The 54988-nt window shown below is 69.2% G+C and carries 57 protein-coding genes and 1 tRNA gene (1 of these 58 cut by a window edge); 16 read left to right on the forward strand and 42 right to left on the reverse strand.

All coding sequences use genetic code 11. The features are described 5' to 3' along the window. Positions 1-131: 131 nt before the first annotated feature. The 4 genes from J2Y69_RS15350 to J2Y69_RS15365 all read right to left on the reverse strand — a co-directional run bounded on the left by J2Y69_RS15350 (position 132) and on the right by J2Y69_RS15365 (position 2879). Positions 132-1265: a DUF4232 domain-containing protein gene (locus J2Y69_RS15350; protein WP_310022343.1), complete on the reverse strand. Its 1134-nt coding sequence runs from the start codon at positions 1263-1265 to the stop codon at positions 132-134. Between the two features lie 350 nt (positions 1266-1615). After that, positions 1616-1993, reverse strand: a complete 378-nt coding sequence (locus J2Y69_RS15355; protein ID WP_310022345.1) for a hypothetical protein — start codon at positions 1991-1993, stop codon at positions 1616-1618. A 98-nt stretch (positions 1994-2091) separates the two neighbouring features. After that, entirely contained in the window at positions 2092-2724 is a 633-nt protein-coding gene (locus tag J2Y69_RS15360) for a disulfide bond formation protein B (RefSeq protein WP_310022347.1), read from the reverse strand. Further along, positions 2721-2879 (reverse strand): DUF5993 family protein, encoded by a 159-nt coding sequence (locus J2Y69_RS15365; protein ID WP_310022349.1) that lies wholly within the window; start codon positions 2877-2879, stop codon positions 2721-2723. Before J2Y69_RS15365 ends, J2Y69_RS15360 begins: the two co-directional genes overlap by 4 nt. Before the next feature lie 28 nt (positions 2880-2907). Between J2Y69_RS15365 and J2Y69_RS15370 the strand changes: the two genes are divergently transcribed. The 5 genes from J2Y69_RS15370 to J2Y69_RS15390 all read left to right on the forward strand — a co-directional run bounded on the left by J2Y69_RS15370 (position 2908) and on the right by J2Y69_RS15390 (position 6744). Further along, positions 2908-3072 (forward strand): hypothetical protein, encoded by a 165-nt coding sequence (locus J2Y69_RS15370; RefSeq protein WP_310022351.1) that lies wholly within the window; start codon positions 2908-2910, stop codon positions 3070-3072. Positions 3073-3219: 147 nt separating this feature from the next. Continuing rightward, positions 3220-3963 (forward strand): SDR family NAD(P)-dependent oxidoreductase, encoded by a 744-nt coding sequence (locus J2Y69_RS15375; protein ID WP_310022556.1) that lies wholly within the window; start codon positions 3220-3222, stop codon positions 3961-3963. Between the two features lie 664 nt (positions 3964-4627). Next, the gene (locus J2Y69_RS15380) at positions 4628-5587 is read left to right on the forward strand and encodes a hypothetical protein (RefSeq protein WP_310022353.1); all 960 of its coding nucleotides are present in this window, start codon (positions 4628-4630) and stop codon (positions 5585-5587) included. A 31-nt stretch (positions 5588-5618) separates the two neighbouring features. Then, entirely contained in the window at positions 5619-6191 is a 573-nt protein-coding gene (locus tag J2Y69_RS15385; RefSeq protein ID WP_310022355.1) for a peroxiredoxin, read from the forward strand. Positions 6192-6231: 40 nt separating this feature from the next. Further along, positions 6232-6744, forward strand: a complete 513-nt coding sequence (locus J2Y69_RS15390; protein WP_310022357.1) for a GNAT family N-acetyltransferase — start codon at positions 6232-6234, stop codon at positions 6742-6744. A 371-nt stretch (positions 6745-7115) separates the two neighbouring features. Here the strand turns inward: J2Y69_RS15390 and J2Y69_RS15395 are convergent, their stop codons facing one another. Next, positions 7116-7511: a hypothetical protein gene (locus tag J2Y69_RS15395; protein WP_310022359.1), complete on the reverse strand. Its 396-nt coding sequence runs from the start codon at positions 7509-7511 to the stop codon at positions 7116-7118. A gap of 60 nt (positions 7512-7571) precedes the next feature. Continuing rightward, complete coding sequence (locus J2Y69_RS15400) at positions 7572-8225, reverse strand: carbonic anhydrase family protein (RefSeq protein WP_310022558.1); 654 nt, start codon at positions 8223-8225, stop codon at positions 7572-7574. A gap of 267 nt (positions 8226-8492) precedes the next feature. Between J2Y69_RS15400 and J2Y69_RS15405 the strand changes: the two genes are divergently transcribed. Then, positions 8493-9647, forward strand: coding sequence for a class I adenylate-forming enzyme family protein (locus J2Y69_RS15405; RefSeq protein ID WP_310022361.1), 1155 nt, complete (start codon positions 8493-8495; stop codon positions 9645-9647). After that, a complete protein-coding gene (locus tag J2Y69_RS15410) occupies positions 9634-10764 on the forward strand; it encodes a thiolase family protein (protein ID WP_310022363.1) in 1131 nt (376 codons plus the stop codon). Before J2Y69_RS15405 ends, J2Y69_RS15410 begins: the two co-directional genes overlap by 14 nt. A gap of 68 nt (positions 10765-10832) precedes the next feature. On the opposite strand, the gene J2Y69_RS15415 is transcribed toward J2Y69_RS15410, so the two are convergent. Both J2Y69_RS15415 and J2Y69_RS15420 read right to left on the reverse strand, forming a co-directional pair. Further along, a complete protein-coding gene (locus tag J2Y69_RS15415) occupies positions 10833-11246 on the reverse strand; it encodes a GNAT family N-acetyltransferase (RefSeq protein WP_310022365.1) in 414 nt (137 codons plus the stop codon). A 28-nt stretch (positions 11247-11274) separates the two neighbouring features. Next, positions 11275-11526: a hypothetical protein gene (locus tag J2Y69_RS15420; protein WP_310022367.1), complete on the reverse strand. Its 252-nt coding sequence runs from the start codon at positions 11524-11526 to the stop codon at positions 11275-11277. Positions 11527-11779: 253 nt separating this feature from the next. Between J2Y69_RS15420 and J2Y69_RS15425 the strand changes: the two genes are divergently transcribed. Further along, positions 11780-12124, forward strand: coding sequence for a YciI family protein (locus J2Y69_RS15425; protein WP_310022560.1), 345 nt, complete (start codon positions 11780-11782; stop codon positions 12122-12124). A gap of 18 nt (positions 12125-12142) precedes the next feature. Here the strand turns inward: J2Y69_RS15425 and J2Y69_RS15430 are convergent, their stop codons facing one another. After that, positions 12143-12685 (reverse strand): GNAT family N-acetyltransferase, encoded by a 543-nt coding sequence (locus J2Y69_RS15430; RefSeq protein WP_310022369.1) that lies wholly within the window; start codon positions 12683-12685, stop codon positions 12143-12145. Between the two features lie 147 nt (positions 12686-12832). Between J2Y69_RS15430 and J2Y69_RS15435 the strand changes: the two genes are divergently transcribed. Together J2Y69_RS15435 and J2Y69_RS15440 are read left to right on the forward strand one after the other, a co-directional pair. Then, a complete protein-coding gene (locus J2Y69_RS15435; protein WP_310022372.1) occupies positions 12833-13255 on the forward strand; it encodes a hypothetical protein in 423 nt (140 codons plus the stop codon). Further along, positions 13252-13455: a helix-turn-helix transcriptional regulator gene (locus J2Y69_RS15440; RefSeq protein WP_310022374.1), complete on the forward strand. Its 204-nt coding sequence runs from the start codon at positions 13252-13254 to the stop codon at positions 13453-13455. Before J2Y69_RS15435 ends, J2Y69_RS15440 begins: the two co-directional genes overlap by 4 nt. Positions 13456-13492: 37 nt before the next feature. Here the strand turns inward: J2Y69_RS15440 and J2Y69_RS15445 are convergent, their stop codons facing one another. Then, positions 13493-14329 carry an oxidoreductase gene (locus tag J2Y69_RS15445; protein WP_310022376.1) on the reverse strand — a complete coding sequence of 279 codons (837 nt, stop codon included), beginning with the start codon at positions 14327-14329 and terminating at the stop codon, positions 13493-13495. A 96-nt stretch (positions 14330-14425) separates the two neighbouring features. Here J2Y69_RS15445 and J2Y69_RS15450 point away from each other — a divergent pair, with 96 nt between their 5' ends. Both J2Y69_RS15450 and J2Y69_RS15455 read left to right on the forward strand, forming a co-directional pair. Further along, a complete protein-coding gene (locus J2Y69_RS15450; protein ID WP_310022378.1) occupies positions 14426-15025 on the forward strand; it encodes a TetR/AcrR family transcriptional regulator in 600 nt (199 codons plus the stop codon). Positions 15026-15048: 23 nt separating this feature from the next. Continuing rightward, a complete protein-coding gene (locus tag J2Y69_RS15455; protein ID WP_310022379.1) occupies positions 15049-15420 on the forward strand; it encodes a hypothetical protein in 372 nt (123 codons plus the stop codon). A 49-nt stretch (positions 15421-15469) separates the two neighbouring features. Here J2Y69_RS15455 and J2Y69_RS15460 read toward each other — a convergent pair whose 3' ends face one another. The 5 genes from J2Y69_RS15460 to J2Y69_RS15480 are packed head-to-tail and all read right to left on the reverse strand — an operon-like array spanning position 15470 to position 22102. Beyond that, complete coding sequence (locus J2Y69_RS15460) at positions 15470-16462, reverse strand: C-terminal binding protein (RefSeq protein ID WP_310022382.1); 993 nt, start codon at positions 16460-16462, stop codon at positions 15470-15472. Continuing rightward, positions 16459-17445 (reverse strand): agmatinase, encoded by a 987-nt coding sequence (gene speB, locus J2Y69_RS15465; protein ID WP_310022384.1) that lies wholly within the window; start codon positions 17443-17445, stop codon positions 16459-16461. The genes J2Y69_RS15460 and speB overlap by 4 nt, the downstream gene beginning before the upstream one ends. A gap of 11 nt (positions 17446-17456) precedes the next feature. Further along, the gene (locus tag J2Y69_RS15470; protein ID WP_310022385.1) at positions 17457-19067 is read right to left on the reverse strand and encodes a thiamine pyrophosphate-binding protein; all 1611 of its coding nucleotides are present in this window, start codon (positions 19065-19067) and stop codon (positions 17457-17459) included. Positions 19068-19072: 5 nt separating this feature from the next. After that, positions 19073-20746, reverse strand: a complete 1674-nt coding sequence (locus J2Y69_RS15475; RefSeq protein WP_310022387.1) for an amidohydrolase — start codon at positions 20744-20746, stop codon at positions 19073-19075. A gap of 3 nt (positions 20747-20749) precedes the next feature. Next, on the reverse strand, positions 20750-22102 hold the full coding sequence (locus J2Y69_RS15480; RefSeq protein ID WP_310022389.1) for an MFS transporter: 1353 nt from the start codon (positions 22100-22102) through the stop codon (positions 20750-20752). A gap of 335 nt (positions 22103-22437) precedes the next feature. On the opposite strand from J2Y69_RS15480, the gene J2Y69_RS15485 reads away from it, so the two are divergent. Further along, positions 22438-23298, forward strand: a complete 861-nt coding sequence (locus J2Y69_RS15485) for an Lrp/AsnC family transcriptional regulator (protein WP_310022563.1) — start codon at positions 22438-22440, stop codon at positions 23296-23298. Positions 23299-23330: 32 nt separating this feature from the next. Here the strand turns inward: J2Y69_RS15485 and J2Y69_RS15490 are convergent, their stop codons facing one another. Beyond that, complete coding sequence (locus J2Y69_RS15490; protein WP_396653118.1) at positions 23331-24059, reverse strand: formylglycine-generating enzyme family protein; 729 nt, start codon at positions 24057-24059, stop codon at positions 23331-23333. Positions 24060-24141: 82 nt separating this feature from the next. Between J2Y69_RS15490 and J2Y69_RS15495 the strand changes: the two genes are divergently transcribed. After that, on the forward strand, positions 24142-24744 hold the full coding sequence (locus tag J2Y69_RS15495) for a dihydrofolate reductase family protein (protein ID WP_310022392.1): 603 nt from the start codon (positions 24142-24144) through the stop codon (positions 24742-24744). Here the strand turns inward: J2Y69_RS15495 and yczE are convergent. The 5 genes from yczE to polA are packed head-to-tail and all read right to left on the reverse strand — an operon-like array spanning position 24681 to position 31643. Continuing rightward, positions 24681-25412 carry a membrane protein YczE gene (gene yczE, locus J2Y69_RS15500; protein ID WP_310022393.1) on the reverse strand — a complete coding sequence of 244 codons (732 nt, stop codon included), beginning with the start codon at positions 25410-25412 and terminating at the stop codon, positions 24681-24683. The two genes, J2Y69_RS15495 and yczE, sit on opposite strands and share 64 nt — an antisense overlap. Next, a complete protein-coding gene (locus J2Y69_RS15505; protein ID WP_310022395.1) occupies positions 25409-26185 on the reverse strand; it encodes an SGNH/GDSL hydrolase family protein in 777 nt (258 codons plus the stop codon). The genes yczE and J2Y69_RS15505 overlap by 4 nt, the downstream gene beginning before the upstream one ends. Positions 26186-26220: 35 nt before the next feature. Further along, positions 26221-27252 carry an LLM class flavin-dependent oxidoreductase gene (locus J2Y69_RS15510; protein ID WP_310022397.1) on the reverse strand — a complete coding sequence of 344 codons (1032 nt, stop codon included), beginning with the start codon at positions 27250-27252 and terminating at the stop codon, positions 26221-26223. Positions 27253-27306: 54 nt separating this feature from the next. After that, positions 27307-28989, reverse strand: a complete 1683-nt coding sequence (locus tag J2Y69_RS15515; RefSeq protein ID WP_310022399.1) for a DUF885 domain-containing protein — start codon at positions 28987-28989, stop codon at positions 27307-27309. A gap of 20 nt (positions 28990-29009) precedes the next feature. Next, the gene (gene polA / locus J2Y69_RS15520; RefSeq protein ID WP_310022401.1) at positions 29010-31643 is read right to left on the reverse strand and encodes a DNA polymerase I; all 2634 of its coding nucleotides are present in this window, start codon (positions 31641-31643) and stop codon (positions 29010-29012) included. 45 nt (positions 31644-31688) lie between these two features. Here polA and J2Y69_RS15525 point away from each other — a divergent pair, with 45 nt between their 5' ends. Further along, positions 31689-32114, forward strand: a complete 426-nt coding sequence (locus tag J2Y69_RS15525; protein ID WP_310022403.1) for a hotdog fold thioesterase — start codon at positions 31689-31691, stop codon at positions 32112-32114. On the opposite strand, the gene J2Y69_RS15530 is transcribed toward J2Y69_RS15525, so the two are convergent. From J2Y69_RS15530 to J2Y69_RS15540, 3 genes are all read right to left on the reverse strand, one after another. Beyond that, positions 32092-32685: a GNAT family N-acetyltransferase gene (locus tag J2Y69_RS15530; protein WP_310022405.1), complete on the reverse strand. Its 594-nt coding sequence runs from the start codon at positions 32683-32685 to the stop codon at positions 32092-32094. The genes J2Y69_RS15525 and J2Y69_RS15530 overlap by 23 nt on opposite strands. A 2-nt stretch (positions 32686-32687) precedes the next feature. Next, entirely contained in the window at positions 32688-33305 is a 618-nt protein-coding gene (locus tag J2Y69_RS15535; protein ID WP_310022408.1) for an ANTAR domain-containing response regulator, read from the reverse strand. A 93-nt stretch (positions 33306-33398) separates the two neighbouring features. After that, on the reverse strand, positions 33399-33893 hold the full coding sequence (locus tag J2Y69_RS15540) for a MarR family winged helix-turn-helix transcriptional regulator (protein ID WP_310022410.1): 495 nt from the start codon (positions 33891-33893) through the stop codon (positions 33399-33401). A gap of 78 nt (positions 33894-33971) precedes the next feature. On the opposite strand from J2Y69_RS15540, the gene J2Y69_RS15545 reads away from it, so the two are divergent. Next, complete coding sequence (locus J2Y69_RS15545; protein WP_310022412.1) at positions 33972-35177, forward strand: FAD-dependent oxidoreductase; 1206 nt, start codon at positions 33972-33974, stop codon at positions 35175-35177. A gap of 62 nt (positions 35178-35239) precedes the next feature. On the opposite strand, the gene J2Y69_RS15550 is transcribed toward J2Y69_RS15545, so the two are convergent. From J2Y69_RS15550 to J2Y69_RS15635, 18 genes are all read right to left on the reverse strand, one after another. Continuing rightward, positions 35240-35325 (reverse strand) — tRNA-Leu (locus tag J2Y69_RS15550). 100 nt (positions 35326-35425) lie between these two features. Next, positions 35426-36874, reverse strand: a complete 1449-nt coding sequence (pyk, locus tag J2Y69_RS15555) for a pyruvate kinase (RefSeq protein ID WP_310022414.1) — start codon at positions 36872-36874, stop codon at positions 35426-35428. 59 nt (positions 36875-36933) lie between these two features. Beyond that, on the reverse strand, positions 36934-38400 hold the full coding sequence (locus tag J2Y69_RS15560; RefSeq protein WP_310022416.1) for a glutamate synthase subunit beta: 1467 nt from the start codon (positions 38398-38400) through the stop codon (positions 36934-36936). Further along, positions 38393-42985 carry a glutamate synthase large subunit gene (gene gltB / locus J2Y69_RS15565; protein WP_463675508.1) on the reverse strand — a complete coding sequence of 1531 codons (4593 nt, stop codon included), beginning with the start codon at positions 42983-42985 and terminating at the stop codon, positions 38393-38395. The genes J2Y69_RS15560 and gltB overlap by 8 nt, the downstream gene beginning before the upstream one ends. Positions 42986-43088: 103 nt before the next feature. Then, positions 43089-44087 carry a prolipoprotein diacylglyceryl transferase gene (lgt, locus tag J2Y69_RS15570; protein ID WP_310022419.1) on the reverse strand — a complete coding sequence of 333 codons (999 nt, stop codon included), beginning with the start codon at positions 44085-44087 and terminating at the stop codon, positions 43089-43091. Between the two features lie 18 nt (positions 44088-44105). Continuing rightward, complete coding sequence (gene trpA / locus J2Y69_RS15575) at positions 44106-44894, reverse strand: tryptophan synthase subunit alpha (RefSeq protein ID WP_310022421.1); 789 nt, start codon at positions 44892-44894, stop codon at positions 44106-44108. Further along, entirely contained in the window at positions 44891-46099 is a 1209-nt protein-coding gene (trpB, locus tag J2Y69_RS15580) for a tryptophan synthase subunit beta (RefSeq protein ID WP_310022424.1), read from the reverse strand. The genes trpA and trpB overlap by 4 nt, the downstream gene beginning before the upstream one ends. Further along, the gene (gene trpC / locus J2Y69_RS15585; protein WP_310022427.1) at positions 46096-46875 is read right to left on the reverse strand and encodes an indole-3-glycerol phosphate synthase TrpC; all 780 of its coding nucleotides are present in this window, start codon (positions 46873-46875) and stop codon (positions 46096-46098) included. The genes trpB and trpC overlap by 4 nt, the downstream gene beginning before the upstream one ends. Next, positions 46875-47105 carry a DUF6704 family protein gene (locus J2Y69_RS15590; RefSeq protein WP_310022429.1) on the reverse strand — a complete coding sequence of 77 codons (231 nt, stop codon included), beginning with the start codon at positions 47103-47105 and terminating at the stop codon, positions 46875-46877. Before J2Y69_RS15590 ends, trpC begins: the two co-directional genes overlap by 1 nt. Before the next feature lie 45 nt (positions 47106-47150). Further along, positions 47151-47735, reverse strand: a complete 585-nt coding sequence (locus J2Y69_RS15595; RefSeq protein ID WP_310022431.1) for a Trp biosynthesis-associated membrane protein — start codon at positions 47733-47735, stop codon at positions 47151-47153. Then, the gene (gene hisI, locus J2Y69_RS15600; RefSeq protein WP_310022433.1) at positions 47732-48112 is read right to left on the reverse strand and encodes a phosphoribosyl-AMP cyclohydrolase; all 381 of its coding nucleotides are present in this window, start codon (positions 48110-48112) and stop codon (positions 47732-47734) included. Before hisI ends, J2Y69_RS15595 begins: the two co-directional genes overlap by 4 nt. Beyond that, positions 48109-48870 (reverse strand): imidazole glycerol phosphate synthase subunit HisF, encoded by a 762-nt coding sequence (hisF, locus tag J2Y69_RS15605; RefSeq protein WP_310022434.1) that lies wholly within the window; start codon positions 48868-48870, stop codon positions 48109-48111. Before hisF ends, hisI begins: the two co-directional genes overlap by 4 nt. Continuing rightward, positions 48870-49709: an ATP phosphoribosyltransferase gene (gene hisG, locus J2Y69_RS15610; RefSeq protein ID WP_310022437.1), complete on the reverse strand. Its 840-nt coding sequence runs from the start codon at positions 49707-49709 to the stop codon at positions 48870-48872. Before hisG ends, hisF begins: the two co-directional genes overlap by 1 nt. Before the next feature lie 40 nt (positions 49710-49749). Beyond that, a complete protein-coding gene (locus J2Y69_RS15615) occupies positions 49750-50013 on the reverse strand; it encodes a phosphoribosyl-ATP diphosphatase (RefSeq protein ID WP_310022439.1) in 264 nt (87 codons plus the stop codon). Next, a complete protein-coding gene (gene rpe, locus J2Y69_RS15620; protein WP_310022441.1) occupies positions 50010-50696 on the reverse strand; it encodes a ribulose-phosphate 3-epimerase in 687 nt (228 codons plus the stop codon). Before rpe ends, J2Y69_RS15615 begins: the two co-directional genes overlap by 4 nt. Positions 50697-50801: 105 nt before the next feature. After that, entirely contained in the window at positions 50802-52358 is a 1557-nt protein-coding gene (locus J2Y69_RS15625) for an RsmB/NOP family class I SAM-dependent RNA methyltransferase (RefSeq protein ID WP_310022443.1), read from the reverse strand. After that, the gene (gene fmt / locus J2Y69_RS15630; protein WP_310022444.1) at positions 52355-53281 is read right to left on the reverse strand and encodes a methionyl-tRNA formyltransferase; all 927 of its coding nucleotides are present in this window, start codon (positions 53279-53281) and stop codon (positions 52355-52357) included. The genes J2Y69_RS15625 and fmt overlap by 4 nt, the downstream gene beginning before the upstream one ends. Positions 53282-53333: 52 nt before the next feature. Beyond that, a protein-coding gene (locus tag J2Y69_RS15635) for a primosomal protein N' family DNA-binding protein (RefSeq protein WP_310022446.1) crosses the window boundary here: on the reverse strand, positions 53334-54988 show its 3' portion. 322 nt of this gene lie beyond the right edge of the window; 1655 of the gene's 1977 nt are visible here — the last part of the coding sequence; its start codon lies off the right edge, out of view — the gene reads right to left on this strand; its stop codon occupies positions 53334-53336.

Genomic DNA, 54988 nt, shown 5'->3' on the forward strand with positions numbered 1-54988 from the left:
ACGAACAGGAGAGCATCCCCGAACTCATCGCGGCATAATCAAAACAGCTGACCTCGCCGGTGTTGACAATCTCCACCACTCAGAGGGACGCCACCGCCGTTGGCCGCAGAACGCGTCCGAACGGCCCGTTGTCATGGGGCAGACGGGCCGACTGTGGAAAGCTCCCAGGCAGTGACCTTCACGGTCGATCCGGAAATGACGTCGCTATCGATGGGTTTCGATCCGCGGGTCTCGCCGGCCAACGCCGACACCCAGAACGTCCGAGCAACAAGTGCTCCCTGTGTGGAGTTGGCATCCCAACCGACGTAGGCGACCGCCGAGGCATGCGCAGGGATCTCGACGCGCGTCGCCCCCGGATCGGTCGCCATGAAGGAACTGCCACGTTCAACCGTCACCGCGAGCAGGTGATCATTCTGGTCGCCAAACGCAATATCGGGGTAACCCTCAATCACGCACGGGGCATCGGAGAAGTTCATCAGCTCGAGCCGCAGCCCGCGGTGACCCGTCGCGCCATCGACGTCGCCGGAAAGAACCATCGCACGCTCAGACGTGCACGCGTCATCACCCGTAACCCCAGCTCCCTTGACGTGGTCAGGGACCGGCTCGCCCTCAGCATCGGGGTCTGGTCGAGCGGCGCCGTCAGCAGGAGCCGGTTCGGTCATTGCCTCCTCGGCACGCAGCTGCGCCTGAGTCGCGCCATCGCCGAATATCTGCGTTGCTCCGAGCAGCACCAGCCCGCCCAGGGCCAGCACAATTCCGATCGCGGGGGTGCCTCGTCGTACCGAGAACACGGACTCCCCCGGCCTGGCGAGGCGACGTGCGATGAGTCCTGGTATCCACCCGTAGAGCAGGCCCCAATATGCGCCGACAGCGGCACGGGATCCCAGATCGAGACCCCATATCGCCCATCCGTTGGCGACGAGCGAGCCGAACACAAGCGCGACATCGACAGTCATTCCAGCGATCGCCCCGGCTGCTACCGTTGCCAGCCATGTTGCGGTGAATGGCCCACGCGGGCGCGCGACACGCATGATCGCCGCGTGGACCAGGGCGACGGCCACCGCTCCTGCAATCGGAAACAGCACCGGCCACGGAGCTGCCCAGGACCAGAAAAACGGTGTCACGCCTGAGGGCAGCACCGCCTGCTGGACACGGCTGAAGGGAGTCAACGAGACAACGGCTGAGAGGAAGACGACCACCAGCCACAGACCGCCGACGATGGCGCTGATCAGCCACGGCCGCCGCAGCCGCACGTCAGCCGGCACTATTGCCGTCTGAGCGCGCCAGCGCCCCGCGAGCACGATCCGCAGACCGCGCGAGAAGCAAGCCGGATCCCGTCATATGACGAGCCTACCGAGCAGGTGTCGGTGCTTGGGAGATGGGACGATGGCTCACGCCGGCATCGCGTCAACGCGTCTTGTGATCATCCGGGGCGATGCGGCGTCAGGCAAGACCACGACGTCGACGCTCCTGCGATCGAAACGCGATACCACTCGACACCGGCGAACCCTGGAATCCCGCAACCGAAACTACGTGCCTACCCGATCCGAACAGGTCCATCGCGGCACATTCACGATGTGCAAGCATCCCACTGACTTAGCCAGGCGATCCGTCGTCAGGAACATGTGTGGTCGGACCAGACCTCGAGGACACGATCGATGTCGGGGTATCCAGCCTCGTCGAGTTCGTTCTTGACGTGAAGGGTCACCGCGAGCATGTACGCCTCGCTCCCGAACGCGACATCGGACGTGTTTCGCCGCTCTTGCTCATTCATCGACATGTCGAGCAGGCTGCGCGCGGATTCAAGGCTCTCCTCGGAGACATCGTCCTCTTCGAGTGCGCGCTCCGCGATCGAGCGAGCCTCTTCCCTTGTCCCCTCTCGAAGATCGTCGATCCACCAGGAGCCGATGCAGTCCTGGCCTGCAGCGACGAAGCGATCAGTACGGTCCGCCGGTCCGCGCAAAGACGCACAGCCCGAGAAGAGCATGGTCATCGCGCCAAGAACAGCGAGGGCGGGGAAGACGACTCGGCCACGAGCGAGCGCCGCCGGGCACCGAAGATGACCTTCAGTCCGTCAAGGGGGCAACGATCTCATCCTTCGAAGAGCCTGTAGCCGGTGGGATTGTCGGGAAGATACAGGTTCCACCCGGCCTCGGCGAAGACTACGACCGCGTTGATCGCGATCGTCAGCACGAACAGCCACACCACAGCCCAGGCGACGATCCGCAAGGGCGCGCTCGTCGGGGCGACCGGCACCAGCCACCGCCCGCCGGCGAGCACCACGCCGCAGAACACCAGCACGACGAGGAACGACACCAGCGCCCAGGTGTAGAGGTGCATTCCGAGGACGGCTGTTCCGTAGCCCTGGTCCCCCGGGGCGATGTGAAGCAGCACCTGGCGACCGGACATGGCCATCCCCAGCACCGATCCGAGGATCGCGATCCCCGCGCCGGTCGCAAGCACACCGAGCGAGCCGCGCCCGCGCAGCGTCTGCGAGACGACGTAGATCGGTCCGATGGCGACGAGCATCATCGCCATGCGCTGCAGGATGCACAGCGGGCACGGGTACTCCCCCTGCGCGAACTGGAACCAGAACATCGCCGCCGAGAGGATTCCGAGGTACCCGGCGATGAAGGCGACGTGGGCCCAGAACGAAAGAAGTCGGATGATGCGCGGCGAGGTCTCGCCCGTCTCCGGCGTCTCAGCCTCGATCAGGGTGCTCACAAGCTCACCCCCAGCGTGTCGGTCGCGTGATGCAGGAACAGCATCGCCGCGGCGACGAACGCCACGCCGGTGCTGACGAGCACGATCCACGTCCGTCGCGCGCGAATCGCCGTGAACGCCGCGACGAGGATCAGCAAGAAGATGATGGCATCCATCCCGGTCCCTTCCCTCGATGCTCCCACCATGCCCGACCCCGTCGAGAAAGGCAAAAGGCGCATTCCTCGTGAACCCGAGTTCTATGATTCGCCGGTGAAAAACGAGGTAATCGAGTTCTCACCGCAAGGCTCTGCATTTGTGATATTGCGCTTTCTGCCGCTTTTTGAGCGCGGATGCATGGCACTTTCCTGAAGGCGTCACCCTGCCTGTGCGCTTTTGTCTTCCGAGCTGTGGAGCTGACTCTGGGTGGGGCCGTCGACCTGATCGTCTCGCCGCACCTCGCCTCCTGATCGGCTCCACCATCGATAGGCTGAGTCGATGACTCAAGGCCTTTCGGGCATGCGCATTCTTGTGGTCGGCGGTGGCGGGGCCGGGATCGGACATGCCATCACCCGACGTCTCGGTCAGCTCGGGGCCGTCTTGTCGGTCGCCGACATCGATCCGGAACGTGCGAGGGACGCAGCCGCCGAAGTCGCCGATGATGAACATCCGGCGACGGGATTCGCTGTGGATGTCCGTGACGCCGAGCAGCTGGCCCGTCTCGTCGACGATACGGTGACGGCTCTCGGCGGGATCGATGCCGTGATCACCGTCGTCGGCGGCCAGGTCGCGTTCGTGCCATCGGTGCGTCTACACGAGATGCAGGACGACGACTGGGATCGGATGTACGAGCTCAACCTGCGGTATGTCGCACGCCTCGTGCGGCTGGTACTCCCGCATTATCTGGCACAGAGGCATGGCGTCTTCGTCAGCATCGGATCGGTCACCGGATTCATGGGTGCGCCCGAGCAGGGCGCATATGGAGTCATGAAAGCGGGACTCGTCAGTCTGGCGCGGACAGTCGGTGCCGAATACGCCGCCGACGGCATTCGGATGAACGTTGTCGCGGGCGGTGCGATCGCGACGGCGGTCGCCAACTCCGATGAGGAGGGCTGGGTCGACGAGATTCCGATGGGACGGGCCGGCAGCGCGGATGAGATCGCGGCCGCCGTCGCGTACCTCTGCTCGCCCGAATCGCGATACATGACAGGTCAGCAGATCGTTCTCGACGGCGGCGTCTCGTCGCGAGGTCCGTTCCGCTGACCCTCCTCTCGTCTACTGTGAACGTCGGCGGGGAAGAGCACGAAGGGGAGACGGAAGAGTGATACGGAAAGAGGCCGGCGGCTACGACTGGTGGGTGTATGACGATGAGACGTCGATTCCCACCCTCGGAATGACCATCGGATATGGCCTGGTCCATGAACCGGTGGCAGAGACCGGTGCCCTGCAACGCTTGGCGGAATCCGTCCGATCAGAGCTGGGACGAGCGAGGGAGATCGCTGCCGGACAGGTTTCGGTCCCGGAGGTCATGGTCACCATCGGCCCGGACACGACGCACATCGCCGTTCGCGGCGATCTCGACACGGTGCGCAGTGCATGGGAACGCCTGGCTGAGCTCTTTGCGGGAACACATCCGCTCGAAGGATCCTCCGAGCTCCCGGTGCGCCTGGACGTCGCGCCGAGGGACATCACGAGCCGTTTCGGCCTCACATCGATCACGCTCGCCTGCCTCGGCAGCGTAGAGATCGACCGCACCGGTGATCCCGTAGCCCTGTGCGCGCATCTGAACCCTTCAGCCGGTCAAGTGAGGTGCGTGATGTCGACGAACAGCCCGGAACTGGTCGGAACAGCGTTCGCTCCCCCTCGAAACGCGCGGCCCCTCCTCCCGGAGCCGTCCAGGCTTCAGGGCGAGGGGGGATTCGGTTTCATGCAGTTTCCGCCCGGATACGCCCTGTGCAGCTTCGTGGTGCCTCGCACTGCGGACGGTGCCGCCGCGATCAGAGTCATTGGCGAGCAGAACGCGCAGCTGGTCGGTGAGGCCGTCGGAGCCGATGGGGTTCACCTCTCCGTCGTCCCGGTAGGACCGGACATGCTCGCGACGGTCATGTCGAGCGCGATCCCCTCAGCGCTGCAACGTGAGAGGATCCTGAAGCTGCTCGTCTCTCGACAGGCTCCGGACACGCTCGTCAGCGCTGTCGTCGAACGCGAGCGGCAGATGTCCTCCTACAGCCGGACCTGGGAGCGGGATGCGCTGGCTCTCGGCCCTGACCAGGACGTCTCCATCTCGGGCACCCGCTCCGCCCTTGCTACCGCGTGGTCTTCCTTGCGACTGTTCACCGAGCCGGGGATGGCTGCGCCTCCCGGGTTCGGGGAGGCGATTCCGCCCCTCGCGCCTGCCGTCGGCGTGCGCTTCCGCTCGCGCGCCGGTCAGGATCGGATCGATGTCGGCCCGCACCACATCACGAGTCTTCGTCGTGGAGCGACCCGCCACGGGGCCAGCCGTACCTCTGACGACATCGAGAACGTCGATCTGGAGGATCTCTCCCTCGTGCTGGAGGACGCCTCAGGAAGCCTGATGCTGATCGACGGGCAGTTCCGAGTCCTCGATGTCGCCGTCGATGTCTACCGAGGCTCGAAACGGTTGCGTCAGCTCCTCGACGAGCGCACGACGGGAGCTCCGCGGCTGCGGGTGAGCAACGCCGCCAACCCCGGTCCGATGCGCGAACGCGTGAAAGCCCGGCGCCGGCTTATCTGGACCCTCGTCCTCGCGCCTCTGGGCATCCTTGCCTTCGCCTGGATCATGTCGATCCTGGACGACACGATCCAGGGCACTCCGAACGGGAGCGCGGACTCCTCATACGTATCGACCGCTCTGCCATGGGCCTGAGCACGGCGACTAACCTGAGAAGGAGATGACGATGAACGCCGGAAACATGCTTCCAGAGAACCTGCCCATCCCGGAGGATGACGGGGCCGCCGACCATCTTCGCGGCATGTCCCTTCCCGCCCTCACGCTCCCCACGAGCGATGCCGGGGTCATCGACCTCGGCGCGCTGGGCGATGGACGTACCGTGATCTATCTCTATCCCTTGACGGGAAGGCCCGACACGGACCTCCCCGACGGCTGGGACAGCATTCCTGGAGCGCGTGGATGCACCACGGAAGCATGCGACTTCCGCGATCACCATGACGATCTCCTGGCCGCCGGAGCGCAGAGGGTATGGGGTCTGTCCAGTCAGGACATCCGCTATCAGGCGGAGGTCTCCGAACGTCTGCGTCTTCCCTTCGCGATGATCTCCGACACGGCATTCCTGCTCGGCTCGGCGCTGGCCCTGCCGACGTTCAGCGCACCAGGGCAACCACGTCTCTACAAGCGGTTGACCCTCATCGTCCGCGACGGAAGAGTCGAGCACGTCTTCTACCCGATCTTCCCGCCGAACACCCACGCCCAGCAGGTCCTCGATTGGCTCAGAGCGAACCCTGCCGAATGACGGCGCGACGCCCCCGCGACGAAGGGACTAGCGTCGAGGAATGACGAGCGTTCCCCCTGTCGTGCGTCGCGCAACGCTCGACGATGCCGGCCAGATCGCAGAGGTCCATGTCGCATCCTGGCGCGAGACATACGCAGGTGTCATCCCGGATCGTCTTCTGGGGCCAGAGACGCTGACCGCTCGACACCGCATGTGGTCCTCGATCCTCAGCCTCGACCCCGTGCCGGGGACCGTTGTCGTCGCCGAACGCGAAGGCCGAGTCATCGGCTTCGCCTTCTCCGGTTCTTCCCGTCATCCGGATGCGACGAGAGGAATCGAGCCAGCGCGTGATCTGCACCTCTTCTCGCTCTACCTCCTAGCCGCGGAGCACGGCGATGGCGTGGGACACGCTCTTCTGGAAGCCGCGCTCGGGAATGAGCCGGCCCAGCTCTGGGTTCTGAGCGCGAATGACAGAGCCCGCGCGTTCTATGAGCAGCACCAGTTCTGTGCGGACGGTGCGGAGATCGTGGATCCGGATCTCGATGGACTCGTGGAGATCCGGATGGTCCGCTGAGTCGCATCGGGCGATGAGCGCGGACGCCGCTCGCCGACGTCTGCTTCGCCACCCTCAGGTTGTGGACGATGATCGCAGCGAGCGCGCCCAGAGGCCCGGCCAACACGATGAAAGCTGCCCAAGTGCCGGCCGACGCGGTGAGGGCCACTGCTCCGAAGACCAGGAGCCCGGCGCCGATCGAACGAAGCGCGATCGAGCCCTTCGGGATCACTCCAGCATTTCGGAAGAACGGGATTCGAACATCTGGATTCGCGCGGAGAGTCGTCCACAGAGCGGCGAGAAAAAGGACGACCCCTGCCGCCCAGGAGACCCAACCGAAAACCGTCACTGTTCGACGATATCAATCCGTCTCGGGCGGTCCATCGGGCGGACTACCTCAGAACCGTGAACGGGGCTTGATATCCGGCACACGAACCCTCGCGGTCGCACTTGTCGAGAGGGCTCCCGATGACGAAGACCTGAGCCTTACCGCTCGGCGCCGTGTCCGGAACAGGGACCAGAACGGAGAACTCCCCGTCCTCATTAACCTCGACGCGACGCTCGACTGTCGAACCGGGACTCCCCGGGAAGGTGAGACGGACGACATATTCCTGATCCTTGTCGAGGCCCAAGTCGCACGTGCTCGGGAGGGCCGAGACGGTTATCGAATCGCCTTGCCTGACCGAATCGGGAGAGATCCCCAGCGGTGACGGTTGGCAGATCCCGGAACAGCCGGTCAGAACAGCGCCGGCCACGACGAGCAGGATCCCTCGGAGTGCGTGGCGCATAGGGGCAGTGTCCGCCTTCTCGTCCGAGTTGGCAAGAAGATCGTCCTGCGCGACACGGATTCAGCTCGCGCCGGCGAGCACCTCGGTGAGCTTCCTGTCGTGGAGGGGCTGCACAGGGCGGTGATTGTCCGGATACACCTTTGTGAACTCGGACAACTGCTCGGCGGAGACCGTGGACGGCTCGAGGAAGACGTTCCACTGCACGCCCTCGGTGCAGGGCGGTGTCGTGAGCGAACCCGCGTATCGCACGCTGGGCGAGCTGAGGGGGACGATTCCCGTGAGATCGATCGGGCCTTCGAGCGGCTCCGGCGCCGATTCCGCCGCCTCGGAGGGAATGCGGGAGAAGAGCTCGTTGAGAGCGTCGTTCTCCGCGCCCACGTTCAGGAGGACCCCGAGCACCAGCACCGCACCGTCCGCGCTCTTGTGAACGAGGTGGAGTTCGGCAGGAGTCGCGGCTCCGTTCAGGAGATGCTCGCTGCTCGCGTGGAAGTGGAACTGCTGGAGGAAGTACACGACACCGTCGACGGTGACCGAGTCGGCCGTGAGGTCTGCGGGTATCGCCTCGATGGTGTGCCCGTTGTTCTCGACGGCGAACGCGGTCGAGCGGTAGGACACGGCCAGTGGCGCCGCGTTCTGATCCGGCACGAGTCCGTCCGTGCGAATATCGATCGGAGATTCGGTGGAGTCGGGCTTGTCGGTGCAAGCCGGCGCGATCTGGCCCCAGTGATCAGGTCCCTCCTCCCCCGCGTACGACCACGAGGATGCCGATGCCGATGAGGATGCCGCGCTCGGTGTCGACTCCGGGGTCGCCTGCCCTGAGCACCCTGCCAGCGCCACCAGAGCGACGCCGATGAACGGGACGAGACGGCGAGCACGCCTTGAGAAAGTCACTCGCTGAATCTACTCGCGTTGTCGCCCCTCTCGGCCCGCTCTCAGCTGTTCGTCAGCTGCCGCCTCGTCGGTATAGTGAACGATGTTCAGGTGAACAGCGTTCAGGTGGAGGCGATCGTGACCCCGAAGATCACACTCGTCCGCGGCGCAGCAGATGTGGCGTTCGAGCAGGTGCGCGCGATCAGGGCGGCCGGCGACATACCGCTGGTCGGTGACGAACGATGGCCTCAAGAGCAATGGGCATCCGTCGCCGCACTCGTCCGCCGGGTGCAGCCGCCCCGAGGCGCCGCGTGGGCGGCCCTGACGTCGGGCAGCAGCGGTACGCCGCGGATCGTGGTGCGAACCGCGGAGTCTTGGCGCGCCTCGTTTCCGAGCATCGCCGCACTGCTTCAGCCCGCGGACATCGACGACCGGGACGGTGGCGTCCTGCTCCCGGCCCCGCCGTCATCCTCGCTCACGCTCTTCTCGCTGGCGCATGCGCTGGAGGGTGACGGACCGCGGCCCGTCTTCCCCCACGCGAACACGCGTGACGCGACCACCTTCCACGGCACACCGCACGGACTCGACGCCCTGCTGAGCACCGAGGCAGCAGCACACGTGCACACGGCTCTGGTCGGCGGCTCACACCTCGACGCCGGGATCCGCGCGCGAGCGGAGAGCCGGGGCATTCGTGTGATCGCCTACTACGGCGCCGCCGAGCTGTCCTTCGTGGCGCTCGACACCGGCGACGGCCTGCGACCGTTCCCGGGTGTCGACCTCGATCTTCGAGGCGGTGAGCTGTGGGTGCGCTCGCCCTTTCTCGCACTCGGCTACCTCGGAGACCGCGGACCGCTGCGCAAGGAGGGAGCGTGGGCGACCGTCGGAGATCTGGCCCAGATCGTCGACGGAACGCTGCAGCTCCGCGGCAGGGTCGACGGCGCCATCCAGACCTCCTCGGCCACGGTCGTGCCGGAGGAGGTCGAAGCAAGCCTTCGTCTTGTTCCCGGTGTGAAGGACGCTGTCGTCTTCGCCCTCCCGACAGGAAACATCGGCTCCCTCGTCGCCGCAATGCTCGAGCCCGAGTCGACATCGGCGCCACTGACCAAGGCGGGTCTGCGAGCCGCGGTCGCCGCGCGGCTCGCCCCGGCGCATCGACCCCGCCTCTGGTTCACCGGCCTTCTGCCACGGAACGCGTCCGGCAAGCCGGCGCGTGCGGAGGTCGTCCGCCGAGTGATGGCGGGTGAGGTCGACCGTGTCACCGGATGAACCCGTCATCGTCGCCGCCCGCCGCACGCCGATCGGCACGCGTGGCCGTGCGCTGGCGTCGCTGCGTGTCGAACAGCTCGCAGCGCCCGTCATCATGGCGACCCTCGCCGACGCGATCGAGGCGACCGGCGGTCCGATCGATGTCGCGGACGTGGTGCTCGGCAACTGCATGGGCCCCGGTGGCAACCCGGGGCGCGTGTCCGCCCTCGCCGCAGGTCTCGGCATCGAGGTCACCGGCGGGACCGTCGACCGGCAGTGCGGCAGCGGGCTGGCAGCCGTACTGGACGCCGTCGCCGCCACCCGAGTCGGTGACCGACGTGCGCGCATCGCGGGCGGGGTCGAGAGCGCGTCCACGGCGCCCGTTCGCTCGGTCGACGGGGTCTCTTACGACCGTGCCGCGTTCGCTCCGGCGGGCTGGCCTGACCCGGACATGGTTCGAGCGGCCGAAGACCTGGCCGGGGCCGAGGGGATCGGCCGCGCTCGACAGGAGGCCCATGCCGCGCGCAGCCATCGTCGCGCGCTCTCGGCCCTGGATGCCGGACGCTTCCGGGATGAGCTGGTTCCGGTGGGCGGGCTCGCCGTTGACGACGCGATCGGTGCGGCCGAGCCGTTGCTTCCTCGGCTCCCACTCCTCTTCCCCGGTGGATCGCTCACCGCGGGGACGACCACGCGCATCGGCGATGGTGCTGCCACGGTCGTCATCGTTCCGCGCCAGCGTTCGGGCGGCGCACCCGGACTCACCGTCCGCGGACACGCGCTGATCGGGTGCGACCCGGCCCTCCCCGGGATCGGCGCCGCGCCCGCGATTCACGCGGCGCTCGCCTCTGCGGGCGCAGCCATCGGCGAGGTCGCCGCATTCGAGATCGTCGAAGCGTTCGCCGCGCAGTCGCTGGCAGTCCTGGACCATCTCGGCATCGACGAGGATGATCCCCGCGTATGCGCGGACGGAGGTGCGCTCGCCCTGGGGCACCCGTGGGGCGCCAGCGGTGCCGTCAGCCTGGTCCGTCTGTTCAGCCGCCTGGTCCGGGCCGGGGCTCCGTCCGGGGCCATCGGCGTCGCGGCCGCGTCGATCGGAGGAGGGATGGGCATCGCCGCGGTTGTCGAGGTCGTCCGGTGACCCGCGCCACACCGCTGTGCGTGTCGCCCGCCCCTCGACGCTGCCCCTGCGCGGCGCTCCCCCGCCCCTCAGTTGCCGGACAGCTGCATGAGCTTCTCAGGATTGGGAAACTCTTCGAATCCGACTTTCCGGTACAGGCCGTGCGCGTCGCTGGTCACAAGGAGGACTCGACGGAGGCCCAGCGGGCGCAGCTCCCCGATGACGCCCTCCGCCAAGGCGACGCCCGCCCCTCCTCCGCGCGCAGAAGGGGCGACGTAGACGTCACAGAGCCAGGCGAAGGTCGCGCGGTCGGTCACGACGCGCGCGTAGCCGATCAGCGCCCCGTCCTGATCCAGCGCACCGAAGTTGATCGATCCCCGAGCAGCCTGCTCGACCGTCTCCCGGGAGCGTCCGATCGCCCAGTACGCGTCCTCGGAGAGCCAGCGGTGCACGATCTCGAGGTCGATCTCGGCCAGATCCGTCGTGATTCGCGTGTTTCCCATCCGTCAACGCTAGACCAGCGCGCAGCCGTCAGCCGGGAGGGTTCGATCCGAACGCGTACCCGCCGACGAAGACCAGGAGGCTGAGGAGCGCACCGCCGAAGAACACCGACATGGTGAGGACCAGGCGGGCGTTCCCGCTCCTCGCCATCACGCCGGACAGGACCGTGCCGAGCGCGACGACGCCCAGGCAGCCCCAGAGCAGGGAGCGAGCGGCGACGAGGACGGACGATCGATCGGGAGCCGTGGCGTGCGGGAGCTCACCCTGGAGCGAACCGTTCAAGTACCCGCTGATCCCCGCGAGAACAGCCGCGATGACCACGATCGCGATCGCGACGAAAGAGGCGGCTGCCGAACCCCGCTTCGACGTGGCCGCCCGTTTCTGCCCGGTTGCCGTCACCCCTGCTCCCCCGTCCGAATCACTGCGGAATCGCCGCGGAATCGATCATTGCACGGCGACGACCCCTTCCCCTCTCCCGGCCGCGCCCGCGATCATGGGTATCACCGCTGTCGTGCGGGGGAAGAGGAGACGTCTCATGACCAAATACCTGATCTCGTTCCCGAGCGACGCTATGCGGCAGCTTTCCGATGAGGATCTTCGACGAGCGGATGTCGACTCCCACGCGGTCGTCCAGGAGGCGAAGGACGCGGGCGTCTGGGTCTTCGGCGGCGGCATCGACGAGAGTGTTCCTCCCGTCACGGTCGCCGCGGATAGAACCGTGACAGCGGGGACCTATCCGCAGACGAGGCGGATCGAAGGAGGCTACGCCGTACTGAACCTGCCCTCGTATGAGGCGGCACTGGAATGGGGCGCGAAGATCGCGACGGCCTGTCAGTGCGCACAGGAGGTTCGCGCGTTCCACGACGATCCCGCCAGCTGATCCGCGTGATCTGCCCTGTCAGAGCTCCCGCACCGTCAACAGGCTTCGTCCATGGGTGCTCTCGCCGGTCACACGTCCCGTCTCCCGAAACCCGAGCTTCTCCAGGACACGTCGTGAGGCGATGTTCCAGTCCCAGACCGTCGCCCAAAGACGTCGATACCCTGCAACCCTCGCCCAACCGATCACGGCCTGCCCGGCCTCCGTCGCGTATCCGTTGCCGTGCACGGCGCGAAGCAACTCGAATGCCAGCTCGGGGTCCTCGGGCGATCCGTTCCCCGCGAAGACGACTCCGCAGTACCCGATGACCTCGGCGGTGTCCTTGCGCTCCACGGCGAGGAGGCCCAGCCCGGATGCTCCCCGCTCAGACGTTCCCTGCTCGTCACGGATGTGCGCGGCGATGTCCTCGACCGTGGGGTGTCCTTCGTCATCGATCCGTCGATGCGGGGGCACCCGGGGATCCCGTTCTGTCCACATCTGGCGATAGACGGCCGCCTCCTCCTCCCGCTGGCGCCGCAGCAGGAGACGAGCGGTCTCGAGGGCGTTCACTGGGCGAGCCGACATGCCGGCATTCTCCCAGCTACGACGGCGATACGCCTCTTCTCACTCTGCCTCACTCCGCGCGATGGTGAGATCCACGATGAGTCAAGTGTGCTTGACATGATTCGGCATCGCCTCTACTGTCAAGTGAACTTGACTTTGGAGGCTGACGTGAACGCACACGATGAGACCGGGACCTATCGCGAGTCGATCCGGGCGACGGTCCGGCTCGTGCTCTGGGGGCTTGTGTGGCTGGTGACGCTCGCCGCGGCGCGGTTCGGCCCGGAGACCCTCTGGGACTCGGGTCGGCTGCCGGTCGCGAGCTGGGTCGCGGTCATCCTCAACGTTCTCGTCGGCATCGTCTGGATCGTCGCCTTCACCCGCTTCCTTCGCACGCTCGACGACCTTCAGCGCAAGATCATGCAGGACGCCCTGGCGGTCACGCTCGGCGCAGGCTGGGTCATGGGATTCGCCTACGTCGTCGCAGACAAGGCCGGGCTCATCCGCTATGACCTCGATCTCGCGCTCTTCCCCGTCCTCCTGGGCGTGGTCTACCTGATCGCATTCGTCGTCGGCAGGATCAGGTACCGATGAGGAACCGCATCACGGACCTGCGAGCGGAGAACGCCTGGACGCAGGCGGAGCTGGCGCAGCGGATCGGCGTCTCGCGCCAGACGATCAATGCGATCGAGACGGGGAAGTTCGATCCAAGCCTCCCCGTCGCCTTCCGCCTCGCCCGGCTGTTCGGACTGAGGATCGAGGAGATCTTCATCGACGACTCACAGTCCGCCTAGCGTCCAAGGGCTCCGCAATGCGACTCCCGATCCGGGTTCAGCGGATGCCACCGACACGGAGCGCCACGGCGTCGAACGCCCTGTCGGAGAGCAGCCAACGAAGGAAGATCAACGGCTTGGCGCCGAAGCCCACCGCATAGCGAGTCTTCGGACGACGAGCCGTGGCCGCTTTCACGACCGTCTTCGCGACGAGCTCGGGCGGCGAGGACTGTTTGACGGTCGCCTCGGACCGGAACGTCGTGGCGACCGTTTGCGCCTTCGCAGCGTAGGCGCCCTTCGCGGAGGTCTCCACGAGGTGATCGGCGGCGATCCCGCTCCATTCGGTGCGGATTGCGCCAGGCTCGACGATGACCACGTTGATGCCGAAGGGCTTCGTCTCCAGGCGCAGACAGTCGCTGAAGGACTCCAGCGCGAACTTCGTGGCGTGGTACCAGGCGCCGAACGGCGTGTAGATCTTGCCGCCCATCGACGTGATGTTGATGATCGTGCCGCTCCGCCGCGACCGCATCGAGGGAAGGACGAGCTGGATGAGACGGGAGGCGCCAAACACATTGACCTCGAACTGACGGCGCGCCTCCTCCAGCGCGACGTCCTCGACCGGGCCATAGGAGCCGTACCCCGCGTTGTTCACCAGAACGTCGATACGCCCGGTCTCGGCGAGGATGCGGTCGATGCCCTCGTTCGCCGACGCCGCATCCGTGATGTCCATCGCCAGCGTCCTGATGCCCTGCGCGTGCAGATCCGCCATGCGGTCGACGCGGCGGGCGACGCCATAGACGAGGAATCCCGCCTGTTGTAGGTCCAGGGCGAACGCGTGGCCCATCCCCGAGGATGCACCGGTGACGAGTGCGACTTTCTGGGTGCTGCTGGCCATGATCTCTTCCCTCAACTAAAGTGAACTGTGGTTCGAGTAAAATACTGAACCACAGTTCGAGTTTTCGCAAGCCAGTCCCCTGAGAGGAGTGATCGCGTGAGCGAGCGCCCCCCGAAAGCGATGCGCGCGGACGCGGTCCGCAATCGCGCGAAAATCCTCGATGCGGCGAGGGACCAGATCACCCGGCACGGCCCCGATGTCGGCATGGACGAGATCGCCGCCGCCGCAGGTGTCGCGGTCGGCACGCTGTACGGCCACTTCCCCACCAAGGTCCACCTCGTCGCGTCCGTCGTCAGCGAGTTCTTCGCCCAGGTCGCGGATCGCAGCGAGGTTGCGGCGCGCGCGGTGAAGGACGGAAGTCCGGCATTCGGAGAGCTCGCGGCGTTGCTTCATGACGTCGCCGTCGCGACGTCGACCAACCAGGCGGCGAAGGCGGCGGCCGGGGCTCTCGACGCCGGAGGGAGCGACTCGGAGGATCTACAGCGGGCGATGGTCGCCTTGCAGTCGATCATCGATCGGGCGCGATCGGATGGCACGATCCGCCAGAACCTCGCCGTCGACGATCTCTACCTCCTGGTGAGCAGCATCCCGGCCGGGCAGGCCGCCGAGACCCTGGACCGATGGATCGACCTCGTCCTCCACGGGATCGCCGTCGAGCCCCGATCGTCCGGAACGAGCCAGGCGGCTGAGCGATGAATGCCGAAGCGCGCGTCGTCTCCGTGCGCGACGGCAACATCCTGCCGACCGCGTCCTGGCTCTATGTCTGGGTCGACATCGCCGAGAAGAGGGTCGTCTACGTGGGCGGCACGGGTCATGACCGGGAACTGAGGACGTTCCTGCATCTGACGGCCGACGCGTCCGGCCCCGGAAGAACGAGTGCCGCCTCCCCCGCGATTGAAGGACGTGACGTCGACGTCCTCGCCTTCCGCCTGCCGGAGGATCTGCCACGCCCCGAGGCGAAGAGAGCGCTGCAAGAGGCGATAGCGAAGCTCGACCATGGCGTCGGCGAAGATGTGCCGATCGATACGGGTACCGCCGTCATCGAATCGATCGTAGAAGCAGTGCGGCGCCACATCGAGGGTCTCCGCTAGGAGGGTCTCGGCGAGGCGCGCCTGACCGTTTCGTGACGCAGGGACCGTGTCAACGACGGGGTGCAGGGCGCGTCACCGGCGACTCAGGCTCTCCCGTCTCGTGCAGGGTCACGGCGTTCTGCGCCTGGATCCGCACGTACTCGATCTCGGTGCGCGCCGAGAAGTAGGCGATGTGCGGGGTGAGAACGATGTCGTCGCGGCCGAGCAGCGGGTGCCCGACCTGCGGCGGTTCCGCATCGAGCACATCCAGAGCCGCTCCGGAGAGGTGTCCGGCGTCCAGCGACGCCACAAGGGCGTGGTTGTCGATGAGGCCGCCACGCGACACGTTGACGAGCACGGCGCCTTCGGGCATCCCGGCGAGGAAGTCCGCATCGACCATGTGCGCGGTCTCCGCGGTCAGCGGCAGATGCAGCGACAGCACGTCGGAGCCGCCGCGAACCTCGTCGAGCCCGGTGCGCTGCACGCCGAGAGCGTCCAGGTCGGCGCGCACCTCCGGCGTGTCGGGCATGAGCGGATCGTAGCCGAGCACGCGTCCGAACAACGGGCCGGCGAGCCGGGCGAGCTCGCGCCCGATCCGGCCGAGGCCGATGATGCCAAGGGTCTTCTCACTGAGCCGCGGCGGCGCCTGGGGCGCGCGCTCGTTCCAGTCCGCAGGGTTCGCGCTGGCCAGGTAGAAGCGCAGTTGCCGCACGCTGTACAGCAGGGTCGCAAGAGCATGCGTCGCGACCTCCTCCGTGGCGGCGCCGGGCACGTTCGTCACCCAGATGCCGTGCTCGGTGGCCGCGTCGACATCGACATAGTCGAAGCCCATCGACATGAGCGCGATAATCTCCAGGTTCGGCAGCTGCTCGATCATGTCGCGGGTGATCGAGGCGTAGCCGGGAAGAAGCGCCACCGCATCCCGCGCCCCCTCCACGATCTCGTCCGGGTCGCGCGTGCCGAGCACCCGCACCTCGAAGCCGTGCGCCTCGAGCAGGGCGATACCGGGAGCCGGGTCCGTGTCTTCGACGTCGGTGTAGACCGCGATCGGCTTGGTGGTCATCTCTTCTTCTCCTCTGCGTCTCCCTCGCCGCGGTCGCGCACGATCGCCCGTGCCATCGCGGTGAGGAGCTCATAGGCCACATGACTGGCGGCGATGCCCGTGATCTGCGCATGGTCGTACGCCGGGGCGACCTCCACCACGTCGGCTCCGACGATGTTCAGGTCCGCCAGCCCTCGGATGATCCGCAGCAGCTCGCGGCTCGTGAGCCCGCCCGCCTCGGGAGTGCCGGTGCCGGGCGCGTGCGCCGGGTCGAGCACGTCGATGTCGACCGACACGTACAACGGGCGGTCGCCGATACGGTTCCGCAGCCGCTCCAACGCCGCTGACACCCCCTGCTCCTCGACGAACTCGCTCGTGATGATCGAGAACCCGAGACGCGCATCGTCTTCGAGGTCGCCCTTGCCGTACAGCGGGCCGCGGGTGCCGACGTGGACCGATGCGGTGCGGTCGAGGAATCCCTCCTCCGAGGCGCGGCGGAACGGCGTGCCGTGTGTGATCGGCTCGTCGAAGTAGGTGTCCCAGGTGTCCAGGTGCGCATCGAAGTGCACCACAGCGACAGGCCCGTGCTTCGCACTGAGCGCTTTGAGCAGCGGATAGGCGATCGTATGGTCGCCGCCGATCGTGAGGATGCGGTCGACCCGCTCCCCGAGCTCCGTCGCCGCCTGGGCGATCTGCTCGACGGCATCGTGGATCCGGAAGGGATTCGCGGCGATGTCGCCGGCATCCGCCATCTGCACGGCCTCCCAGCCGGAGAAGTCCTGCGCGGGGTTGTACGGGCGCAGCAGCCGGCTCGACGCGCGCACGTGCTCCGGTCCGAACCGCGCGCCCGGGCGGAAGCTCACCCCGCTGTCGAACGGAACGCCGACGACGGCGATGTCGGCCCCGCCGACATCCTCGATGCGAGGCAGCCGGGCGAAGGTGGACAGCCCCGCATAGCGCGGGGTCTTCGAGGCATCCGCCGGGCCGATCGGTGTGCTGCTCATGGGCGTTCCTCTCACAGGGCGAACGTGGACTGGTCGATGTGGATGACCTGCAGGCCGCCGGCGGACTGCGCCTGCTGCACGGCCTCGGCGAGCTCGATGGCCGAGTCGGCGCGCCGTCCCGTGCCGCCGAACGCCGTGCCGAGCGCGGCCCAGTCCGGCTGGGTCAGCTCGACCCCGACCGGGGCGATGCCGGCATCGGCCTCATTCTGCCTAATCTCGGCGTAGCCGCCGTTGTCTACGACGATGACGGTGACGTCGAGTCCCTGCTCGACGACGGTGATCATCTCCTGAACCGAGAACATGAGCGCCCCGTCTCCGGTGACGGCGAAGGCCGGCCGGCCGGGGTCGCCGAGACGGGAGCCGAGCGCGGCCGGCAGCGCGTAGCCGAGCGTGGCGTACGTCGCCATGTACGGCATCGAGTTCGCCCTCGGCACCCGCAGCACATTCATCAGGCCCCAGTACGCGATCTGCGACGAGTCGGTCGCCACGATCGCATCGGCCGGCAGCACGCCTGCGATGACCTCCGCGAGCGCCGCGTTGACCGGCGACAGCTCGTGCACCTCGGCCCGCACCGCGTCGAGGGTCCCGGCGACGTGGCCGCCGGTGCGCGGCTGCCCGTCGCCGAGCTCGGCGAGCAGTGCCTGCAGGGACGCCGCAGCATCGCCGACGATGCCCACGTCCGCCCTCTGGTTCTTGTCGAGCTGCGAGGCGAGCAGGTCGATGCGGATGACCGTGCCGCGGGCGTCGAGCTGGTCGACCCACAGCTCGGCCGCACCGAGCTTGGATCCGACCACGAGCAGCACGTCGGCGTCGCGGGCACGATTGCGCGCCGCGGCGAGACGCAGATTGGCTCCCAGCGAGAGCGGGTGGTGCTCGTCGAGCACGCCCTTCGCGTTCGCGGTGGTGACCACAGGCGCACCGAGGCGTTCGGCGACTGCCCGCAGTGGACCTGGTGCCCTGCGAGACCCGCCGCCGGCCAGGATCACGGGGTCGGTCGCCGCGGCGAGCAGACGGGCCGCCTCCGCGATGGCAGCGGTATCGGCCACCGGCGCCGGGGGGAACCCTCGCGGGGCGAGATCGTCGTCGCTGACCCCGTCGGCCACCTCCTCGAGCAGGTCCAGCGGCACCTCGATGTACACCGGGCGCGGGCGACCCGTCGCGAACAGCGCGAACGCGTCATGCACCGCAGCGACCGCCTCGGCGGCGGTGCCCACGCGTCGCCCCCACTCGACGACGGCGGAGGCCGCGGCGAGCTGGTCCTTGGTCTCGTGCAGCGTGCCGACGTCGGCGAACTCGCTGCCGCGCGCGGGGCCGGGCGAGAGGATGATCATCGGCCGGGACTCGCAGTAGGCGGTCCCCGCGGCGGACAGCGCGTTCAGCAGGCCCGGCCCGCTCGTGGTCATGACCACGCCGGGCAGCCCCGTCTGCAGCGACCAGCCGTCGGCCGCGTAGCCGGCGCCCTGCTCGTGACGGGTGGTGACCGGTCGGATCCCGAGGGCCGAGAGCGGGCGATAGAGCTCGAGGTTGTGGGTGCCCGGGATGCCGAACACCGTGTCGATCCCGTAGCCCCGCAGAGCCTCGATGATCACCCAGCCGGTGGTGCGTCTGATCTCCGTCTGCATTTCGCTCAGCCTTCCTGTGCCTGGTGCTTGCGGACGCCATCGACCCAGGTCTCCCACACCGGGATGCTGCCGATCGCCGCGCCCTCGGTCTCGATCGGGTCGGCGCCGAGCACGACGAAGTCGGCGCGCTTGCCGGGGGTCAGCGACCCGAGCTCGTTGTCGCGTCCGATCGACGCCGCGCCTTCCAGGGTGTGCGCGCGCAGAGCTTCCGCCGCGCTGATGCGCAGCGTGTCCGGGCCGAGCTTGTGTCCGCGGCGGGTGATGCGGGTGACGGCCGCCTGGATCGCCTCGAGGGGCAGCGGCTCCGCGACGGGCGCGTCCGAGGAGATCGTCACGGGCACGCCCGCCTCGACGAACTCCCCCAGAGGGTTGAACCGCTCGCCCGGTGTGCCGATGGCCTGTTCCACGCCCTCGCCCCAGTTGTAGTAGTGCTGGGTCTGGTTGACGGGGCGGATGCCGAGCTCGGCCATCCGGCGGATCTCCGCCGGATCGGGAAGACCGCAGTGCTCGATACGGTGCCGGGCGTCGGAATCGGGTCGCGCGATGAGCGCCTCCTCGACCGCGTCCACGACCATCCGGATCGCGGTCGGCGACTGGGCGTGGGTGGCGGTCTGCAGGCCCGCGAGGTGGGCCTTCCTCACGAGCGCGGAGTACTCGGCGGGCTCGTGATAGAGCTGCCCGGTGCGGCACGGGTCGCCGAGGTAGCCCTCGGGGAAGTACGCGGTCCAGCCGCCCAGCGTGCCGTCGGCGTAGAGCTTGATGCCGGCGGCCGAGAGGAACGCGTTGCCGAAGGGACCGGTCAGGCCGAGGTCGATCACCTGGTCGAGCAGGTGCGAGAGGAAGTACATCGACACCCGGACGTGCAGCGCTCCCCGGTCGGCGAGCAAGAGGTAGGCGGCGAACTCGCGCTGCGACACCTGTGCGTCCCCGATCGTCGTGACACCGCCGGCGAGGAACTCCCGCTGCACGGCGTCGAGCTGACGCTGGTGCTCGGCCGGCTCGTCGCCGAGGTGGAAGTTCGGGCCGTGATGGCCGACCTTCACGCCGTGCAGGCCGGTCAGCACGTTGCATGCCGCGTCGGACAGCTCGCCGGTCAGCTCGCCGTCGGCGTCGCGGAAGAACTCCCCGCCGTCCGGGTTCGGGGTGTCCCGCGTGATGCCGAACTTGTCCAGTGTGAAAGTGTTCACGACGCCGCCGTGGCCGGAAGCGTTCATGATGTACACCTCGCAGTCGGCGGCGATCTCATCCAGCTCGTTCCGGGTGGGATGCCGGCGCTCGACGAGGTTGCGCTGCTCGTAGCCGTAGCCGCGCAGCGGGGCGCCCTCGGGCAGCGTCGCCGCGCGCTCCCTCATCAGCTCGACGATCTCGGGGATGGACCCGGCCCGTGCAGGCCCGACGTCGACCCAGGTGAGCAGCTGCCCGTACATCAGCGGATGGGCATGCGCGTCGACGAACCCGGGGACGACCGTCCCGCCCGGATGATCGACGCGCTCGGGAGCGAGACCGGCCGCCTCGGCCGCCGCCTCGACGTCGGCGAGTGCGCCCACGGCGAGGATCCGGCCCCCTGCCGTGAGCATCGCCTCGGCCTCGGGCTGGGCCTCATCGACGGTGCGGATGTTCTTGGCCGTGATGATCGTCGCACCGGAGTCATGGGAGTCGTAGGTGGCCAGGCGGCGCATTGCTCAGCTCTTCTCTACGGTCGGGATCGCGGTGGTGCCGCGTGCGGTCAGCGATTCGGTGATCGGCGCGTTGTCGGAATGCTGGGGGGCGAAGAACGCGCCGAAGACGGCGAGCAGGCAGAGCAGGCCGAAGAACACGACGGCCGACCAGAAACTGCCGGTGGCCGCGATCAACGCCGTCGCGATGACCGGCGAGAGGCCTCCCCACACGGCGGCGCCGACGCCGTACGACAGCGACATGGACGTGTAGCGTGCCTGCGGGCGGAACATCTGGGCCATGAGCGTGGACAGCGGTGCCCACGCGCCGCTCAGCGTGATGCGCAACGCCGACGCCAATAGGTAGATCATCGCCACCTGCTCGTTCTGGATCACGAGCACGAGCGGCACGAACACCGCGATCGATCCCACCGCGCCGAAGTAGATGAGCGTCTTGCTCCCCCATTTGTCGCCGAGCCAGGCCAGCGGCAGGGTGACGAGCAGCTCCACCAAGGACGCGACGGTCATCGCACCGAGGATCACACTGGGATCCAGGCCGATCTCGGGTGCGGTCGCGAAGTTCTGCACGAAGGTCGTAGCGATCACATAACCACCGGACGACATCGCGATGATGCAGAAGCCGAGCAGCATCGGCCACCAGTTGTTGCGGATCGCGAACACGATCGGCGTGGACTGCTTCTGACCCTCGATCGTCGCCTCGAAAACCGGCGTCTCCTCGACGCGGTAGCGCACCCAGAAGCCGACGCCGATCAGCACGATGCTGAACAGGAACGGGATGCGCCAGCCCCAGGCGACCATGGCATCGTCGCCGGCCGCGGAGAGCGCCCAGAACGCGCCGGTCGCCAGCATCGCCCCGAACGGGTTGCCGACCTGCGTGAAGCCGCCATAGAACACCTTGTACTTCGGGGGCGCGCTTTCCACCGACATCAGACTGGCGCCGCCCCACTCACCGCCGACGGCGAGGCCCTGCACCATGCGCAGGAGCACCAGCAGGATCGGCGCAGCGACGCCGATCGTCGCGTATCCGGGCAGGCAGCCGACCAACACGGTGGCGACGCCCATCATCAGCAGCGTGATGGTGAGCGCCGGCTTGCGGCCGAACTTGTCGCCGATGTAGCCGAAGATGATCCCGCCGAGCGGACGCATGAAGAAGGCGACGGCATATGTGCCGAAGGAGGCAAGGGTGCCCACGACCCGATCCACCTCAGGGAAGAACACCTGGGGGAAGACCAGCGCGGCGGCGGTGGCATAGACGTAGAAGTCGTACCACTCGATGGAGGTGCCGGCCATGGCGGCGAAGCCGGCACGGAGGGCCCGTCGGTGCGAATGCGCCGGCGGCGGGGCGATCGAGGCGGACATACAGGGCTCCTTTGCTCTGTGGGGAGAGGAAGGTCGATGGAGGTTCGGTCGGTCCGGACGTGGGGTAGGCGTCCATGGGATTGTGCCGACTATAGGACCGTCCGAAAGCAGATGCTTGGCATCGGAACGGGATGGACCGCGCATCTGCGGTACTCTGGCGACAATCTGTAGACAGATGCTGGAAATATCAGTGATCTGACCGATGATCTGTCGTTCCGATCCGCAGATTCGGGTATTTCACGCATCCGACGAATCACCCCCTTGGAGGCACGACCATCGCCGACAGCCCCGCATCCCGCCGACCGGACCGCGACGTCAGCTATCTCGACGGACAGCTGATCCACGCGCTGCAGGAGAACGGCCGGGCGAGCATCCAGGAGCTCGCGGAGCTGCTGCACGCACCTCGCGACTACGTCTCGCAGCGCCTGCGCCTTCTGGTCGAACGCGACGGTCTGCGCGTGGTCGCGGCTCTCGATCCCGGGTTCGTCGGTCATCACGTCCTGGTGCACGCCATGGTGAGCACGACCGGCCCCGCGCGAGAGGTCGCCACACGGATCGCGGAGGTCGACGACGCCGTCTTCGTGTCGCTCGTCAGCGGCTCCCATCCGCTGGTGTTCGAGTCCCGCCACGGCAATGACGAGCAGCTGCACGCGATGCTCGACCATGTGCGCCGCATCCCGACCGTGCGGCAGGTGCAGGTCACCACGTACGGCGAGGTCCTCCGCGGCTTCTTCGTCGCCGACTCCCGCAGAGAGATCGCGTTGGACGATCTGGATCACCGCTTGATCGCCGCGCTGCAGATCGACGGACGGGCGAGCTACCGGGAGCTTGCGGAGGCTGTGCATCTCTCGCCGTCCTCGGTCCGCTCCCGTGTGCGACGGCTCATCGAGGCCGGTCTTATCCGCATCTCCGCGATACCCTCCGGCGGCGTCTCACGCAATCGTGTGGCGGTCGGCGTCGGCATCATCCTCGGCGACGACGCCGAACCTGTCCGCCGGTACCTCGTCGACTCCCCCGCCATCGACTTCGCGGCACGCTCGCACGGGAGCTATGACTTCGTGGCCACGATCGGCGGCTCCTCGGCCGTCGACGTGCTGGAGGTGATCGAACAGCTCCGCGCGCTGCCGCCGGTCAGCGGCCTGGAGAGCTGGACGCACCTCGACGTCGTCAAGGAGGACTACGCGGGATCCCGGTAGGAGCAGGGAGGAATCAGCATTCGTATCCCGAGTCAGCGCCGGGGCGTCCAGCCCGTCGGCAGCGGACCGTCGCCGGCCGCACGCTCCCGGTCGGCGACGGCAGACCAGCCCTGTGCCGCGTCCACGGTCTCGAAGCCGCCCCTCGCCAGGCGCAGGCCGACGTCCTCATGGTGCATCCGTGGAGCCCCTCCGCGTCGGGAGGAGGCCCTGGCGCTCCACGCCTCGTCGGCGAAGCCCCCTCCTCGGAACACGCGGTACTCGCCGTAGCGAGCGGGATCGAGGAAGTCCCAGCACCACTCCCAGACGTTCCCGAGCGTGTCGAAGAGGCCGTTCAGATTGGGCATCTTGCCCCCGACGTCCTGCGGGGAGGAGACGCCGTCCGCCGTGGTCCACGCGACCTCACGGAGGGGCCCGTAGTGCGGTCCGGTGGATCCTGCGCGGCAGGCGTACTCCCACTCCGCCTCCGTGGGCAGGCGGTAGCCGTCCGCATCGACGGCCCAGCTCACCTCCTCCCCCTCGAAGCGGTAGACGGGGTCGAGCCCCTCCCACTCGGACGCGGCGTTGCAGATCCGGATGGCACGCAGCCAGGAGACGTCCGCGGCGGGGCGACGCGGATGGTGCGACGTGACGCCCAGCAACTCGGCCAACTGTTCCTCGGTGACCGGGTACACCCCGATCTCGAACGGCTCCAGCTCGACGCTCCAGCGCCTCTCGGCTCGGGCATCGTGCAGTTCCACCGTTCCTCCCGGGAGAGAGGCCATGCTGAAGTCGTCCACGTCCGCACTGTAGCGCGTCGCCGGGGCTCCCTCCTCCGATGTCGGTGGCCGTCGGTAGCGTCGGTCCATGCCCAAGACCATCTTCTACACCGCGTCCACGCTCAACGGCTTCCTCGCCGACCCGGAGGACTCGCTCGCCTGGCTGTTCGAGGTGCCGCAGGAGGAGGTCACCGGCGACATCGAGGCCTTCACCGCCGGCATCGGCGTCCTGGTGGAGGGATCGGCCACCTACGAATGGACCGTGCGGGAGAACGGGCTGCTCGCCGAGCCCGACCGCTGGACGGAGTACTACGGCGACCGGCCGACCTACGTGTTCACATCCAGGCAGCTTCCCCTCGTCCCGGACGCTGATGTGCGGTTCGTCTCGGGGTCGGTCGCCGATCACTACGCCGAGATCGCGGAGGCGGCGGGTGACCGCGACATCTGGTTGGTCGGTGGCGGCGATCTGGTCGGGCAGTTCGCCGACGCGGGTCTGCTCGACGAAGTGATCGTGACCTTCGCGCCGGCGACCCTGGCCGCGGGGAAGCCGCTCCTCCCCCGCGCCCTCGGGGCGGATCGGCTGACGCTCACGGGTGTCCGGCAGATCGGCCCCTATGCAGAGCTGTCCTACCGCGTCTCTCCCGCGGGATCCGTGGACTCCACTGCCGTCACAGACTCCACGGACGGCTGAGCGTCGGACGCGGAGGGGGCTTCTCGGCGCGCGGCCCCGCGGGTGGAGCCGTCCTCTCCCCCGACCCGACGCACCGCGAACACCCGGAGGAAGAACTGACACAGCGGCCCGACGAGGAGCGCGAAGGCGACAGTACCGACGCCGACCGTCCCGCCGAGCAGCCAGCCGACGAGGACGACGCTCACCTCGATGGCGGTGCGCACCGCCCAGATCGGATAGCCGAGCCGTCGGTGCAGACCGGTCATCAACCCGTCCCGAGGCCCCGGTCCGAAGTCTGCACCGATGTAGAGCCCCGTCGCGCCCGCGAGGATGACCAGCCCGAGCACGAAGAAGAGCACCTGCAGCCACAGCTGGTCCGCGGCGGGGATCACCTGGAAGCCGATATCGGCGGACGGGCCGACGCACAGTGCGTTGAGCAGCGTGCCGATTCCCGGACGCTGCCGGATCGGTATCCACAGGAGCAGGACGACGCCGCTGATGACGATGGTGATCACGCCGAAGCTCAGCGGCACATGGTGTGAGATGCCCTGGGTCAGGACGTCCCAGGGCGCGGCGCCCAGGCCGCCCCGCACGATGAAGGCGATGCCGATGCCGTAGAGGAAGAGGCCGACGATCAGCTGCGTCCAGCGCCGCACCAGACGCCGAGACGTGAGCCGCGATGCGGTCACGCCGTGTCCTGAACGGCCCGAGGCGCCACGTCCGTCCACACAGGGTGCTTCGGCTGGCGCCCGTCACCGGAGGAGCGCCCCGTGAGGCGGCGGACCACCCAGGGCGCGACATGGGCGCGGTAGTACTGCCAGGATCCGACATTCCCCGCAAGCACGCTCGTGCTCGGCTTCCACCAGGAGTCCGGCACGTCGAGTCCGAGCGCGTCGAGCACGCGAGCTGCGACACGATGATGGCCGTGCGCGTTCATGTGCAGGCGGTCCTCCGCCCAGTACGGCGACGAGCTCAGCTCGCGATCCGGCCAGTTGAGGGCTCGGACCACGTCGGGACGATCCTGAATCCTGCGGAGGACGGCGGCCGAGAGCTCATCGCCTCGCCGCTGGACGAGATCGCCCAGCGGAAGCTGTCCGGCCGGGTTCGCCCCGGACAGCACGATGAGAGTGGTCCCCATCTCGTCACAGCGGCGCAGCACACGCGAGAAGGCGTCCGCGATGTGCTCGATATCAGCGCGGGGCCGCAGCATGTCGTTGCCGCCGGCGTTGAAGGACAGGTGCGTGGGACCAAGAGCGAGCGCGGGTTCGAGCTGCTCCTCGACGACGGGCCAGGCGAGCTTCCCCCGTATCGCGAAGTTGGCGTAGGAGATCGACGAGCCGAGAGCATCCGCCCAGCCCTGTGCCGCAAGATCCGCCCAGCCTCTGACGCGCCCGTCGGGGAGCTCGTCCCCGACACCCTCCGTGAAGGAGTCTCCGATGGCGACGTAGCGGACCGCGGTCATCACTCCAGCCTAGGCCTCGCCGCGACCTGCTCGTCTCACCGGTCGGCGAGCAGCTTCCTCACGCGCGGGATGACCTCGGTGCCGTAGAGCTCGATGCTCCGCATCATCGCTTCGTGGGAGAGCGTGCCCGTCGCGTACTTCATGTCGAATCGGCCGAGGCCGAGCGTCGTCACCGTCTCGGCGATCTTCGCCGCGACCCGCTCGGGAGAGCCGACATAGAGCGAGCCTGCGGGACCGACGTCGTTCTGGAACCGCGCGCGGCTGTACGGCGGCCATCCGCGTTCCCGGCCGATCGTGTTGTTCATCGCCTCGAACCCCTCGTACGCGGCGTCCCACGCCTCGTCATCGGTCGCGGCGATGTGGCCCGGGGAGTGCACGGACACGGGATGCGCTGCGGTCCCGAACGTCGTGACGGAGCGGTGGTACAGGTCGACGAGCGGGCGGAACCGCGCCGCAGGTCCGCCGATGATCGCCAGCATGAGCCCGAGCCCGTGACGGGCCACGCGAACGACCGACTCCGGTGTGCCGCCGACCCCGACCCAGGTGCGCAGGCCTCCTGCCGTCTTCGGGAAGACCTCGGCGTTCTCCAGCGGAGCCCGCAGCGTCCCCTGCCAGGTCACCGGCTCCTCGTCCAGAAGCCGGACGAAGAGGTCCAGCTTCTCCTCGAAGAGCTGCTCGTAGTCGTTCAGGTCGTAGCCGAACAGGGGGAACGACTCGATGAACGACCCTCGGCCGAGAACCACCTCGGCACGGCCGTTCGAGAGCGCATCGAGTGTCGAGAACCGCTCGAAGACGCGCACCGGATCGTCCGACGAGAGCACAGTGACCGCAGTGCCGAGGCGAATGCGCGACGTCTTCGCCGCGATGGCCGCGAGCACCATCTCCGGGCTCGACACCGCGAACTCACGACGGTGGTGCTCGCCCACCCCGAAGAAGTCGACGCCGACGCCATCGGCGAGCTCCGCCTCGGCGACGATGTTGCGAATCGTCTCCGCGGCGGTCAGCAGCTCGCCGTCGACGCCACGCGTGACGTCTCCGAACGTGTCCAGTCCGAACTCCAGCTCCATGGGAGATCCTTTCTATTCACCTGAATGAACCAGGAACCCGGAGCGGGAATTCCCTCAGCGCAGCAACGCCGCCCGGAGGGTGTCCAGACCCACCCCGCCCATGTCGAGCGCCCGCTTGTGGAACTCCTTGATTGAGAACGCCTCGCCGCGCGCGGCCGCGTAGTCGTCGCGGACCTGCTCCCAGATGCGCTGCCCGACCTTGTAGGACGGCGCCTGCCCCGGCCATCCGAGATAGCGGTTCACCTCGAACTGACGGAAGCCGTCGTTCATGTTCACGTTCTGCCGCATCATCTCAAGGGCGTAGTCGTGATCCCAGACGCCCTCCCCGTCGAGACGTGGCTTGCCGAGGTGCACGCCGATGTCGAGGACCACACGGAGCGCGCGCAGTCGCTGCCCGTCGAGCATCCCGAACCGATCGGCAGGATCATCGAGGTAGCCGAGCTGCTCCATGAGCCGTTCCGCGTACAGCGCCCAACCCTCTGCATGGCCGGACGTGCCGGCCAGCACCCGGCGCCAGGTGTTCAGCTCGGCGCGGTTGTAGGTGGCCTGCGCGATCTGCAGGTGATGCCCGGGAACTCCCTCGTGATAGACCGTGGTCAGCTCGCGCCAGGTGTCGAACTCGGTCACGCCCTCGGGAACGGACCACCACATCCGGCCGGGACGTGAGAAGTCATCGGTCGGACCGGTGTAGTAGATGCCGCCCTCCTGGGTCGGCGCGATCATGCACTCCAGCTCCCGGATCTGCTCCGGGATGTCGAAGTGCGTGGCGCCGAGCTCGGCGATCGCCCGGTCGCTGGTCTCCTGCATCCAACGCTGCAGCGCGTCGGTGCCGACGAGCCGGCGCGAGGAATCGGCGTCCAGGAACGCGACGGCATCCTCCACGGAGCCGCCGGGGACGATCTCCTGGGCGATCGATGTCTGCTCCGCGACCATCCGCGCGAGCTCCTCGCGCCCCCACTCGTAGGTCTCGTCGAGGTCGATGGACGCGCCGAGGAAACGGCGCGAGGCCAGTGCGTAGAGCTCACGACCGACGGCATCCTGGTCGCCGGCGACCGGCGCCAGCTCCGTGCTCAGGAACGATCGCAGCTCGTCGTACGCCACCCGCGCCGCCGAGGAGTGATCGGCCAGATCCCGGGCGAGCGATGCGGGGAGCTGGCCTTCGGCCGGAGCCGCATCCGCGACGAACGAGGCGAAGAAGCCGTCATCCGCCGTGTAGCGGGCGATCTGCGTCGCCACCTCGATCACCTGGCGTCGAGCGGGGACGACGCCCCGGCCGATGCCCTCTCTCAGGGTGGCGACGTAGCCGCGGAGCGCATCCGGGACCGCCGCGAGGCGCTCTGCGACGACCGCCCAGTCGTCCGTGGTCTCGGTCGGCATCAGGTCGAACGCCTGACGCACGTCCTGCGCGGCCGAGGCGATGACGTTCAGGTCGCGGAGGTGCCACTGCGCCTCGTCGAACTCGAGGGACAGCCGGAGCTCGGCTCCCAGATCCGCCTTCGTGACGTCGTCCACAGCGTCCACCGGCTCCAGGGCATCGAGCGCGGCGAGCGTGCGCCTCGTCTCCTCCACCTGATGGGCGTGCCCCTCCGGGCTCAGGTCGTCGAGGCGACCGTTCGCCTCATTGCGGCCGATGTAGGTGGCCAGGATGGGCGAGAAGCCGACGAGGGAGTCGACCCACCCCTCCGCCACCTGATCGATGGCGCTGGGGGTGCGGGGTTCGGGGGTGTGGGAGGTCATGGATTCGAGCGTAGCGCGCGTCAGTGCGCGGCCTCATTCCAATCCGCGCCACGTCCGACCTGGACATCGAGCGGCACCGACAACTCGGCGGCGCCCCCCATCCGGTCCCGGACGATCCGCTCCACCGTGTCCCACTCCCCTGCTGCGACCTCCACGACGAGCTCATCGTGGATCTGCAGGAGGACGCGCGACCGCAGATCCTGCGCGAGCAGGTCCTGGTGGATCCGGAAGAGCGCGATCTTCATGATGTCCGCCGCGCTGCCCTGGATCGGGGCGTTGAGCGCCGCTCGCTCCGCGTTCTCACGCAGCACCCGGTTGGGGCTCGCGAGGTCCGGGAACGGCCGCCGCCGTCCGAAGATCGTCTCGGTGTAGCCGACCTCCTTCGCGGCGACGACCGACGCACGCAGATAGTCGCGCACCGCACCGAACCGGGAGAAGTACTCCAGCATGAGCTGCTTGGCCTCGGCCTGCTCGATCCGCAGCTGCTTGGAGAGCCCGAACGCGCTCAGCCCGTAGACGAGACCGTACGACATCGCCTTCACCTTGGTGCGCATGACGGAGGTGACCTCCTCCGGCTCGACGCCGAAGACCCTGGCGCCGACGAAGCGGTGCAGGTCCTCCCCCGACCGGAACGCCTCGATCAGCCCCTCATCGCCGGACAGGTGCGCCATGATCCGCATCTCGATCTGGGAGTAGTCGGCCGTGAGAAGCGCCTCGTACCCCTCACCGACCTCGAAGGCCGCACGAATGCGCCGCGACTCCTCGGTGCGGACCGGGATGTTCTGGAGGTTCGGATCCGTGCTGGAGAGGCGGCCGGTCTGACTGCCGGTCTGCACGTACGTCGTGTGAACGCGATGGTCGTCGCGGATCGACGAATCGAGGGACTCGATGATCTGCCGCAGCTTGGTGGCCTCCCGATGCTGGAGCAGGAGCCCCAGGAACGGGTGGGGATTGGTCTCCTGCAGGTCGACGAGGACGGCGGCATCCGTGGAGTAGCCGGTCTTCGTCTTGCGGGTCTTCGGGAGCTCCAGATCCTCGAAGAGGACCTCCTGCAGCTGCTTCGGCGAGCCGAGGTTCACCTCACGGCCGATGATCCCGAAAGCTTCCTGGGCGATGCGGTCCGCCCGCTCTCCGAGCTCTCGGGAGAAGCCGGAGAGCTTCTCGTGCGAGACGGAGACGCCGGCCAGCTCCATGTCGGCCAGCGTACCCAGCGTCGGCAGCTCGATCTCCCGCAGCACCCGGTCGACGTTCTCGGGAAGATCAGCGCGCAGCGCCGCGGTGACGCGAGCGGTGAACCAGGCGAGCTGCGCGGGCGTCGCCCCCTCGGTCTCGGGGACGAGCTGGCTCGGATCGGCCTCGGGCAGCTTCTCGCCGAGGTAGCGGTCGACCAGGTCGGCCAGGGTCTTGTCCGGGAAGCTCGGACGCAGCAGCCAGCCGGCGAGGCTCGTGTCATAGGCGAGACCGTCCACGCGGATGCCCGCGTTCCGCAGCGCCTTGAGCTGGGGCTTCGCATCGTGGAACGTCTTGGGCGAGGACGACTCCAGCCAGGCACGGAGACTCACCCCGGCCTCCTCGCTCCAGGTCGCCTCGACAAGATCGTCGCCGGAGGCGAGCCCCACCCGCTGCGGATGCCCCTCGGAGACGGTGACCGTCAGTCCGATCTCACCCTCCGCGGCATCGATCCACTCGCCGAGGCCCTTCGCATCGACCTCGCGCGCGGCGGGCACCGCGACCTGCGCGGCCTCCTCCTCCAGCACCGCGTCGCCGCCGACGGCCTCGAAGACGCGCGGAAGCAGGGTACGGAACTCCAGGCGCGCGAAGATGTCGCGCACCGCCTGTGCGTCCATCGACTCGACGGCGAGGTCGTCCGGACCCACCGGGAGCTCCACGTCGCGGAGGAGACGGTTGAGCCGGCGATTGCGGCGCACGTCCTCGATGTGCTCCCGGAGGTTGCCGCCGACGACGCCCTTGATCTCCTCCGCACGATCGAGGAGCTCGTCGAGCGACCCGAACTGCGTCAGCCACTTCACCGCCGTCTTCTCCCCCACCTTCGGCACGCCGGGGAGGTTGTCGCTCGTCTCACCGACCAGCGCCGCGATGTCGGGATACTGCTCGGGACGCACGCCGTAGCGCTCCTGAACCGCCTCGGGGTCGTACCGCTTGAGCTGCGAGACGCCCTGGACGGAGGGATAGAGCAGCGTGATGTCGTCGGTGACGAGCTGGATGGTGTCTCGGTCGCCGGAGACGACCAGGACTCCGTACCCCTTCTCTGCGCCCTGCGTTGCCAGGGTCGCGAGGATGTCGTCGGCCTCGACAGTCTCCTTCGTGAGCACGGGGATCGACATCGCGGCGAGGCAGTCCTGCAGGAGCGGGATCTGGCCGCGGAACTCCTGCGGCGTCTCCGAGCGGGTCGCCTTGTACTCGGGGTACACATCGGTGCGGAAGGAGTGACGGGAGGTGTCGAACGCGATCGCCAGATGCGTGGGGCGCTCGGCTTTGATGAGGTTCACGAGCATCGACAGGAAGCCGTAGATCGCGTTGGTGTGCTGATTGTCCTTGGTCGTGAAGTTCTCGACCGGGAGGGCGAAGAACGCCCGGTAGGCGAGCGAATGGCCGTCCACGACCATGAGGGTAGGCTTTGCGGAGTCCGTCACCATGCCAGCCTAACGAGGACGACGGACACGCGCGGAGGAGGATGCATGGCCGACACGATCAGGGACGAGAGCACGGACTGGTCCACCCCTCGCGCCATGGGAGCGCTGGCGACGAAGATGGGCATGCGGTTCCTCGAGGTGAGCGCCGATCGCAGCGTCGCCACCCTCCCCGTCGAGGGGAACACCCAGCCCGTCGGTCTGATGCACGGCGGCGCCTATGTCGTCCTCGGCGAGACGCTGGGATCCGTCTCGGCGACTCTGCACGCGGGACCGGGCAAGATCGCGGTCGGCGTGGACATCAACGCCACGCACACGCGATCCGCGACGAGCGGGATCGTCACCGGCGTGTGCACCTCGGTCCATCTCGGCCGCAGCATCACCGTGCACGAGATCGTCGTGACCGACGATCAGGGTCGTCGCTGCTCGACCATCCGGATCACGAACATGATCAAGGACGCCCCGGCCCGCTGATCCGGCTCCGCACGGTGGCGGGGCTCGGGCGCTCCGCGACCGGATCCTCCAGGATCCGCTGGAACAGCAGGTGATCCTGCCACTCCCCTGCGATCCGCAGATACCGGGGCGCGAGCCCGATCTGCTGGAAGCCGTTGACTGCGAGCACGCGCTGCGAGCCGAGGTTGTGCACCAGCGTCGCCGCCTGGATCCGGTGCAGACCCAGCTCCCGCTGCGCATGCTGCCGGACCAGGGCGACCGCGCGACGCATGATCCCGCGGCCGGCCACCTCCGCATCGATCCAGTAGCCGAGGTCGGCGTTGCAGAACACCCCGCGCACGATGTGGCTGAGGTTGACCCTCCCGAGGACGCGCGTGTCGTCGACGATCACGAACGCCGCACTGCGGCCCTGCTCGCCCTCGCGCACCGCTCGCTCGACCTGCGCCTCCTGGTGCGCGACCGTGAAGAAGTCCTCCGTCGTCGCCGGGTTCCAGGGCTCGAGGTGGATGCGATTGCGCGTGTACGCCTCGGCGAGCAGCCGGCCGTCCCCCGCGCCCACTCGGCGGAGGCTGATGCCGTCGCCGAGGTCCATCGTCACTTCTTGGGAGCGAGCTGCTCGATGATCGCCTTGGCGACGTCCTGCATGGTGAGCCGGCGATCCATCGACGCCTTCTGGATCCAGCGGAAGGCCTCCGGCTCGCTCAGGCCCATCTTCTCGTTGAGGAGGCCTTTGGCGCGATCCACGAGCTTGCGCGTCTCGAACCGCTCGACCATGTCGGCGACCTCGGCCTCGAGCGTGATGATCTGCTCGTGCCTCGCGAGGGCGATCTCGATGGCCGGGAGGAGGTCGTTCGGGGTGAACGGCTTCACGACGTATGCGAGGGCGCCCGCCTCGCTCGCCCGCTCCACGAGCTCTTTCTGGCTGAAGGCCGTCAGCAGCACGACGGGGGCGATGTTGTTCTTGTGCAGCTTCTCGGCCGCGCTGATCCCGTCGAGCTGCGGCATCTTGACGTCCATGATGACCAGGTCGGGACGCAGCTCCGTCGCGAGCGCCACGGCGGTCTCGCCGTCGCCGGCCTCGCCAACGACGTCGAAGCCGTTGTCGCGGAGGATCTCGACGATGTCGAGGCGGATCAGCGACTCGTCCTCGGCGACGACGACGCGTCTCGGTGCGGAGGAGGTGGGCTGCTCAGGCTGCTCTAGCTCGGTCACGGATCCATTCTAGGGGACCGTGCCCCTGGTACCGCCGTGAAACGACGAGCAGTGGCGGCATCGATGCGCGACGAGCAGATCGACCCCGTTGCCCTATCGATCCGATCCGGAGGCGGCCCCACGAAGAGCCTCGATCTCCTCACGGTTGATCTCCGCCGCCCGCGCGAAGAGGTCGGTGGCGAAGTCGATCTGCTCGTCGTCCAGCGTCTCCAGGTACTCGCTCCACCGGTCGGCGACCCGCCCGTAGACGTAGCCGACCCGCGACATCAGCGCCTCGGGGACGGCAGTCACGATGACGCGGCGACGGTCGGCGAGATCGCGGGCGCGCGTGACGTACCCCGCGCGTTCGAGCCGGTCGATCATCGCCGTGATCGCCCCTCCCGCGGTCAGACCGACCCGCGCGGCGAGCTCGCCGGGCGTTGCCGGCCCGTCCCGGAGCAGTAGCCCGACCGCCTGGAGGTCGCTGCCGTTCAATCCGGCCGAGCGGGCGACCGCGTCCTGGAAGAGCACGGCCCTGGCCATGAACTCCCGCATGGCCTCCCCCTGTCGAGCGATCGCGGCGGCACGGGTTGCGGATGATTCGGGCATCACGTATTCTCTCCAAAATAGAGCGACTCTCTTATAGAGCCTCTCCCTCTTCATCAAGGCTAATCGAAAGGTTCACGGATGCCCAAGGCTCTCATCATCGGCGGAGGCGTCGCCGGCCCTGCCGTCGCGCTCTTCCTGAAGAAGGCGGGCTGGGATGCCCGGATCTTCGAGGCCAGGCCTGCGCCCGATACCTCCGGCGGCCTCTTCCTGAACGTCGCCACCAATGGGCTCGCCGTGTTGGAGACCCTCGGCCTGCGCGCACGACTCGTCTCGGACGGGCACCTCAGCCCGAACATGGAGATGTGGAGCGGTCGGGGGCGCAGACTCGGCCGCGTGCCGAACGGCCCATCGGGCGAGCCGGAACGTGGGAGCGTCGTGGTGCGACGCGAGTGGGTGAACGAGGTCCTTCGTGATGCCGCCGAAGATGCTGGCATCCCCACCGTCTGGGGCGCCCGCCTGGAGCGCGTCGAGGAACGGGACGAGGCGAGCATCGCGCACTTCGCCGACGGCAGCAGCGCGCGCGGCGATGTCCTGATCGGGTGCGACGGGGTCGGCTCCGTCGTCCGGCGCTGGATCGACCCGCAGGCACCGGAGCCCGCCTACAGCGGCATCCTCAGCGTCGGCGGGTTCGCCCGGCTACCCGGCCTCGAGCCGACTCCGCTGACCCAGCACATGGTCTTCGGCGCACGAGGCTTCTTCGGGTATCTCGTCCGAGAGGACGGCACCGTGTACTGGTTCGCCAATCCCACCAGGGCGGAGATGGACCGCGATGAGCTTCGTGCCGTGCCGAGCGCTGCCTGGCTCGCGGAACTGCGGGAGATCCACTCCGACGACCCGTATCCGGTGCCGCAGATCCTCGACGCCGCAGAGGGCGAGATCGGCGCCTACGGCATCTACGACCTCGCCCACGTGCCGCACTGGCACCGGGGACGGGCCGTGGCCGTCGGCGACGCTGTGCACGCCACATCGCCGAGCGCCGGCCAGGGAGCGTCCCTCGCTCTCGAGGACGCCGCGACGCTCGCGCGCTGCCTGCGTGACGAGCCGGATCACGAGCGCGCCTTCGCCCAGTACGAGCGGACCCGTCGGCCCAGGGCCGAAGAGGTCGTCCGCTACGCCCGCGCCATCAGCAAGCGGAAATCGACCACGTCCTCGAAGATCGCGATCGCCCTGCGCGATCTGATGCTGCCGCTTTTCCTCAGAGGCGCGATGACCGACAGCCGCAACGACCACCTCTACAACCACACCGTGCCGTGGGACGACCCCGCCGTGCCGAACGACCGCTGAACGGGACCTGTCCTCGCGGAGGCCGCTGCGGGACGGCGTGCGCGACGACGGTGCATCGCTTCTGGTGCCGGCGGTGGGACTCGAACCCACACGCCCTCTCGGACAAAGCATTTTGAGTGCTCCGCGTCTGCCATTCCGCCACGCCGGCCCGGGAACAACGCTAGCGCACCCTGAATGCCCGCCCGAATCGTCTGAAGGCGAACGGGGGACGACGAAGGGCGGGGCCGTAGCCCCGCCCTTCGCGACGATCACGCCCTGGACTTGTAGACCGGGGCAGCACCGCCGACCGCGTCGCCCACCTTGTGGACACGGATGTCGTTGGTCGAGCCGACGATCCCGGGAGGGGATCCGGAGATCACGACGACGCGATCGCCTTCGACTGCCAGCCCCTGGGCGAGCAGGTGCTCGTCGACCTGGTGGAACATCATGTCGGTGTGCTCGACGACGTCCACCAGCACGGAGCGGATGCCCCAGGTGATCGCCAGGCGGCGCCGGATGGCGGGCTCCGGCGTGAAGGCGAGCATCGGGATCCGGGACCGGAGACGCGACATGCGCCTGGCCGAGTCGCCGGACTGGGTGAAGACGCAGATGAACTTCGCATCGACGAACTCGGCGACCTCCTGGCCAGCGAGCGTGATGATGCCGCCCTGGGTGCGCGGCTTGTTCGTCAGCGCATGGATGCGCTCGAGCCCGTGCTCCTCGGTCGACTCGATGATGCGCGCCATCGTCTCCACGACGACCACCGGGTAGTCCCCCACGCTCGTCTCGCCGGAGAGCATCACGGCATCGGCGCCGTCGAGCACGGCGTTGGCCACGTCGGAGGTCTCCGCACGCGTCGGCACCGGGCTCGAGATCATCGACTCCAGCATCTGCGTCGCCACGATGACGGGCTTCGCGTTCTGACGTGCGAGCTCGACAGCCCGCTTCTGGACGATCGGGACCGCCTCCAGGGGCAGCTCGACGCCGAGGTCGCCGCGGGCGACCATGATGCCGTCGAACGCGGCGATGATCTCCTCGAGGGCGTCGACCGCCTGAGGCTTCTCGATCTTCGCGAAGACGGGGACGCGGATCCCCTCCTCCGCCATGATCTCGTGGACGCGCTGGACGTCGTCCGCGTTGCGGACGAACGAGAGGGCGATGAGATCGGCGCCCGAGCGCAGGCCCCAGCGCAGGTCCTGCTCGTCCTTCTCGCTCAGCGCGGGGACGTTCACCGCCACGCCCGGCAGGTTGATGCCCTTGTTGTTGGAGACCGCCCCGGCGACCACGACGCGGGTCTTCACCGAGGTGTCATCGGTCTCGATCACCTCGACGCGGACCTTGCCGTCGTCGATCAGGAGGAAGTCACCCGGCTTCACGTCCTGCGGAAGACCCTTGAACGTCGTCCCCGAGATCTCCCGGTTGCCGATGATGTCATCGGTGGTGATCGTGAAGATGTCGCCGACCGCGAGCTCGTAGGGACCGGCCTCGAACTTGCCGAGGCGGATCTTCGGGCCCTGCAGGTCGACGAGGATCGCCACGGCACGGCCGGAGTCCTCCGCCGCGCGGCGGACGTTGGCGTAGTTGGTGTCGTGGACGGAGTAGTCACCATGGCTGAGGTTCAGCCGCGCGACATCCACCCCCGCGTCGATGAGGGCACGGACCGTCTCGTAGGTCGAGGTGGCCGGGCCGAGGGTTGCGACGATCTTGGCACGTCTCAATGCAATGTCTCCGGGTCTTTCAGGGGGATGGACGAAGGGGCCACGCTGCCGGGTTCAGCCTACGCGGGCTGGAGTCCGATCGCGACATCCGTCGGGCGGACGGGCGAGGGCAGCAGGGAGCTGCCCATGAGGTAACGGTCAACGCTCGCGGCCGCGGCGCGGCCCTCCGCGATGGCCCAGACGATGAGCGACTGTCCCCGGCCCGCGTCGCCGGCGACGAACACGCCGGTCAGGGTCGAGGAGTACTCGTCGTCGCGGACGAACGCGCCGCGCTCGGTCTTGCGCGGACGGACGGCCTCGTCGAACGTCTCGCTCTCGGGGCCGGTGAAGCCCATCGCGATGAGGACGAGGTCTGCGGGGATCTCCCGCTCCGTCCCGCTCTTGGGCACGCGCCGCCCGTCGAGGTACTCCGTCTCGGCGACGCGCAGCGCGCGAACCTCGCCCGCGTCGTTGGCGAGGAACTCGACGGTGGACGCGAGGAACATCCGCTCGCCGCCCTCCTCGTGCGCGGACTGGACCTCGAAGACCGTGGGCATCATGGGCCACGGCTGGTGGTCGGGGCGCTCGGAGGAGGGCTGCATGCCGATGGCGAGGTTCGTGACGCTCAAGGCGCCCTGCCTGTGGGCCGTCCCGATGCAGTCGGCGCCGGTGTCCCCGCCGCCGATCACCACGACGTGCTTGCCCTCGGCGCTGATCTGATGCGGCACCGGGTCGCCGGCGACCGCCTTGTTGGACTCGACGAGGTACTCCATCGCGAAGTGGACGCCGTCGAGGTCCCGTCCGGGGATCGAGAGATCGCGCGGGACGGTGGATCCCGTCGCCAGCACGACCGCGTCATAGCGGGCACGCAGGTCGTCCCAGGTGATGTCGACGCCGATCTCGACGCCGGCGCGGAAGCGGGTGCCCTCCTCCTGCATCTGACGCAGGCGCGCGTCCAGCACCGACTTCTCCATCTTGAAGTCGGGGATCCCGTAGCGCAGGAGACCGCCGATGCGGTCGTCGCGCTCGAAGACCGCGACGGTGTGCCCCGCGCGCGTCAGCTGCTGCGCGGCGGCGAGACCGGCGGGGCCCGAGCCCACGACGGCGACCGTCTTGCCCGTCAGGCGCTCCGGCGGCTGCGGCTCGACCCAGCCCTTGGCGCTGGCCTCGTCGATGATCGAGACCTCGATCTGCTTGATCGTGACCGCAGGCTGGTTGATGCCCAGCACGCAGGAGCTCTCGCACGGCGCCGGGCAGAGGCGGCCGGTGAACTCCGGGAAGTTGTTCGTCGCGTGCAGGCGTTCGATCGCCGCGCGCCCCTCGCCGCGCCAGGCGAGGTCGTTCCACTCCGGGATCAGGTTGCCCAGAGGGCAGCCGGAGTGACAGAACGGCACGCCGCAGTCCATGCACCGGCCGGCCTGGCGACGGAGCACCGCCGAGTCGCCCGGCTGGTACACCTCTTTCCAGTCCATGATGCGGACGGGGACGGGACGGCGCGCGGGCACCTCACGCTCCGTGACCTTCAGAAAGCCCTTGGGATCAGCCACCGGTCACCTCCAGGATGCGGTTCCAGACGATGTCGCCGTCGGGGTCGAGCCCCGCGGCCTTCGCCTCCTCGCGCGTACGCTGCACGGCGGCGTAGTCGCGCGGGAGGACCTTGACGAACTCGCCCGACGTCCTCTCGAAGTCGGCGAGGAGGAGGGCGGCGAGCGGTGAGGCCGTGCGCTCCTCGTGCTCGGCGAGCAGGCTCCGGAGCACTTCCAGATCGGCACGGTCGAGCGGCTCCAGCATCAGCTCGCCCGAGTCGAGCGACTGGGCGTTGACCTGGTCCTCGCGGAGCCCGCGGACGTAGGCGACGCCGCCGGACATTCCGGCTCCGAGGTTCCTTCCGGTCTCGCCGAGGATGACGGCGACACCGCCGGTCATGTACTCCAGGGCATGGTCCCCCACGCCCTCGACGACGGCGGTCGCGCCGGAGTTGCGGACGAGGAACCTCTCCCCCACGACACCGGAGATGAACATCGTCCCGCTCGTGGCGCCGTAGCCGATCACGTTGCCGGCGATCACGTTGCGATGCGGCTCGAAGGTCGCCGTGCGCGGCGGACGGATGGTGATGTCCCCACCGGAGAGCCCCTTGCCGACGTAGTCGTTGGCGTCGCCCTCGAGGCGGAGGGCCACGCCGGGCGGCATGAACGCGCCGAGCGACTGACCGGCAGTGCCGTGGAGCGTGATGTCGATGGTCTCCTTCGCGAGGCCCTCCGCACCGTACCGGGAGGTCACGGCATGGCCGAGCATCGTGCCGACCGCTCGCTCGGTGTTGCGGATCGGCAGCTCGATGATCACCGGCGCCCTGTCCTCGAGCGCCTCCCTGGCCATCTCGATCAGAGGGGCGTCGAAGTGCTTCTCCAGCTCGTGATCCTGCGCGCGACCGCTCCGACGCGGCTCGCCCGCGGGGAACACCGGCCCCTCGAGGATCGGTGACAGGTCGAGCCCGTCCGTCTTCCAGTGGTGGATCGCGGCATCGACGCGGAGCAGGTCGGCGCGGCCGATGACCTCGTCGAGCGTGCGGAAGCCGAGTGCCGCGAGGATCTCGCGCACCTCCTCGGCGATGAACTCCATGAAGTTGATGACGAACTCGGGCTTGCCGGTGAACCGCTCCCGGAGCACGGGGTTCTGGGTCGCGACCCCCACCGGGCAGGTGTCGAGATGACAGACCCGCATCATGATGCAGCCGCTGACCACCAACGGCGCCGTGGCGAAGCCGAACTCCTCGGCGCCGAGCAGCGCGCCGATGATCACGTCGCGGCCGGTCTTGAGCTGGCCGTCGACCTGGACCACCACGCGATCGCGCATGCCGTTGAGCATCAGGGTCTGCTGGGTCTCGGCGAGGCCGAGCTCCCACGGTGTCCCTGCGTGCTTGAGCGAGTTCAACGGGCTCGCCCCGGTGCCGCCGTCGTGGCCGGAGACGAGCACGACGTCGCTGAGAGCCTTGGCGACGCCTGCGGCGACCGCCCCGATCCCGGACTGGCTCACGAGCTTGGTGTGGATCCGCGCGCCGGGGTTGGCCCGCTTCAGATCGAAGATCAGCTGCTTGAGGTCCTCGATCGAGTAGATGTCGTGGTGCGGCGGCGGCGAGATCAGCCCCACGCCGGGCGTCGCATGCCTGGTGCGGGCCACCCACGGGTAGACCTTCTGCGGCGGCAGCTGCCCGCCCTCACCGGGCTTCGCGCCCTGGGCCAGCTTGATCTGGATGTCCTCGGCCTCGGTGAGGTACTGGCTCGTCACGCCGAACCGCCCGGACGCCACCTGCTTGATCGCGCTGCGACGCTCGGGGTCGACCAGACGATCGGGGTCCTCGCCCCCCTCGCCGGTGTTGGACTTGGCGCCGAGCCTGTTCATGGCGATGGCCAGGGTCTCGTGCGCCTCCTTCGAGATGGAGCCGTAGCTCATCGCTCCCGTCGAGAAGCGCTTGACGATCGACGACACCGGCTCGACCTCGTCGATCGGGACCGGGGGCCGCTCCCCCGTCCGCAGCTCGAAGAGCCCGCGGAGCGTCTTCAGCTCGCGCGACTGGTCATCGATCAGCGCCGTGTACTCGCGGAACACGTCGTAGCGACGGGTGCGCGTGGAGTGCTGGAGCCGGAAGACCGTCTCGGGGTTGAAGAGGTGGGGGGCGCCGTCGCGGCGCCACTGGTACTCCCCGCCCGTCCAGAGCCGCTCGTGCGCGCGCGCCGCGGCGTCCTCCGGGTAGGCGTAGTCGTGGCGGGCCTGGTTCTCGACGAAGACGTCCTCGATGCCGATCCCGCCGAGCCGCGTCGCCGTGCCCGTGAAGTAGGCGTCGACGAGCTCCTGACCGAGGCCGACCGCCTCGAACACCTGCGCGCCGGCGTAGGAGCCGACGGTGGAGATGCCCATCTTCGACATGATCTTCAGCACGCCCTTGCCGAGCGCGTAGATGAGGTTGCGGACCGCCTTCTCCGGCGTGATGCCGGTGATGAACCCGGTGCGCACGAGGTGCTCGACCGTCTCCATCGCGAGGTAGGGGTTGATCGCCGAGGCGCCGTAGCCGATGAGCGTCGCGACGTGGTGCACCTCGCGGACATCGCCCGCCTCGACGATGAGGCCCACCTTCATGCGGTTCTCGTTGCGGATGAGGTGGTGGTGCACGGCTGACAGCATGAGCAGCGACGGGATCGGGACGAGGTCCTTGTTCGAGTCGCGGTCGGACAGGATGATGAACTCCGCACCCTGCGCGATCGCCTCGTCGACCTCCGCGCACATCTCCGCCAGACGCTCCTGCATCGTGTGCGACCCGGCATCGAAGTGGTACAGGCCCTTGATCGTCGCGCTGGATCGTCCGGGGAGCGCGCGGTCGATGTGCCGGATCTTGGCCAGCTCGTCGTTGTCGATGACCGGGAAGTCCAGGGTCACGGTGTGCGCATGCTCCGGGCCCCAGCTGAGCAGGTTGCGCTCGGGGCCGAGGCCCAGGCGCAGGCTCGTCACGACCTCCTCGCGGATGGCGTCCAGCGGCGGGTTCGTCACCTGCGCGAACTGCTGCACGAAGTAGTCGAAGAGCAGCCGGGGGCGCTTGCTGAGGACGGCGATCGGCGTGTCGCTGCCCATCGCGCCGAGGGGCTCCGCGCCGTTCTGGCCCATCGGGGTCAGCAGGATCCTGACCTCCTCCTCGGTGTACCCGAACGTGCGCTGACGGCGCGTGATCGAGGCCGGGGGGTGGACGATGTGCTCGCGCTCGGGAAGGTCGGCGAGGCTCACCGTGCCCTCGTCCAGCCACTCCTGCCAGGGCTCCATGCCCGCCAGATGACGCTTGACCTCCTCGTCCTCGACGATCCGGCGCTGTGCGGTGTCGACGACGAACATGGTTCCGGGGCGCAGGCGCCCGCGGCGCTTGATCCGCTCCGGTGCGAACTCCAGCACGCCGGTCTCGCTGCCGATGACGACGAGCCCGTCGGTGGTCTCGGTCCAGCGTCCCGGACGCAGGCCGTTGCGGTCCAGCGTGGCGCCGACCAGGGTCCCATCGGTGAAGATGAGCGCGGCAGGGCCGTCCCACGGCTCCATCTGGTTCGCGTGGTATTCGTAGAACGCGCGCAGCTTCGGATCGAGGTCCGTCTGCTTCTCCCAGGCCGCCGGGACCATCATCATCACGGCGTGCGGAAGGCTGCGCCCGGTCAGCGTCAGCAGCTCCAGGACCTCGTCGAAGGACGCCGAGTCGCTGGCCCCGTCGGTGCAGATCGGCAGCAGCGGGCGGACATCCCCCAGCAGCTCGGACTCGAGCTGCGACTGCCGGGCCCGCATCCAGTTGCGGTTGCCGCCCACCGTGTTGATCTCGCCGTTGTGGGCGAGCATCCGCAGCGGCTGAGCGAGCGGCCAGGACGGGAAGGTGTTGGTCGAGTAGCGCGAGTGCACGACCGCGAGCTCGGAGGCGAAGCGCTCGTCCTGCAGGTCGGGGTAGAACGGCTCGAGCTGGAGCGTCGTCACCATGCCCTTGTAGCCGAGCGTCCTCGCCGACAGCGTCACGAAGTACGCATCGATCTCGTGGCCCGCCCGCTTCCGCAGTCGATAGGCAAGACGGTCGAGCGCGATGCCCGCGGCGGCCGGGGTCTCGCCCGTCGCCGGCCGGGACACGAAGATCTGCTCGAAGGACGGACGCGCCTCGTCCGCAAGCTTGCCGAGATGCTCGTTGGCGGTAGGGACCACGCGCCAGCCGAGGACGGAGAGGCCCTCCTCCGCCGCGATCCGCTCGATGCCGGCCTTCTGCGTCCGGCGTGCGCCCGCGTCCCTGGGAAGGAAGGCGAGGCCCGCGGCGTACTCGCCGACCGGCGGGAGATCGAATGCCACGACCTCGCGCAGGAAGGCGTCGGGCATCTGGGTCAGGATGCCTGCACCGTCACCTGTTCCCGCGTCGGAGCCGATCGCCCCGCGGTGCTCCAGGTTCCGGAGCGCCTCCAACGCCAGCGCGATGATGTCGTGTCCCGGCGTGCCGCGGAGGGTCGCGACCATCGCGAGACCGCAGGCGTCCTTCTCGAACGCGGGGTCGTACATCCCCTGACGCGCGGGGAACCCGTTCCCGACGCTCAGGCGCCCGGGATCTTCCATCGGGTGACTCGATGCCATACGTACCGTCCTCATTGTTCGGTGCACGTTGGACATCGTTGGCCCGCGCAGCGCTTAGCAGATGGTTCCTCACGAGGGCGCGCCACGCCTCGGAGGCGATGCGTCAGCTCGTGGGAGCGGTGCTTGTGGCCGTGGCTCCAGCGACCGATCCATCGACGGGAGGCTCGCTCACATCGACGAAGTCGGAGAGATTGTCCTGTGATTCTACATCAGGGTTCTTGTACTCTCGGCCGGGCATGTACGCCGAGGGCTCCAGACCCGGGTGACGCCGGCTCTGGACGATCAGGATCGCGATGCCGATGACGACGCCGATGATGGCGGCCCAGACGTTCGTGCGCAGACCGAGGTAGATCTCGCTCGGATCGATGCGGATCGACTCCCAGACGATGCGTCCTGCGCCGTACCAGATGAGGTAGAGCGCGAACAGCTTGCCCCACTGCAGACGGAGGCGTCGGCCGATCCAGAGCAGGAAGATCACGCCGAGCCCGTTCCACACCACCTCGTAGAGGAACGTCGGGTGGAACAGCGTGCCCTCGGCGAGGCCGGGAGGGAACGCCGGGTTGGTCGACTCGATCTCCAGGCCCCACGGCAGGTCGGTCGGAAGACCGAACAGCTCGTGGTTGAACCAGTTGCCGAAGCGCCCGATCGCCTGGGCGAGCAGGAGCCCCGGTGCCAGCGCGTCGGCGAAGGTCCAGAACCGGATCCCGGTCCACTTGCAGCCGAGCCAGGCGCCGACGGCCCCACCGATCAGCGCGCCGTAGATCGCGATCCCGCCCTCCCAGATGTAGAACACCGCCCAGATGTTCTTGTCCGGGCCGAAGTAGAAGCCCGGGTGGGTGAGGACGTGGAAGATCCGCGCCGCGATGATCGCGAGCGGCACCGCGATGATCGCGATGTCGATGACGACCCAGCGCTCCGCACCGCGCTTGGTGAGGCGGTGGTTGGTGATCAGCACGGCGAGGATGATGCCGGTGATGATGCACAGCGCGTAGTAGTGGATCCGGAAGGAGAAATCGAAGATCGGGATGTCGATGTAGCTGACCGGCGGACTCGGGATGCTGGCGGCCACGCCTGCGAGGACGTTGGAGAGCGCGAAGGACATGAGATCGATTCTACGGGGTCACTCGCCGCGGCGCGTTCCGGCGGACAGTGCGCGCGCCGTCTCGGCGAGGCCGTCCACTCCCCCGTCGCGGAGCGCCCGGACGAGCGCCGTGCCGACGATCGCGCCGTCCGCGTACTCGAGGACGGCGCGGATCTGCTCCGCCGTGGAGATCCCGATGCCGACGCAGGCCCGCGACGCCCCCTGGGCGCGCAGACGCCCGACCAGGGTGCGCGCCGCGCGGTCGAGCTCGGTCCGCTCCCCCGTGATCCCCATCGTGGAGACGGTGTAGACGAAGCCGGTGCTCGCCTCGGCGATGAGCCGGAGACGCTCGTCGGTGGAGGTCGGCGCCGCCAGGAAGATGCGGTCGAGGCCTGTGCGCTCGCTCGCCGCGATCCACTCCGCCGCCGAGTCCGGGGTGATGTCGGGGGTGATGAGCCCGGCGCCGCCGGCCGCGAGCAGATCGTCCGCGAACCGGTCGACGCCGTACTGGAGCACCGGGTTCCAGTACGTCATCACGACCACGGGGACGTCGACGGCCGCGGTGATCTCCCGCACGGCCGTGAAGAGGTCGCGCATCCGGAAGCCCGCGGCGAGGGCACGCTGCGTGGCCTCCTGGATGATCGCGCCGTCCATGACCGGATCGCTGTAGGGCGGCCCCAGCTCGATGATGTCCGCCCCGTTGCGGGCGAGGGCGATCGCCGCCTCGATGCTCGTGCGGAGATCCGGGAACCCGACAGGGAGGTATCCGACGAAGGCGCCCCGGCTCTGGGACACGGCCTTCTCGATCGCCTGCTCGACGCGGCTCATCGCCCGTCCTCCCCGTCATAGAGCCCGAAGTAGCGGGCGGCGGTGTCCATGTCCTTGTCGCCGCGGCCGGAGAGGCACACGGCGATGACGGCGTGAGGTCCGAGCTCACGACCGATCCGCATGGCGCCGGCCAGGGCGTGCGCCGACTCGATCGCGGGGATGATCCCCTCGGTGCGGCTGAGCAGACGGAGCGCCTGCATCGCCTCGTCGTCGGTGGCGGGGATGTACTCCGCGCGCCCGATATCGGCGAGCCAGGCGTGCTCGGGGCCGACGCCCGGGTAGTCGAGGCCGGCCGAGATCGAGTGGGACTCGATGGTCTGGCCGTCCTCGTCCTGCAGGACGTAGGTCCTCGCGCCGTGGAGTACGCCGGGACGTCCGCGCTCGATCGAGGCCGCATGCCGCACGGTGTCGACGCCATCGCCGGCCGCCTCGACCCCGTAGAGGCGCACGTCGCCGTCGTCGAGGAAGGCGTCGAACATGCCGATCGCGTTCGACCCGCCGCCCACGCACGCGACGACCGCGTCGGGGAGGCGTCCGGTCTCGGCGAGCAGCTGCTCCCGCGCCTCCTCGCCGATGATCTTCTGGAAGTCTCGGACCATGGCGGGGAACGGGTGGGGACCCGCCGCCGTGCCGAAGATGTAGTTCGTGTCCTGCACGGTCGCGACCCAGTCGCGATAGGCGTCGTTGATCGCGTCCTTGAGCGTGCGGGAGCCCGTCGTCACGGGGATGACCTCGGCACCGAGAAGACGCATCCTGGCGACGTTGAGCGCCTGGCGCTCGGTGTCGACCTCGCCCATGTAGATCGTGCATTCCAGGCCGAAGAGCGCGGCGGCCGTCGCGGTGGCGACGCCGTGCTGACCGGCACCGGTCTCGGCGATCACCCGGGTTTTGCCCAGACGTCGGGTGAGCAGCGCCTGTCCGAGCACGTTGTTGATCTTGTGGGACCCTGTGTGGTTGAGATCCTCGCGCTTGAGGTACACCCTGGCACCGCCCGCGTGCTCAGCGAAGCGCGGGACCTCGGTCAGCGGCGACGGACGCCCGGCGTAGGAGCCGAGCAGGTGCGCGAGCTCCGCGCGGAAGGCCGGATCGACGATCGCGTCCTGGTAGGCGACGGTGAGCTCGTCGATCGCGGCGATCAGGGCCTCCGGCATGTACCGGCCCCCGAAGTCGCCGAAGAAGGGTCCGTGCTGTTCGCGCAGGCTCATGAGCCGGCCTCCAGGAAGGTTCGGAGGGTCGAGACGGGGTCTCCCGTGACCAGCGCCTCGCCGATGAGGACGACGTCGGCTCCGGCGCCGCGGTAGTGCGCCACGTCCTCGGGGGTGAGCACCGCGGACTCCGCGATCTTGGTCGCGGTGGGCGGGATCCGTTCGACGAGGCGTCCGAACAGGTCCCGGTCGAGCTCGAGGGTGCGCAGATCCCTCGCGTTGACGCCGATGAGCGAGGCCCCGAGGTCGATCGCGCGCTCCAGCTCCTCGGCGGAGTGGGTCTCCACGAGCGGGGTCATGCCGAGCTCGAGGATCAGCGCGTGCAGCTCCGTCAGCACCTGGGGCTCGAGGCCCGCCACGATCAGCAGGACGAGGTCAGCCCCCGACGCCCTGGCCTCGAGGACCTGGTACGGCGTGGCGATGAAGTCCTTCCGAAGGACCGGCACGGAGACCGCGGCCGTCACGGCCTCGAGGTCTGCCAGGCTGCCGCCGAAGCGGCGCTCCTCCGTGAGGACGCTGATCGCCGAGGCCCCTCCCTGCTGGTAGAGGCCAGCCTGGAGGGCGGGGTCGGGGATCTCGGCGAGGCGTCCGCGCGACGGGCTCGCGCGCTTCACCTCCGCGATGATCTTCACACGGTCGGCGGGAGCGAGGGCCGCGACAGCGTCCCGCGCCGCCGGACGCTGGAGCGCATCGCGCTCCACGACGGCGAGAGGACGCTGCTCCGCACGACGGGCCGCGTCCTCCACAGCGCCGGCCGTGAGGTCGGCGAGAACCATTAGTGCGCCTTCGGCGAGTACTTCGGGCCCTTCACGCCGTAACCAGCCTTGGCGAGGATCCAGCCGACGATGAGCCCGACGAGCACCAGCACGGCGGAGGCCCACACGATCGCGGGCAGATCGAAGAAGAACGCGGTCGTCCCGATGGTGACGCCCACCAGCATGATCACCACGGCGGTCCACGCCGCCGGCGAGTGTCCGTGGCCGGGGTCGGCGATGGGGTTGGTCATGTTCTCCTCCGAACGTGCTGTGGAATCGGGATCAGTCTATCGGGATCACCTGGTCGGGTCCGTGCCGTGCGACAGCTCGTCCCAGGACTCGACGGCGTCGACGGGGCCGTTCTGCGGGGTCGGCGCTGTCTGGAACCGGCGACCCCCGCTGCGCCATCCCCGTGCGGTCACGAGGACCAGCACTCCCGCGAGAAGAAGCAGCGCCCAGGCGGCGAGGGCGAACCACGGCCAGGGGGTCGCGGAGATCCCTCCGACCACGCCGTGGAGCGCCTTCTCCCCGGCGAGGCCGGTCACCTCGGTCAGCGCCGGGGCCACGGCGGAGATCGGACGCTGGACCACCGCGACCGTGGTGAGCACGCCGAGGGTCACGGCGACGGCGACCGCGATCGCCGCGAAGACATATCGCAGGACGGGACCGACCAGTGCCACGGCGGCGCCGAGGGCGAGCGCCGTGAGACTCAGCGGAGCGAGGACCGGCAGAGCGGTCGCCCCGGGGACCGGGACGTCGGCTCCCCCGTCCGCGCGCGTCACCGTGAGCCACGTCTGGGTGGAGGAGATGATCCCGATGCCGCCAGCGATGACCATCAGGAGGACGCTCAGCGACCGCCCTCTCCGGGTGAGCGCGATCATGCGCCGCCCTCCGGGCCCGGGACATCGGCGAGGACGGGGTGCAGGTCCGTCGTGTCGAAACAGGTCCGTGTGCCCGTGTGGCAGGCGACGCCGATCTGGTCGACCTCGAGCAGCACGGTGTCGCCGTCGCAGTCCAGACGTGCACCGCGCACGTGCTGGACGTGGCCCGAGGTGTCACCCTTCCGCCAGTACTCCCGCCGCGACCGCGACCAGTAGACCGCTCGTCCGCCCGTGAGCGTCCGACGCAGCGCCTCCTCGTCCATCCACGCGAGCATGAGGACCTCGCGCGTGTCCCACTGCTGGACGACCACCGGGACCAGGCCGTGCTCGTTCCAGGCCACCAGCCCGAGAGTCGGGAGCGGATCGGAGACGCTCATCGCACGATCACCCCCGCGTCGCGGAGCGCGCTCTTCACGTCGCCGACGGTGAGCGCACCGGTGTGGAACACGCTGGCGGCCAGCACCGCGTCGGCCCCCGCCGCGATCGCAGGGGGGAAGTCGGCCGCACGTCCGGCGCCCCCGGAGGCGATGACCGGCACGCCGGCGACCTCGCGCATGAGCGCCGTAAGCTCCAGATCGAAGCCGTCCCTGGTCCCGTCCGCGTCGATCGAGTTGACCAGGAGCTCCCCCGCGCCCCGCTCCACGGCCTCACGAGCCCAGTCGCGCGCGTCGAGGGCGGTCTCGGTCCTCCCGCCGTGGGTCGTGACTATGAATCCGGAGGCCGCGACCGGGCTGCGCTTGACATCGAGCGACAGCACGAGCACCTGCGCGCCGAACCGGTCGGCGATCTCCCCGATCAGCTCCGGCCGGGCGATCGCGGCGGAGTTCACGCCCACCTTGTCCGCCCCGACACCGAGGAGCCGCGCGACGTCCTCCGCCGAGCGGACTCCCCCGCCGACCGTCAGAGGCACGAAGACCTCCTCCGCGGTGCGGCGGACGACGTCATGGGTGGTGGCCCGGCCGTCCACGGTCGCGGTCACGTCGAGGAAGGTGATCTCGTCCGCGCCCTGCTCGGCATAGTGGCGGGCAAGCTCCACGGGGTCGCCCATGTCGCGGAGGTTCTCGAAGTTCACGCCCTTGACGACGCGGCCGTCGGCGACGTCGAGGCACGGGATCACGCGGGCGGCGAGGGCCATCAGAGCCTCGCGGCGTGGATCGCGGTGACCAGGATCGCGCGCGCGCCGAGCGCGTAGAGCGCGTCCATCACCTGGTTCATCCCGCGCCGCGGGATCATGACCCGGACCGCCACCCAGGCGGGATCGCGCAACGGCGAGACCGTGGGCGACTCCCTGCCGGACGCGATCGCCGTCGCCTGATCGACCAGATCGGCCGGGAGGTCGTAGTCGAGAAGGACATATCGTCGCGCGACCATCACACCGCGGAGGCGGCGGAGCAGCGTGTCGGTCCCTTCGGCCTCCTCCGGCCTCGAGATCAGCACGGCCTCGGACTCGAGGATGACAGGGCCGAAGATCTCCAGCCCGGCCTGACGCAGGGTCGTGCCGGTGGAGACCACGTCCGCGACCGCGTCCGCGACGCCGAGGCGGACCGCCGACTCGACGGCGCCGTCGAGCTGGACCAGCTCCGCCGCGATCCCGTGCTCCTCGAGGAACACACCGACCAGGCCAGGGTAGGCGCTGGCGACGCGCACTCCCGCGAGGTCCTGGATCGAGGCGAAACGTCCAGGAGGACCGGCGAACCGGAACGTCGAGCCGCCGAAGCCGAGGGACTCGATCTCGCGCGCGGGCTGACGGACGTCCCGGAGGAGGTCGCGCCCCGTGATGCCGACGTCGAGCGCGCCGGAGGCGACATAGGTCGCGATGTCACGAGGACGGAGGTAGAAGAACTCGACGTCGTTCTCGACGTCCACGACGTGCAGCGTCTTCGGGTCCCTTCGGCCGGCGTACCCGGCTTCCTGGAGCATCTCGACGGCGGTCTCGGACAGCGATCCCTTGTTCGGGACGGCGATGCGAAGCATGGGGGAATCTCTCTTTCGAAGCGGTCCTGGTCGGGGCGCGTCAGAGATGTCGGTACACGTCCTGCAGGGACAGGCCCTTGGCGATCATCATCACCTGCAGGTGGTAGAGCAGCTGGGAGATCTCCTCGGCCGCCGCCTCGTCGCTCTCGTACTCGGCGGCCATCCACACCTCGGCCGCCTCCTCGACGATCTTCTTGCCGATGACGTGCACGCCGCCGTCGAGCTCGCGGACGGTGCCGGATCCCTCCGGGCGTTCCTCGGCCTTGCGGCGGAGCTCGGAGAAGAGGTCGTCGAAGGTCTTCACTCGTCCAGGCTAGCGGCTCGCGCGAGGTCGCGGAGCCGCGTGACCGCTGCCTCCACGTCATCGGCCCCGTAGACCGCGGAGCCGGCGACGAACGTGTCGGCCCCGGCCTCGGCCGCCTCCGCGATCGTGCGATCGGAGATGCCGCCGTCCACCTGGAACCAGACGTCGGACCCGCGGCGCGCGGCCTCCTGGACGAGCGCTCGCAGCTTCGGCATGGTGTCGGATCGGAAGCCCTGACCGCCGAAGCCGGGCTCCACGGTCATGACGAGGATCTGATCGAACTCGTCGAGGATGTCGTAGAGCGATTCCCCCGGCGTCTCCGGCTTGATCGCGACACCGGCGCGGGCGCCGATCCCGCGCAGCCTGCGGGCGAGGGCGACCGGCTCCGCCGCCGCCTCCAGGTGGAAGGTCACGCTCGCCGCGCCGATCTCGGCGTAGCCGGGGGCCCAGCGATCGGGATCGGTGATCATCAGGTGCACGTCGAGCGGGATCGGGCTGGTCGCCTGGATCCGCTCCACCATCTGCGGCCCGAACGTGAGGTTCGGCACGAAGTGGTTGTCCATGACGTCGACGTGCGCGAAGTCGGCGGACGCGATCCGGGCGAGCTCGGCCTGCATGTTCACGAAGTCGGCGGCGAGGATGCTGGGGTTGATCCGCGGGGCGTCGGGAAGCTCGATCGGCATGCCCCCATTATGCGGTGACGGGACGCACGCAGCCGACGAGCGCGCGTCCTCGGTCCTTCTCCAACGCTCGGTCCTTCTCCAACACTCAGTCCTTCTCCGACAGGCTCAATCCTTGCGGAGCAGGGCGAGGAACATCGCGTCGGTGCCGTGCCGATGGGGCCACAGCTGCGCGTGTCCGCCGCCGGAGAGCGGGGCGGGCAGCTCGATCGGCGTCCGGACCACGCGCTGCAGGACCTCGCGGGAGTTCAGCTCGGTGATGTCCGTCCGTCCGCGCCGCACGCTCTCGACGACCCCGACGGTCTCGGCGAGGTGGGGCGAGCAGGTCACGTAGGCCACCACGCCGCCCGGGGCGAGGGCGTCGAGCGCCGCGGCGAGGAGCTGCTCCTGCAGGGCCGCGAGCTCCGGCACGTCCGCGGGGCTCTTCCGCCAGCGGGCCTCTGGGCGCCGACGGAGCGCTCCGAGACCGGTGCACGGCGCGTCGACGAGGATCCTGTCGTACTTCCCGTGCCGAGCGGCGGCGAGCTCGCGGCCGTCCTCCTCCGTGACAGGGACGTCCAGCGGAACGGCGCGAAGCGCGTTGCGGACCAGCCCGGCACGGGCTGGCACCACCTCGTTGGCCTCCAGGATCGCGCCGTCGCGCAGCGCCTCCGCGGCGAGCAGCGCCGTCTTGCCGCCCGGCCCCGCACACAGGTCGAGCCATCGCTCCCCCGTCCTCACCGGCTGTGCGGCGACCAGGGCCAGGGCCACGAGCTGGGACCCCTCGTCCTGGACGCGGACCCGTCCGCCGGTGGCGAGGACCATCGCGCCCGGATCCCCGCCGGGCGATCCGAAGGCGGTCGGAGCGTACGGCCGCGCCGCACCGTCCGGTTCCGCGAGACCGGGAAGGGCGACGAGCGTCACCTCGGGTGCGACGTTGTCGGCGTCGAGGAGGGATTCGAGCTCCTCGTCACGTCCCTCCGCCGCCAGCGCGCGCCGGAGCGCACGGATGATCCAGACCGGGTGGGCCGTGCGGAGGCCGAGTCGCTCGTCGTCGGAGCGCGCCGCCTCCTCGATGCTCGCCTGCCAGGCGTCCGCGTCGCGCCGCGCGATCCGGCGGAGCACGGCGTTCGCGAAACCCGCGGCTCCCCTCCCGGCCTCGCCCGCGGCGAGGGTCACCGACTCGTCGACGGCCGCGTGCGGCGCGACCCTCGTGCGGAGCAGCTGATGCGCGCCGAGGCGGAGCGCGTCGAGGACGCCGGCGTCGATCTCCTCCAGCGCCCGCTCCGACGCCGCGGCGATGATCGCGTCGTAGGTGCCCCTCCGCCGGAGCGTGCCGTAGGTCAGCTCGGTGGCGAGGGCGGCGTCCTGCGCGCTCAGCCCGGCGTCGCGGATCGCGGAGGGCAGGACGAGGTTCGCGTAGGCGTCCGAGGCGCTCACGGCGCGGAGCACGTCGAAGGCCACACGGCGGGCGGGCTGGACCGGACGCTGCCGCGGGCCCCGCGACCGCTCACCGTCCCGCGCCTCCTGCGACCCGCCCCGGCTCACCCGGTCCCGATCTCCTCGACCCTGATCTCCCCGACCCTGGTTCCGGTTTCCCTGGTTCTGGCTCCCCGTCCGGCGCGGCGACTGATCCCGCCCCGATCGGCCGTCCCTCGGCCCGTGGGAGCCTCGACGTTCGTTCATCGCCCGGCCCTCGCGTCCTGTCCATCCGCGGGCCGGAGCCCTCGGTGCCAGTCGGCCGCGTTCATGGCGCCTTTGCCCGCCGGCTGCACGCGGGTGAGGAGCAGCGGCTCGGTGGCCGTGCCCACGAGGACTCCGCTCCGAGTGCCGTGCAGCGCGCCGGGCTCGAGGCTCTCGGCCTCCGCCGCAGGCTCCAGCGCGAGCACCTTCACCCGGACGCCCTCGACCGTCGTGTGCGCGCCGGGCTCTGAGGTCACGCCGCGATAGCGGGAGAGGACCTCCTGCGCCGGCCGCGTCCAGTCCAGGAGACCGTCGGCCTGGTCGAGCTTCGCCGCATACGTGGGCTCTCCGGTCTGCGCCGACGCCTGGGCGGTCCCTGCGCCGATGCCCTCCACGACCTCGGCGACCAGCTCCGCCCCCGACTCGGCGAGGGCGGCCAGCGCCTCGTCGGCGGTCGTACGGGCGACCTGCGGGAAGGACCGCATCGCGTAGACGTCCCCGGCATCCAGCTCCGGCACGAGCTGGAACACGCTCGCCCCCAGCTCCGCATCGCCGGCGATCAGCGCGCGCTGCACGGGAGCAGCACCCCGCCAGCGGGGCAGCAGGGAGAAGTGCAGGTTGATCCATCCGTGTCCCGGCACGGCCAGCAACGGCTCCCGCACCAGTCCGCCGTAGGCGACGATGACCCCGAGCTCCGGTCGGAGCGCCGCGATCCGGGACGTCACGTCATCGTCCAGCCGCGCCGCCTTGATCACGGGGATGCCGAGCCCCTCCGCCGTCTCCGCGACCAGCGACGGCGTCAGCCGACGGCTCCTGCCCTGCGGGGCGTCGGGGCGGGTGACGACCGCGACGACGTCGTGATCGGCGGCCAGCCGACGCAGGGTCGGCACGGCGGCCGCGGGGGTTCCGGCGAAGACGAGGCGCATCACGGGTTCTTTCGGATCGGGTATGAGGGTCTCGGAGGTATCGGGACCGAGCTCAGAGATCGGGTTCGACGATGTCGAGCTTCACCGAGAGCGTAGTCCGGGAGGAGCGGCCCCGGCCGCGACGTCTCCCCATCGCCTCGGCGACCACCGCCGCACGAAGGGCTGCGGCGATGCGAAGACCCTCCGCATAGGGGAACCGGACCAGCGCCCGATAGCGTCCGGCATCCTCGCCGTCGAGCGGCAGCGGCCCGAGCACCGCGTCCGCAGGAAGCCCGAGCTCCTCGACGGCCTCCATCGCCCGACGGACGCCGTCGCCCGTGCCGTCCACCTGAGCGACCCGCACCGTCGGCGGCATCCGCAACGGCGCGCGTTCACGGAGCTCGGCACGGGCGTAGCCGGCCTGGCTCCAGGTCGCAAGGGCCCGCGCCACCGGGCCGTCGACCCCGACGAGGTGGACCGGCGCGCCCGGCGCCGCCAGCGCCGCCGCATTGGACCACCAGCGGAGGCAGGACTCGCCGATCCGCAGCTCCGGCGTCTGCAGCATCCGAGCGCCGTCGAGCAGGACGACCGCCCGATAGCCGCCCTCGGCGATCGGCTCGGCCCCCCGCGTCGCCACGACGAGCGCGGGCCGCGCGTCCACACGCTCGACCGGGTGCGTCCCGTCGGCCACGATCACCCGGACGCCGGGGAAGGCACGGCCCAGCTCCTCTGCCGTGCGCTCGCTCCCGGAGGAGGCGAGGCGGACTGTATCGGCGCCGCAGGATCCGCAGGCCCAGGACAGGGCGGAGCGCCCGCACCAGCCGCACACGGGGACGGCCCCGCGATGCGCGGCACCGAGCGGGCCGCCGCACGTCGTGCACCGCGCGGGCGTCCGGCAGGACGCGCACACCAGCGACGGCGCGAACCCGGGCCGCGCGACCTGCACGAGCACCGGGCCCTCCGCCGCGGCCTCCCGCGCGGTGAGGAAAGCCCGCGACGGCAGACGCTGTCCGCGCCGATCGAGGTCGATCACGGAGTCCAGGACGACCTTGGGCAGCACGCGCCGCTCGGCGGTGACGGCCTGCGCCCATCCGGTCTCGACCAGTCGCTCCACGTCGGTGGTCCTGGTGTGTCCGAGGAACAGCAGGGCGGAGCCCTCCCGCTCCTGACGCTGGAGGGCGACGTCCCGTGCGTGCGCATAGGGGGCGAGTGGCTCGGCCAGCAGGCCGTCGCCGTCGTCCCAGAGCGCCACGAGGCCGGCCTTGACCGGGGCGTAGACGGCGGAGCGGTTGCCGACGACGATGCAGGGGGCGTCCTGAAGGGTGCGCAGGAACGCACGGTAGCGGTCCGGGCCGGACTGCCCGGCGTCGAGGCGGACGATCGCCTCCTCCGGGACCAGGGCGGCCAGGCTCGTGATCACCCGGTCGAGGTCCCGACGATCCGGGACGACCAGGATCGTCGATCCCCCTCGTGCGAGGGCGATGGCGGCGGCCGCCGCCATGAGCCTGCTCCACTCCGGCTCGCCGTCCGGCCCGATGCGCGGGACGGCCTCGACGGCCGCGCGCCCGCCCGTCTCGATGACGGCGGGCAGCCCGGCGTAGGCCCCCACGATCGCGGTCGCGTCCGCAACGGCGTCCTCGGCGACGGCGACCGCGTCCGTGTCCGCGTCCGTGGAGTCCGGTCCGCCGGCGGCGAGCCACGCCTTCTCCACCCGCACCTGCCGTTTCG

This window comes from Microbacterium resistens (assembly GCF_031456305.1).
Taxonomy (GTDB): domain Bacteria; phylum Actinomycetota; class Actinomycetes; order Actinomycetales; family Microbacteriaceae; genus Microbacterium; species Microbacterium resistens_A.

What these genes read in the sequence shown, in the direction of transcription:
- trpA (WP_310022421.1), bottom strand. Translation starts at nt 44,894, where the DNA reads ATGAGCCGCGTCGAGCAGGCGATCGAGAAGGCCGTGTCCCAGAGCCGG.
- trpC (WP_310022427.1), bottom strand. Translation starts at nt 46,875, where the DNA reads ATGGTTCTCGCCGACCTCACGGCCGGCGCTGTGGAGGACGCGGCCCGT.
- J2Y69_RS15595 (WP_310022431.1), bottom strand. Translation starts at nt 47,735, where the DNA reads ATGATCGCGCTCACCCGGAGAGGGCGGTCGCTGAGCGTCCTCCTGATG.
- fmt (WP_310022444.1), bottom strand. Translation starts at nt 53,281, where the DNA reads ATGCGCCTCGTCTTCGCCGGAACCCCCGCGGCCGCCGTGCCGACCCTG.
- J2Y69_RS15510 (WP_310022397.1), bottom strand. Translation starts at nt 27,252, where the DNA reads ATGGAGCTGGAGTTCGGACTGGACACGTTCGGAGACGTCACGCGTGGC.
- lgt (WP_310022419.1), bottom strand. Translation starts at nt 44,087, where the DNA reads ATGTCCTTCGCGCTCTCCAACGTCCTCGCAGGCGTGGCCGCCAGCATC.
- J2Y69_RS15365 (WP_310022349.1), bottom strand. Translation starts at nt 2,879, where the DNA reads ATGGATGCCATCATCTTCTTGCTGATCCTCGTCGCGGCGTTCACGGCG.
- speB (WP_310022384.1), bottom strand. Translation starts at nt 17,445, where the DNA reads ATGAGCAGCACACCGATCGGCCCGGCGGATGCCTCGAAGACCCCGCGC.
- J2Y69_RS15380 (WP_310022353.1), top strand. Translation starts at nt 4,628, where the DNA reads ATGCAGTTTCCGCCCGGATACGCCCTGTGCAGCTTCGTGGTGCCTCGC.
- J2Y69_RS15530 (WP_310022405.1), bottom strand. Translation starts at nt 32,685, where the DNA reads ATGGACCTCGGCGACGGCATCAGCCTCCGCCGAGTGGGCGCGGGGGAC.
- J2Y69_RS15525 (WP_310022403.1), top strand. Translation starts at nt 31,689, where the DNA reads ATGGCCGACACGATCAGGGACGAGAGCACGGACTGGTCCACCCCTCGC.
- J2Y69_RS15445 (WP_310022376.1), bottom strand. Translation starts at nt 14,329, where the DNA reads ATGGCCAGCAGCACCCAGAAAGTCGCACTCGTCACCGGTGCATCCTCG.
- gltB (WP_463675508.1), bottom strand. Translation starts at nt 42,985, where the DNA reads ATGGCATCGAGTCACCCGATGGAAGATCCCGGGCGCCTGAGCGTCGGG.
- J2Y69_RS15625 (WP_310022443.1), bottom strand. Translation starts at nt 52,358, where the DNA reads ATGAACGAACGTCGAGGCTCCCACGGGCCGAGGGACGGCCGATCGGGG.
- hisF (WP_310022434.1), bottom strand. Translation starts at nt 48,870, where the DNA reads ATGGCCCTCGCCGCCCGCGTGATCCCGTGCCTCGACGTCGCCGACGGC.
- J2Y69_RS15475 (WP_310022387.1), bottom strand. Translation starts at nt 20,746, where the DNA reads ATGCGCCGCCTGGCCACCTACGACTCCCATGACTCCGGTGCGACGATC.
- J2Y69_RS15415 (WP_310022365.1), bottom strand. Translation starts at nt 11,246, where the DNA reads ATGGGAAACACGCGAATCACGACGGATCTGGCCGAGATCGACCTCGAG.
- J2Y69_RS15545 (WP_310022412.1), top strand. Translation starts at nt 33,972, where the DNA reads ATGCCCAAGGCTCTCATCATCGGCGGAGGCGTCGCCGGCCCTGCCGTC.
- J2Y69_RS15430 (WP_310022369.1), bottom strand. Translation starts at nt 12,685, where the DNA reads ATGTCGGCTCGCCCAGTGAACGCCCTCGAGACCGCTCGTCTCCTGCTG.
- J2Y69_RS15395 (WP_310022359.1), bottom strand. Translation starts at nt 7,511, where the DNA reads ATGCGCCACGCACTCCGAGGGATCCTGCTCGTCGTGGCCGGCGCTGTT.
- J2Y69_RS15355 (WP_310022345.1), bottom strand. Translation starts at nt 1,993, where the DNA reads ATGACCATGCTCTTCTCGGGCTGTGCGTCTTTGCGCGGACCGGCGGAC.
- J2Y69_RS15505 (WP_310022395.1), bottom strand. Translation starts at nt 26,185, where the DNA reads ATGACCGCGGTCCGCTACGTCGCCATCGGAGACTCCTTCACGGAGGGT.
- J2Y69_RS15515 (WP_310022399.1), bottom strand. Translation starts at nt 28,989, where the DNA reads ATGACCTCCCACACCCCCGAACCCCGCACCCCCAGCGCCATCGATCAG.
- J2Y69_RS15370 (WP_310022351.1), top strand. Translation starts at nt 2,908, where the DNA reads ATGCCCGACCCCGTCGAGAAAGGCAAAAGGCGCATTCCTCGTGAACCC.
- hisI (WP_310022433.1), bottom strand. Translation starts at nt 48,112, where the DNA reads ATGAGCGTCTCCGATCCGCTCCCGACTCTCGGGCTGGTGGCCTGGAAC.
- J2Y69_RS15470 (WP_310022385.1), bottom strand. Translation starts at nt 19,067, where the DNA reads ATGCAGACGGAGATCAGACGCACCACCGGCTGGGTGATCATCGAGGCT.
- trpB (WP_310022424.1), bottom strand. Translation starts at nt 46,099, where the DNA reads ATGAGCCTGCGCGAACAGCACGGACCCTTCTTCGGCGACTTCGGGGGC.
- J2Y69_RS15440 (WP_310022374.1), top strand. Translation starts at nt 13,252, where the DNA reads ATGAGGAACCGCATCACGGACCTGCGAGCGGAGAACGCCTGGACGCAG.
- J2Y69_RS15495 (WP_310022392.1), top strand. Translation starts at nt 24,142, where the DNA reads ATGCCCAAGACCATCTTCTACACCGCGTCCACGCTCAACGGCTTCCTC.
- rpe (WP_310022441.1), bottom strand. Translation starts at nt 50,696, where the DNA reads ATGCCGATCGAGCTTCCCGACGCCCCGCGGATCAACCCCAGCATCCTC.
- J2Y69_RS15490 (WP_396653118.1), bottom strand. Translation starts at nt 24,059, where the DNA reads ATGGCCTCTCTCCCGGGAGGAACGGTGGAACTGCACGATGCCCGAGCC.
- J2Y69_RS15460 (WP_310022382.1), bottom strand. Translation starts at nt 16,462, where the DNA reads ATGACCACCAAGCCGATCGCGGTCTACACCGACGTCGAAGACACGGAC.
- J2Y69_RS15385 (WP_310022355.1), top strand. Translation starts at nt 5,619, where the DNA reads ATGAACGCCGGAAACATGCTTCCAGAGAACCTGCCCATCCCGGAGGAT.
- J2Y69_RS15390 (WP_310022357.1), top strand. Translation starts at nt 6,232, where the DNA reads ATGACGAGCGTTCCCCCTGTCGTGCGTCGCGCAACGCTCGACGATGCC.
- J2Y69_RS15590 (WP_310022429.1), bottom strand. Translation starts at nt 47,105, where the DNA reads ATGACCAACCCCATCGCCGACCCCGGCCACGGACACTCGCCGGCGGCG.
- hisG (WP_310022437.1), bottom strand. Translation starts at nt 49,709, where the DNA reads ATGCTTCGCATCGCCGTCCCGAACAAGGGATCGCTGTCCGAGACCGCC.
- J2Y69_RS15425 (WP_310022560.1), top strand. Translation starts at nt 11,780, where the DNA reads ATGACCAAATACCTGATCTCGTTCCCGAGCGACGCTATGCGGCAGCTT.
- J2Y69_RS15375 (WP_310022556.1), top strand. Translation starts at nt 3,220, where the DNA reads ATGCGCATTCTTGTGGTCGGCGGTGGCGGGGCCGGGATCGGACATGCC.
- J2Y69_RS15480 (WP_310022389.1), bottom strand. Translation starts at nt 22,102, where the DNA reads ATGTCCGCCTCGATCGCCCCGCCGCCGGCGCATTCGCACCGACGGGCC.
- J2Y69_RS15540 (WP_310022410.1), bottom strand. Translation starts at nt 33,893, where the DNA reads ATGCCCGAATCATCCGCAACCCGTGCCGCCGCGATCGCTCGACAGGGG.